This window comes from Levilactobacillus koreensis JCM 16448 (genome assembly GCF_001435525.1).
Classification (GTDB): Bacteria; Bacillota; Bacilli; order Lactobacillales; family Lactobacillaceae; genus Levilactobacillus; species Levilactobacillus koreensis.
Window position 1 is genome coordinate 1 of record NZ_AZDP01000026.1, and the last position, 48,973, is coordinate 48,973.

Annotated in this window: 45 protein-coding genes and 1 riboswitch; of the genes, 22 read left to right on the top strand and 23 right to left on the bottom strand. The window is 50.5% G+C overall.

Translation table 11 applies throughout. The features are described from left to right. On the top strand, positions 1–302 hold a 302-nt coding region (locus FC99_RS14075), incomplete at its 5' end, for a hypothetical protein (protein WP_056986452.1). A gap of 269 nt (positions 303–571) precedes the next feature. Here FC99_RS14075 and FC99_RS01660 read toward each other — a convergent pair. From FC99_RS01660 to FC99_RS01675, 4 genes are all read right to left on the bottom strand, one after another. Then, complete coding sequence (locus FC99_RS01660) at positions 572–1,342, bottom strand: ABC transporter ATP-binding protein (RefSeq protein ID WP_048735179.1); 771 nt, start codon at positions 1,340–1,342, stop codon at positions 572–574. Continuing rightward, entirely contained in the window at positions 1,272–2,240 is a 969-nt protein-coding gene (locus FC99_RS01665) for an ABC transporter permease (protein ID WP_048735177.1), read from the bottom strand. The genes FC99_RS01660 and FC99_RS01665 overlap by 71 nt, the downstream gene beginning before the upstream one ends. Before the next feature lie 18 nt (positions 2,241–2,258). Next, positions 2,259–3,227 carry an ABC transporter substrate-binding protein gene (locus tag FC99_RS01670; RefSeq protein WP_048735175.1) on the bottom strand — a complete coding sequence of 323 codons (969 nt, stop codon included), beginning with the start codon at positions 3,225–3,227 and terminating at the stop codon, positions 2,259–2,261. A 481-nt stretch (positions 3,228–3,708) separates the two neighbouring features. Continuing rightward, entirely contained in the window at positions 3,709–4,602 is an 894-nt protein-coding gene (locus tag FC99_RS01675; protein ID WP_048735172.1) for a DegV family protein, read from the bottom strand. Positions 4,603–5,798: 1,196 nt separating this feature from the next. On the opposite strand from FC99_RS01675, the gene trpX reads away from it, so the two are divergent. From trpX to FC99_RS01695, 4 genes are read left to right on the top strand one after another with little or no spacing between them, the layout of a single operon-like run. Continuing rightward, the gene (trpX, locus tag FC99_RS01680; protein WP_048735171.1) at positions 5,799–6,794 is read left to right on the top strand and encodes a tryptophan ABC transporter substrate-binding protein; all 996 of its coding nucleotides are present in this window, start codon (positions 5,799–5,801) and stop codon (positions 6,792–6,794) included. Next, on the top strand, positions 6,791–7,690 hold the full coding sequence (locus FC99_RS01685) for an ABC transporter permease (protein WP_048735168.1): 900 nt from the start codon (positions 6,791–6,793) through the stop codon (positions 7,688–7,690). The genes trpX and FC99_RS01685 overlap by 4 nt, the downstream gene beginning before the upstream one ends. After that, complete coding sequence (locus tag FC99_RS01690) at positions 7,683–8,453, top strand: ABC transporter ATP-binding protein (protein WP_048735165.1); 771 nt, start codon at positions 7,683–7,685, stop codon at positions 8,451–8,453. Before FC99_RS01685 ends, FC99_RS01690 begins: the two co-directional genes overlap by 8 nt. Before the next feature lie 9 nt (positions 8,454–8,462). Next, positions 8,463–8,894, top strand: coding sequence for a GNAT family N-acetyltransferase (locus FC99_RS01695; protein ID WP_048735163.1), 432 nt, complete (start codon positions 8,463–8,465; stop codon positions 8,892–8,894). A gap of 843 nt (positions 8,895–9,737) precedes the next feature. Here FC99_RS01695 and FC99_RS01705 read toward each other — a convergent pair. The 4 genes from FC99_RS01705 to FC99_RS01720 form a co-directional block, all read right to left on the bottom strand. Continuing rightward, positions 9,738–10,031, bottom strand: coding sequence for a hypothetical protein (locus tag FC99_RS01705; protein WP_048735158.1), 294 nt, complete (start codon positions 10,029–10,031; stop codon positions 9,738–9,740). Beyond that, positions 10,016–10,624: a nucleotidyltransferase family protein gene (locus FC99_RS01710; protein WP_048735156.1), complete on the bottom strand. Its 609-nt coding sequence runs from the start codon at positions 10,622–10,624 to the stop codon at positions 10,016–10,018. Before FC99_RS01710 ends, FC99_RS01705 begins: the two co-directional genes overlap by 16 nt. 194 nt (positions 10,625–10,818) lie before the next feature. Beyond that, on the bottom strand, positions 10,819–11,685 hold the full coding sequence (locus FC99_RS01715; protein ID WP_048735154.1) for an NAD(P)-dependent oxidoreductase: 867 nt from the start codon (positions 11,683–11,685) through the stop codon (positions 10,819–10,821). A gap of 134 nt (positions 11,686–11,819) precedes the next feature. Next, positions 11,820–12,611, bottom strand: coding sequence for a TerC family protein (locus FC99_RS01720; protein ID WP_048735152.1), 792 nt, complete (start codon positions 12,609–12,611; stop codon positions 11,820–11,822). A 232-nt stretch (positions 12,612–12,843) separates the two neighbouring features. Between FC99_RS01720 and FC99_RS01725 the strand changes: the two genes are divergently transcribed. Next, the gene (locus FC99_RS01725; protein WP_235805842.1) at positions 12,844–14,166 is read left to right on the top strand and encodes a serine hydrolase domain-containing protein; all 1,323 of its coding nucleotides are present in this window, start codon (positions 12,844–12,846) and stop codon (positions 14,164–14,166) included. A gap of 490 nt (positions 14,167–14,656) precedes the next feature. On the opposite strand, the gene FC99_RS01730 is transcribed toward FC99_RS01725, so the two are convergent. Further along, positions 14,657–15,277, bottom strand: a complete 621-nt coding sequence (locus FC99_RS01730; protein WP_048735149.1) for a glycoside hydrolase family 73 protein — start codon at positions 15,275–15,277, stop codon at positions 14,657–14,659. A 203-nt stretch (positions 15,278–15,480) separates the two neighbouring features. Here FC99_RS01730 and FC99_RS01735 point away from each other — a divergent pair, with 203 nt between their 5' ends. Beyond that, a complete protein-coding gene (locus FC99_RS01735) occupies positions 15,481–16,467 on the top strand; it encodes a YdcF family protein (protein WP_048735146.1) in 987 nt (328 codons plus the stop codon). On the opposite strand, the gene FC99_RS01740 is transcribed toward FC99_RS01735, so the two are convergent. Beyond that, positions 16,408–17,436 (bottom strand): linear amide C-N hydrolase, encoded by a 1,029-nt coding sequence (locus FC99_RS01740; RefSeq protein WP_048735144.1) that lies wholly within the window; start codon positions 17,434–17,436, stop codon positions 16,408–16,410. The two genes, FC99_RS01735 and FC99_RS01740, sit on opposite strands and share 60 nt — an antisense overlap. Positions 17,437–18,268: 832 nt before the next feature. Further along, complete coding sequence (locus FC99_RS01745; protein WP_048735140.1) at positions 18,269–18,508, bottom strand: hypothetical protein; 240 nt, start codon at positions 18,506–18,508, stop codon at positions 18,269–18,271. A gap of 201 nt (positions 18,509–18,709) precedes the next feature. Here FC99_RS01745 and FC99_RS01750 point away from each other — a divergent pair, with 201 nt between their 5' ends. After that, positions 18,710–21,583 (top strand): MMPL family transporter, encoded by a 2,874-nt coding sequence (locus FC99_RS01750; RefSeq protein ID WP_082153253.1) that lies wholly within the window; start codon positions 18,710–18,712, stop codon positions 21,581–21,583. Between the two features lie 127 nt (positions 21,584–21,710). Here the strand turns inward: FC99_RS01750 and FC99_RS01755 are convergent, their stop codons facing one another. Beyond that, on the bottom strand, positions 21,711–23,144 hold the full coding sequence (locus FC99_RS01755; protein ID WP_048735137.1) for an MFS transporter: 1,434 nt from the start codon (positions 23,142–23,144) through the stop codon (positions 21,711–21,713). 588 nt (positions 23,145–23,732) lie between these two features. Here FC99_RS01755 and FC99_RS01760 point away from each other — a divergent pair. Beyond that, on the top strand, positions 23,733–24,374 hold the full coding sequence (locus FC99_RS01760) for a DUF1295 domain-containing protein (protein ID WP_048735133.1): 642 nt from the start codon (positions 23,733–23,735) through the stop codon (positions 24,372–24,374). 156 nt (positions 24,375–24,530) lie between these two features. Here FC99_RS01760 and FC99_RS01765 read toward each other — a convergent pair whose 3' ends face one another. Next, positions 24,531–25,004 (bottom strand): MerR family transcriptional regulator, encoded by a 474-nt coding sequence (locus FC99_RS01765; RefSeq protein WP_048735132.1) that lies wholly within the window; start codon positions 25,002–25,004, stop codon positions 24,531–24,533. 341 nt (positions 25,005–25,345) lie between these two features. Between FC99_RS01765 and FC99_RS01770 the strand changes: the two genes are divergently transcribed. Beyond that, positions 25,346–25,837 (top strand): C40 family peptidase, encoded by a 492-nt coding sequence (locus FC99_RS01770; protein ID WP_048735129.1) that lies wholly within the window; start codon positions 25,346–25,348, stop codon positions 25,835–25,837. A gap of 343 nt (positions 25,838–26,180) precedes the next feature. Here FC99_RS01770 and FC99_RS01775 read toward each other — a convergent pair whose 3' ends face one another. Continuing rightward, positions 26,181–26,615, bottom strand: a complete 435-nt coding sequence (locus tag FC99_RS01775; RefSeq protein WP_048735125.1) for a GNAT family N-acetyltransferase — start codon at positions 26,613–26,615, stop codon at positions 26,181–26,183. A 16-nt stretch (positions 26,616–26,631) separates the two neighbouring features. Next, entirely contained in the window at positions 26,632–27,297 is a 666-nt protein-coding gene (locus tag FC99_RS01780) for a histidine phosphatase family protein (protein ID WP_048735122.1), read from the bottom strand. Positions 27,298–27,666: 369 nt separating this feature from the next. Here FC99_RS01780 and FC99_RS01785 point away from each other — a divergent pair, with 369 nt between their 5' ends. Further along, on the top strand, positions 27,667–29,817 hold the full coding sequence (locus FC99_RS01785) for an LTA synthase family protein (protein ID WP_048736375.1): 2,151 nt from the start codon (positions 27,667–27,669) through the stop codon (positions 29,815–29,817). Between the two features lie 697 nt (positions 29,818–30,514). On the opposite strand, the gene FC99_RS01790 is transcribed toward FC99_RS01785, so the two are convergent. Beyond that, entirely contained in the window at positions 30,515–31,504 is a 990-nt protein-coding gene (locus tag FC99_RS01790; protein ID WP_048735121.1) for an NAD(P)/FAD-dependent oxidoreductase, read from the bottom strand. Positions 31,505–31,544: 40 nt separating this feature from the next. Here FC99_RS01790 and FC99_RS01795 point away from each other — a divergent pair, with 40 nt between their 5' ends. Then, on the top strand, positions 31,545–32,300 hold the full coding sequence (locus FC99_RS01795; protein ID WP_048735118.1) for an alpha/beta hydrolase: 756 nt from the start codon (positions 31,545–31,547) through the stop codon (positions 32,298–32,300). On the opposite strand, the gene FC99_RS01800 is transcribed toward FC99_RS01795, so the two are convergent. Next, on the bottom strand, positions 32,285–33,328 hold the full coding sequence (locus FC99_RS01800; protein ID WP_048735115.1) for a PrsW family intramembrane metalloprotease: 1,044 nt from the start codon (positions 33,326–33,328) through the stop codon (positions 32,285–32,287). The genes FC99_RS01795 and FC99_RS01800 overlap by 16 nt on opposite strands. A gap of 594 nt (positions 33,329–33,922) precedes the next feature. Between FC99_RS01800 and FC99_RS01805 the strand changes: the two genes are divergently transcribed. Next, complete coding sequence (locus FC99_RS01805; RefSeq protein WP_048735114.1) at positions 33,923–34,882, top strand: nucleoside hydrolase; 960 nt, start codon at positions 33,923–33,925, stop codon at positions 34,880–34,882. 213 nt (positions 34,883–35,095) lie between these two features. Beyond that, on the top strand, positions 35,096–35,443 hold the full coding sequence (locus tag FC99_RS01810; RefSeq protein WP_048735112.1) for a hypothetical protein: 348 nt from the start codon (positions 35,096–35,098) through the stop codon (positions 35,441–35,443). A 393-nt stretch (positions 35,444–35,836) separates the two neighbouring features. On the opposite strand, the gene FC99_RS01815 is transcribed toward FC99_RS01810, so the two are convergent. The 5 genes from FC99_RS01815 to FC99_RS01835 all read right to left on the bottom strand — a co-directional run bounded on the left by FC99_RS01815 (position 35,837) and on the right by FC99_RS01835 (position 40,509). Continuing rightward, positions 35,837–36,496 (bottom strand): hypothetical protein, encoded by a 660-nt coding sequence (locus FC99_RS01815; RefSeq protein WP_048735110.1) that lies wholly within the window; start codon positions 36,494–36,496, stop codon positions 35,837–35,839. A gap of 96 nt (positions 36,497–36,592) precedes the next feature. Next, positions 36,593–37,408: a Cof-type HAD-IIB family hydrolase gene (locus tag FC99_RS01820; RefSeq protein ID WP_048735107.1), complete on the bottom strand. Its 816-nt coding sequence runs from the start codon at positions 37,406–37,408 to the stop codon at positions 36,593–36,595. Positions 37,409–37,529: 121 nt separating this feature from the next. Beyond that, entirely contained in the window at positions 37,530–38,342 is an 813-nt protein-coding gene (locus tag FC99_RS01825; RefSeq protein WP_048735106.1) for an alpha/beta hydrolase, read from the bottom strand. 2 nt (positions 38,343–38,344) lie between these two features. Next, positions 38,345–39,487 (bottom strand): PTS transporter subunit EIIC, encoded by a 1,143-nt coding sequence (locus tag FC99_RS01830; protein WP_235805843.1) that lies wholly within the window; start codon positions 39,485–39,487, stop codon positions 38,345–38,347. Positions 39,488–39,693: 206 nt separating this feature from the next. Then, positions 39,694–40,509, bottom strand: coding sequence for an HAD-IIB family hydrolase (locus FC99_RS01835; RefSeq protein WP_048735100.1), 816 nt, complete (start codon positions 40,507–40,509; stop codon positions 39,694–39,696). 288 nt (positions 40,510–40,797) lie between these two features. Here FC99_RS01835 and FC99_RS01840 point away from each other — a divergent pair, with 288 nt between their 5' ends. Genes FC99_RS01840 through FC99_RS01850 form a run of 3 tightly spaced genes read left to right on the top strand, consistent with a single transcriptional unit; the run spans position 40,798 to position 42,554 of the window. Further along, complete coding sequence (locus tag FC99_RS01840) at positions 40,798–41,553, top strand: DUF2087 domain-containing protein (protein ID WP_048735098.1); 756 nt, start codon at positions 40,798–40,800, stop codon at positions 41,551–41,553. Between the two features lie 2 nt (positions 41,554–41,555). Further along, positions 41,556–41,879: a GIY-YIG nuclease family protein gene (locus FC99_RS01845; RefSeq protein ID WP_048735096.1), complete on the top strand. Its 324-nt coding sequence runs from the start codon at positions 41,556–41,558 to the stop codon at positions 41,877–41,879. Positions 41,880–41,888: 9 nt separating this feature from the next. Next, on the top strand, positions 41,889–42,554 hold the full coding sequence (locus FC99_RS01850) for a chloramphenicol acetyltransferase (RefSeq protein WP_048735094.1): 666 nt from the start codon (positions 41,889–41,891) through the stop codon (positions 42,552–42,554). Between the two features lie 407 nt (positions 42,555–42,961). Here the strand turns inward: FC99_RS01850 and FC99_RS01855 are convergent, their stop codons facing one another. Beyond that, positions 42,962–44,131 (bottom strand): serine hydrolase, encoded by a 1,170-nt coding sequence (locus FC99_RS01855; RefSeq protein ID WP_048735091.1) that lies wholly within the window; start codon positions 44,129–44,131, stop codon positions 42,962–42,964. 420 nt (positions 44,132–44,551) lie between these two features. Then, a riboswitch (TPP riboswitch) is annotated at positions 44,552–44,643 on the top strand. A gap of 81 nt (positions 44,644–44,724) precedes the next feature. Between FC99_RS01855 and FC99_RS01860 the strand changes: the two genes are divergently transcribed. The 5 genes from FC99_RS01860 to FC99_RS01880 are packed head-to-tail and all read left to right on the top strand — an operon-like array spanning position 44,725 to position 48,503. Then, a complete protein-coding gene (locus tag FC99_RS01860) occupies positions 44,725–45,288 on the top strand; it encodes an ECF transporter S component (RefSeq protein ID WP_048735088.1) in 564 nt (187 codons plus the stop codon). Between the two features lie 14 nt (positions 45,289–45,302). Further along, complete coding sequence (locus FC99_RS01865) at positions 45,303–46,715, top strand: ABC transporter ATP-binding protein (RefSeq protein WP_048735086.1); 1,413 nt, start codon at positions 45,303–45,305, stop codon at positions 46,713–46,715. Then, a complete protein-coding gene (locus tag FC99_RS01870) occupies positions 46,712–47,365 on the top strand; it encodes an energy-coupling factor transporter transmembrane component T family protein (RefSeq protein WP_048735085.1) in 654 nt (217 codons plus the stop codon). Before FC99_RS01865 ends, FC99_RS01870 begins: the two co-directional genes overlap by 4 nt. A 41-nt stretch (positions 47,366–47,406) precedes the next feature. Further along, a complete protein-coding gene (gene tenA / locus FC99_RS01875) occupies positions 47,407–48,096 on the top strand; it encodes a thiaminase II (protein WP_048735083.1) in 690 nt (229 codons plus the stop codon). Positions 48,097–48,140: 44 nt separating this feature from the next. Next, the gene (locus FC99_RS01880; protein WP_048735082.1) at positions 48,141–48,503 is read left to right on the top strand and encodes a hypothetical protein; all 363 of its coding nucleotides are present in this window, start codon (positions 48,141–48,143) and stop codon (positions 48,501–48,503) included. The last annotated feature ends 470 nt before the right edge of the window (positions 48,504–48,973 follow it).

Below are 48,973 nucleotides of genomic sequence, written 5' to 3' on the forward strand. Positions count from 1 at the left end.
ATAGAACCACCTCAAAATTATTAGTCTCTCTGTCTAATAATTTTACGGCACTTCATTTTTTAGCCAGCTTACAGCACGGGCGACTTTGGAGACACGCGGTCTTCGTGGCTTCAAAGCGAGCGAGAAGACTGGTGATTTTCCAGTCTGAAGTGTCCCCACAGCAGGCGGAATCCCTGGCAGCCGCAGTGCGGAAATTTTACACTATCTTAATGGTTCGAATCCTTGCTGATACTGGGGCGAGACAGGTATTTCATCTTTCAACCTTTAGTAATCAATTTCAAAACGGCTCCAGCACCCCATAATGGGAAGCTGGAGCCGTTTTTTGCCCACACATATTTTCCTTTGAATCTTCACTAGAGTTAATGAATAGCTATAAAAGACAGCATATCGGTCACCGACTTCATACATTGATCAAGACAGAGAACCAAGTCATTCATTCTCACTTCTCAGAAAGTTCTGGCGCGATTGTCGCCCAATTCAACGTAGAATATTGACTCATCCTTTGCTGACAAAGAACAGTCAAAGCCGACGGAATCCCTGGCAGCCGCGGTGCGACCATTCCCATGCAATCCTATTCCGCAAACAGCGTCAACAAGTCTTCCTGCCGCAGGTTCTGTTTCTCTTCACCGCGAACATCCAGCTTGATCTGACCGTCTTGGACCATCACCAGGCGATTGCCATAGGTCAAGGCGTCACTCATTTTGTGGGTGATCATCATCGTCGTTAATTGGTTCTCTTCCACGATAGTCTGGGTCAAGTCCATGACCTTCTGACTGGTCTGCGGGTCTAACGCCGCCGTGTGCTCATCCAATAAGAGCAGGTCCGGATGACTCAACGTTGCCATCAGGAGCGACAACGCCTGCCGTTGCCCACCGGACAGGTATTTTACCTGGGTCGTCAGTCGATCTTCCAGTCCCATATTCAATGGCCGTAATAACTCCTGATAAGCCGCAACCTGACTGGCCTTGCGATAGCGGTGCAGACTCATACTGCCCGTATGTCGTTGGGCCAACGTAAGGTTCTGGGCCACGCTGAGTTCCCCCGCCGTACCCATTTTGGGATCCTGAAAGACCCGCGACAGCCACTTTGACCGGTACGCGATAGGTTTCTTGGTAACGTCGTGGCCCGCTAAGGCTAGCGTCCCGGCATCGGCCGCCAACGTGCCCGCAATCGTGTTCAACAGGGTCGACTTGCCGGCTCCGTTATTTCCGATCACCGCAATAAAGTCGCCCGGTTCAATGGTTAAGCTGACGTCCCTTAAGACGTGGCGCTCATTTGCTGTCCCGGGAAAGAAGACCTTCTGGAGATGCTTGACGGTTAAGACTGCGGTTGCTTGCTTCATGTTCATCGGCTCCAATCTGTTTGAGGTAACGGTTCAACTGCTGACGCGTGCGGTACTTATTCTGTAAAATAGGCAGGCAAATGACGACGACCAAGATGCCCGCGGATAAAATTTTCAAATCGTCGACCGGGAAGCCTAACCCCATCGCAACCGTCAATAAGAAACGGTAGATGATGGCTCCCAGGACCATGGCGGACAACCGCAGCCAAATTTGGCGACCACGGAGGAAGATCTCACCAACCAAGACTGAGGCCAACCCAATGACGATGGTTCCGATACCCATTCCAATATCGGCGTACCCGTTGCTTTGAGAAATCAAGGCGCCCGACAAGGCAATGCAACCGTTGGAGACCATGTAGCCAATAATCACCATCCGGTCGGTGTAGATTCCGTTGGCCGCGCTCATGGCAGGATTATTTCCCGTTGCCATCAGTGACAGGCCTAACCGCGTCTTGAACAACCAGATCAGGAATGCCACGACGACTCCCGTGACAATGGCCCCCACCATAATCGTCTGCAGGTCGATCGACCACGACTGCGGCAGGTAGTTGGTCAATACCTTTTGCGATAACAACGGCACGTTGGACTTGCCCATGATGTGCATGTTGACCGAGTACAACCCGGTCATCGTGAGGATACCGGCCAGTAACGACGGCATGTGGAGCTTTGTGTCCAACACACCGGTGACCCAGCCCGCGATACAGCCCGCCAGAAATCCCAGCAAACTTGCCGTCACGGCGGATTGACCGCTCAACATGGCACTCACTGTGACTGCGGCGCCCAGTGGAAAGCTCCCCTCGGTGGTCAGATCGGGGATATCTAAAATGCGAAACGTAATGAAGACGCCAATGGCCAACGGTGCCCATAAGAGGCCCTGACCGATACTCGTGATTAACATAGAAACAAGCTCCTTTCCTTAAGGTTCTTTAATCTGACTGGACTGTAAGCCGATAGCCTGGGCATTTGCCTTATTCACGTACAAATGTAGTTTCTTTGACGTTTGTACGGCCATGTTCTGCGGCTTCTTGTTGTTTTCCAAGACATCGTACGCCATCTTCCCCGTCTGCTTGCCCAGGTCGTAATAGTTGATGCCGTAAGTTGCGGTCCCACCATCTTCGGCCATTTCAATCGAACCAGTCACAACGGGAAGTTTGGCGGCCTTGGCCTTCGCACCGATGGTCTTCATGGCACTGGCCATCAGGTTGTCAGTCGGTAAATACAGGCCGGAAACTTTACCGGTCAATCCCGCCAAGACACTGGCAACATCATTGGTGCTGGTGGCGCTGACGACCTTTAATTTCAAATTGTGTTGCTTCGCGTAGGCTTTGGCCAGTTTGACCTGCAATACGGAGTTCTCCTCGGACGAGTTGTACATGACGCCCAACGGCAGCTTGCTGGTGGCCATGCTAGCCAACAGTTTCAGTTGTAACCCCACCGGCGTCAGGTCGCTGGTTCCGCTGACGTTGGTCTGGGGCTTGGCGTTTGACTTAACCAGCCCGGCAGACTGAAGGTCCGTGACGGCCGTGACCAGTGTTGGCGTGCTCGTTGTCTTCTTGGCTAACGCCTGAGCGGCCGGCGTGGCGATTCCAACGAGCAAATCACTCTTTTGTTGAACCAATTGTTGGCTCATGGTGTTTAAATTGGCCTGATCCCCCTGCGCGTTGAGGTAGTGGTAGGTCACCTTGGTCGATTTGCCGTGGGCCTTCAACTCAGCCTTGAGTCCGGCCTTGAACCCTTGCCGCGCCTCATCGAGTGAACCGTGTTGCACGACCTGCAAGATGCCGACCTTTAAACCGCTATTGCTAGCGTCCGACTTGCTGGAACACCCTGCTAAAACTAAACCCAATCCCAATAATGCGACGCTGGTTGCTAATAATTTTTTCATTCTCAATTTCCTCCACAGCTATGTTTTATTTTTCGTGATCCAGCGCAATGCCAGATGCTTCTATTCTGAATTGGTAAATCCTGCCAATCGTTCAACACCGGCCGGCAACCTTGCGTCCAAGGCCACCGACTCTCTCAGAATGTTCCCCTGAGAAAACAAAAAACACCAGCTAGATTCTGAGTAGAATCTACCTGGTGTATATCGGGCCCGATATTATTTCTCCAGATAGATTAACCCGTATCTATCTGGCGCTAAGTCATGCTGAAAAACTTTAGCTAATCGATAGATACAAACGCAATGATGCGGTGCGCTTGTATCCAGTGAGCTGAACACAAACGCTATCTAAAGAAAAAGCTAAAGGCAAATTGGCTATTTAAATGATTAAGGCTGGTAATTTTCATTGGAATTATCCCTTTCATTTATCAATTTACAAGTCTCAGTTAACCATTAAAAAATGAGGCTGTCAACCCCAATCTTTAATTTAGTTCTCATTTTCGGCTGGTAACAGACTACGATAATCCTGGCACCAGGCCAGTCCCATTGCCCCATCGCCGACGTGAACCCCAAAGCTTGGGCCAATCAATGCCACGTCGAATTTAACCGTGGGAAATCGTTCCTGTGCGACACTGACCCAACGCGCGGTGGCCTCCGGTTGGTCGGCATTTAGAATCGTCGCCTTGACTGGCACCACCCCCGCTAAGTCGGTCGCCAGCTCATCGAGAAAGTCACTGAGTGCGCCTTTAAGCCGCAACGAACTCCCGGCCACCCGCATTTTACCAGATGGGTCAAAAATCAAGATTGGTTTCCCGGCTAACAGTGGCGTACTGCCCGGACTGTGGCTCGGATTGACCTCTCCCGTCCGTAAGAGTGGCTTGATGGAATCGACGACAAACGCACTGTGCGCGGTCTGCCGCAGTACCGTCAGCTGTGCAAAGATATCCTCGACCGTTGCTCCCCGGACCGCTAAGGCAGCGGCCAAGCGCGCCTGTTCTCCCATGGTGGTCAAAATCCCCCGCGAGTCCCAGGGCAAAACGTGAAGACTTTCAATCGTTGACGTATAAGCGGCCAAGGTATTAATCACCCCGGAGATTCCCAGCGATGGCCCAATCACGATGACGTCGGTCACGCCCTGGCCAGCCAAGTCCTCACAAACCGCTTGCAGGGTCTTCATCGAAAGCTGGGGGGCGGTCGGTACCACCTTGCTGCCCTTGGCCAAGCGCATTAACCGGTAATAGTCCGCCGTGCTCAGATCCTGATACTCGTGATACTGCCGATTACCAAACATAATAGGTGCCGGCAACAAGGTAATCTGCCGTTCCCGGGCTTCAGGAAAATCGATTCCCGACGATGTATCAGTTAAAATGGCAATTTTCATGGCAGCGCCTCCTAGTAGTTGACCGAATGGCTGCCAATGTCCGCAGTCAGGTCATGGTTTCGTCCTTTTTTCGTTATTCCTCAGTATACCAAAAAACTCCCATGATATTCGGTTCTAACGCAAATTTGTGTTGGATGGCCGCACTCCGGCTGCCAGGGATTCCGCCTGCTGTGGGGATATTCGCAACACACTCTACCTTTCATCCATATCAAGATCAAACACCCTTCTGTTGACCACTCCAGCCATTTCGAAATCTGACTGAAAACACCGCTTTCCGTCATAAATAAAAAAATAAGGTTGACGGTTTTTGACGGTTGCCGTACACTAAATTTATTCACATACGGAAAGAAGGAAAAGTCATATGCAAATGTCTGGTATCGAACTTAATGGACGTTGGCAAAGCCGGTAATCAAGTCTCATCAGTGTTGATGCGACTTGAGCTCCCAGAGCGATTCTCGCATCTGCGCCGGCTACTTTTCTGATGCAAAAGCCCGCACGGATGTTTAATCTCCGGTTTTGCGGGCCTTCTTCTTTGGGGCACTCAGCCGGTCTGGGTGCCCTTTTTGTATCATCTTCCCTTGTCAGATTTACTTTGTGCTACCGCCTGCGGCTGCCAGGGATTCCGCCTGCTGTGGGGACGCTTCAGCCTGGAAAAACACCAGTCTTCTCGCTCGCTTTTAAGCCGCGAAAAACACACGTCTTAAAAGTCGCCCATAGCGGTAGCCTACAGCTACCACTATTTCCACGGCTGGCTCTATCCCTGGCCTCCTCCGGCTAAACGCGAATCTGACGACCACGCTTACTCAACCCCATCATTAATTACTCTGCAACAACGCTATTCAGAAATATCAATTATCCACCATACCGTTAGCCAGTGCTACAAGAATCAACTCACCACCTGTCACGCTAAACGCATCGGTAGCAGATTACCACCATGTAAGCCGTGAGGGTGGCAAAAATGGGCTCAGCCGTGGCACTGTCTTAGCGAAGTGTTCTGCTTCGGTTAGACAGAACCGAGTTTTGAGACCTGCCTTTGGGCTCAAAATCGCGTTCACAGCGTTCCAGCCCATTTTTGTCGCCCGGTAAGGCGCTGACAGAGGCAGGCTTCACGCGGTCCCCACCGGACGTAGCCTCTGCCCAGCGGAGCGCCAAATCAACACACAACATATTATTTCAACATAAGAGAGGGTTTTGTTATGAAACGGATGTATAGCTTAATTGCCATTTTACTTATCTTCCTCGGGTTCGCCTACGTTAAGGACACCCACCAACAGTCTGCGACCAAAGCCAAGGTGCCGACTGTCGGCATTCTACAGCTTCTATCGCACCCCGCACTCGATGCCATTCACAAAGGAATCATTCATGGGCTCGCCGAAGAGGGCTACCACGTCGGCAAAAACGTGAAAATCGACTTTCAGAACGCACAAAATGACCAGAGTAATCTGAAGACCATGAGTGCCCGCTTCGTCAATGAAAATGCCGACGCCATGATTGGTATCGCCACACCCGCCGCACAGGCCTTGGCCAACGCCAGCTCTAACATTCCTGTCGTTCTCGGGGCCATCACCGACCCCAAGGGTGCCGACCTGGTCAAGAGCAACACGCACCCCGGCAACAACGTCACTGGGGTTTCCGACCAAGCACCCTTGAAGTCACAGTTAAAATTGATTCAACGGATCATGCCCAATATGAAGACGCTTGGCATCATTTACACCTCCTCCGATGACTCGGCCACCGCACAGTACCATCAATTTGCGGCGCTCTGCAAGGAAGAACACGTAAAGCTCAAAGCCTACACGATTGCCAGCACCAACGACTTGAATCAGGTTGCTGAACAGATGGTCAGTCAGGTCGACGCCATCTACGTTCCAACCGACAATACGGTTGCCAGTGCCATGCAGACACTGGTTTCGACCGCTAACGCCAAGAAGGTGCCCGTTTTCCCAGCCGTCGACACTATGGTCAAGGCCGGTGGGCTCGCCACGTTGAGTATCAACCAATATAAATTAGGTGTGGAGACCGGAAAGATGACCGCCGCTATTTTAAAGGGGAAGAATCCCGCCGACACGCCAATTCACTTTGAACGTCAGGGTGAAATGACTATCAATTTATCACAAGCTAAGAAGTTGGGCATCACGTTACCCGATTCAGTCGTTAAAGAAGCCAAAACACACGGGGAGGTCTTCAAATGAGTTTAGCAGTATCCGCAATTGGGCAAGGCCTACTCTGGGCCGTCCTCGGGGTTGGGTTGTTCCTGACCTTTAGAATTCTTGATTTCGCCGACATGACGGTTGAAGGCACCTTTCCACTCGGTGCTGCGACCGCCGTTGCCGCCATCAGTAACGGGATGAACCCGCTACTCGCCACTCTGTTGGCCTTTGTCATTGGCGCACTGGCCGGCCTAATCACCGGTCTGCTCTACACCAAGGGGCACATCCCCATCCTGCTGGCCGGTATCCTGGTCATGACCGCCTGCTACTCCGTTAACCTGCGGATCATGGGGCGGGCCAACGTATCTTTGCTGGGAAAATCAACACTATTTAAAAATCACCTGCTCGCCGCACTGCCTCAATACTTTGACAGCGTCGTTCTCGGAACCATCGTCATGGTGGTCATCACGACCATCGTCATCTACTTCCTGCAAACGGAGCTTGGCCAAGGGTTCATCGCGACCGGGGACAACCAGACCATGGCTCGTTCCCTCGGTATCAACACCGACAACATGAAGATCATGGGCCTGATGGTCTCCAACGGCCTGATTGCCTTTGGTGGCGCCCTGGTTGCCCAAAACAACGGGTACGCCGACGTCAACATGGGTATCGGCATCATCGTTATCGCGTTGGCCTCAATCATCATCGGTGAAGTGGCCTTCGGTGACCTGACCTTGAACCAACGGCTCGTGGCCGTGACGCTCGGTAGTATCCTCTACCGGTTCGTCTTATTGCTGGTCCTCAAGCTCGGTTTCAGCGCCAACGACCTGAACCTGATCTCCGCCATCATCCTGGCCCTCTGCATGATGCTGCCGGTCTTCAAGAACGTTCTGAACTTCAAGCACATTTTGAAACGGGGGTTAGATACCAATGACTAAACCACTACTCGAACTAAAAGACGTCGTGTTAAAGGTCAATCGCAACACGCCCGAGGAAATCACGATCCTAAATAAACTCAACCTGACCATCAATGCCGGCGACTTTATCACGGTATTGGGCTCTAACGGGGCCGGCAAATCGACCCTCTTCAACGCGATTGGGGGCGACCTCAGCATTGATAGCGGCCAGATTCTCCTCAATGGTAAGGACATCGCCCACGACTCCGTGGAAAAGCGGACCCGTTTCCTCGCTCGTGTATTTCAAGACCCGAAGCTAGGAACGGCTCCCCGGATGACGGTGGCTGAAAACCTATTGCTCGCCGAACGTCGAGGTCAACGTCGCGGCTTGATGCCCCGGGGATTGAATCGGCATTTGGACCACTACAAGGAACTCACAGCCACCATGCATAACGGCTTGGACGACCGCCTGACCACGGCCACCGGTAACCTCTCTGGTGGGCAACGACAAGCGCTGAGCTTCCTAATGGCAACGCTGAAGCGACCCGAGATTTTACTATTGGATGAACACACGGCAGCGCTAGACCCGCGGACTGGTCAAGACTTGATGCGCCTGACCAATGAACGGGTCTCGCAGGATAAGCTGACCTGCCTAATGATCACCCACCACATGGAAGACGCGCTGACGTACGGTAACCGGCTGATTGTCCTGCACCACGGTAAGGTCACGTTCGATGTGGCCGGCGCAGACAAGGCAGCGCTGACCACCGAGAAGCTCTACAGCTTCTTCGCCGAGATTGAATAGGAGTATCCCATGGAAATCGTAATTTCAAATGCACCATTTAACCGGGCAGCCGCCCTTGCCCTCCGCCAAGCGACCTTCGTGACCGAACGAGGTATCCCGCGCGACGTAGAATTCGACGACCGCGATACGCCGGAACGACAATACGTGGTCGCGTACCAGCGACCCGAATTACCAGTGGGGACACTCCGCTTAGAACCCCAGTCCGACACAGAAATGCGGTTCGGCCGAGTCTGTACCAGCCAAGCCGTTCGCGGTCAGGGAATCGGTAGTCAGGTCCTGCAAGCCGGCGAAGATTGGGCCAAGGCGCACGGCTTCACGGTCGGCATTATCGACGGTGAACTCACGGCCAAGACTTTCTACGAACGTTGCGGCTACCACGTTGTTGGCGAGCCGTTCGATGAGGATGGCGCACCCGTTGTGACGTTGAAAAAGAAGTTGTAATTTAAAAGACAGGTTTGGGATTTTGTCCCAGGCCTGTTTTGTCTCCAGCCCATATTTCTAAGGCGTACGCTAAGAGTCAGCTGGCCCCGCTTAAACCTGATAACTACTTTTGGTTATTCAAAATCTAAGTCAAGCCACGACTTGCTAACATAGACCGTTTCTTCATAGTAACTTTCTCCTTATCCATATGAGAACTATCGTTATGAATAGTACTAGCGGTGCCCCAATCATCTCTAAAGCCAACAGATAGGCCCGAATCGTCATATCTTCATTCGGATTATCGTACATTGAGAGTTTTAAGGTACTACTAAAATGAATTGGTTTGTTTTTAGATGAATGTGTAAGTGATTTCATCCGATTATTTTTCTTAAAAGTGCCCCTAAGCTTCTCAAACAAGATATTCTCAATTGGTAACAGTAGATAGCACATCAGGAAGTACCATGAGAACAAGTCCCAGTTGAAGATAAAGCGTCCGAAAATAAAACGGCAATTTACGATAATCAACAGCACGAAGATTAGTAGCCCCTGGATATATGACACAAGGTAATTCACTGGGTTATTGAATTTTTCATCTACCTGCATTTTTATGGATAGCACCTTACGTATCTTCATTGAGCTCCCCCCATTGTGGCAATGATTATACGCAGAGGTTAATCAATTCTAATCGTGATTTGCTTCTAATGTCGTTGTTTGTTTTGCGACCGTTTTAATCAATTTTTTGTTCTACGTGATTCTCTGAACAGCCTAATATTTATGGATTTGGAAAAGATGCTGCTATAACAAAAGTGGTGGCTGCCGTTTACAATCAACGGTAGCCACCACTTTTGTGTTCAGTCAAACTCGCTAGCCAAATTGAGCAACCAGCTGGTCTGGGTATTTACAATAGTCCAAGAACTGGTCAAGGTCAGCAATCTCCCGAGCACTTTGAAAGTAAGGGTCCATGTGCTGAACGGACGCAAAACTCGCCTCGTCTGTCCCCAATCCGTGAACGGAATACGCATAACCAGGAACATCTTTACGTGCAAGCAACCGATCTATTTCATCCATAACTGGTTGGGCGGTCGAATCAGCACTCGAAAAATGATAGGCAAACGAAATGTGTTCGTAGCGTGCGTACAAAATCAAATGAGTAAACATTGCCATTCTCCCTTCTCTGCTTCATGTCTGAAATGTTCATGATAATTTCCAGGAGCATCCTGCGCATCCCAAATTTGCAATTCCCATGGAAAGTATTTATTGTTCGTCTGAAAATAACAGTGAACCGCTTGATATTTCCCATCACGCCTCATGTAATATCTTGAAATAATATCTCGGCGTTCTAGGTCAAATAATAGGTTATCCATCCCAACTATGTTCTGATTAAGCCCTGCAACAACAATTCGGGTACCCATTAAGTCATTAATGATTTTGGCAACATATCGTTTCTTGCAAAGATTGTATTTAAGTTTAATTCTAAATGAAGTCAATAACTTGATACGGTATTGAAATTTTAGATGTTGATTTCTTATTCCCATGTTGGTCATCTGTTTTGTCTGAGTTTTTCGCAAAACGTCTAGGTAGTTTTCAACAAAGCCTAATCCCAATACCGTTTCAAAATCATCAACCAGCAGTTTCTTCAAATTCACCAATTGCTGGTCACTGCGCACCTTACCATAGAAACACTCATTAAACAAATCATATAGGTTCTTAATGTCAAAAATCAGCTGTTCAATCTTTTTTAAATCAATCATTTGGAATCTACCATCCTTAGAATTTAGTTTCTAAGAATTAACTCCGTAAATTGATGCTGATTTTTTTGCAAATTAAAAATATTTTTAGCCCAATGTAAAGAAAGCATTTGTCGTTATTTTAGCCACTCCATCAAAACGACAATGGTACCCATCAAAAAAAGCGTGACGGTTCACTCCCATCACGCTACCTATCCTTACTTTTGTTCGTAAGTCTTGATCAGCCCTTGCGTCCCATCGTTGCCCAAATCGAAGTCATCAACCATGGCTTCATACAGCAGCTTGGCCTGCTTAGTCGCTGGCAAATCAAGGTCCATTTTGTCAGCCTCCTGTAAGGCGATTCGAAGATCCTTTAAGAAGTGCTTGGCAAAGAAACCGGGTGTGTAGTCGCCCTTCAAAATCCGCGGGACGTAGTTGTCCATGCTCCAGTTGTCGGCACCACCACTACTTAGCGTTGCCAGCACTTGTGGTAAGTCCAGCTTGGCCGCCTTAGCGTAGACCAGCATTTCCGTCAGGCCGGTCATGGTCCCGGCAATCATGATCTGGTTGGCCATCTTGGTGTGTTGGCCCTTGCCGGCATCCCCAAAATAAGCCACCCGTTGTCCCACCTGCTGAAAGACTGGCTGCAACTGGTCGTAAGCGGCTTTGTCCCCACCAACCATCACAGTCAACGTGGCGTTCTTGGCCCCCACATCGCCGCCTGACACCGGGGCGTCCAGCGCCTGAACGTTGTGGTCGTGCGCAAGTTGGGTTAATTTGACCGCTAACGATGGCGTGCTGGTCGTCATGTCGACCACGATACTCCCCGGCTTAATGCCAGCGAAGACGCCGTGCTCACCCGTGTATACTTCCTCCACGTCGCTTGGGTAACCAACCATGGTCATGACCACGTCCGCCCGCGTCGCAACGTCCTGTGGTGTGTCCGCCCAAGTTGCCCCGGCATCCAAAACCGTCTGTGCATGGGCCTTGGTTCGGTTGTAAACGACCACCTTTTGGCCAGCCTTCAACAGGTTACAGACAATGCCAGTTCCCATGACGCCGGTTCCAATAAATCCAATTTGCATCAGCAAAACCTCCCATTACTCATTATGATTATCATAGCACGACCACCTGGCGCACCGCACGTTAAGAGGTTGAAGTAGTGCGTTTTATCTGTGATTAACAAAAAAGGATGACCTTTTATTGGCCACCCCGTAATTTATGATTCAGTTGATTTAGAAGACTTCTTAACGCTCGTCTTACTCGTTGTCTGTCCCCGCCGCCGTTTGCGGACCGCGTGAATAATCAGCGTCAAAATAATTGCACCCACCACAACAATACCGAACAGCGTTGCTGGAATCTCAATATCAATGGCTGGAATCGAGATGAACAGTTTCACCGCGATCAGTCCAATCAGGATATACGCCATGGGTTCCAGCTCCGGAATGCGTTGCATCAATTTCATGATGACTTCGGCCACGCCCCGCATTGCGAGAATCCCAATCAGTCCCCCAATCAAGACGATGACGGGATTGCTGGAGATCGCCAGTGACGCCAACACGGAGTCGACGGAGAAGATGATGTCCATCATTTCAATCTGCAGAACCACGGACCAGAACAATGGCAAGAGCCGTTTCTTCTTGTCGCTCACTAATTTCCGCGTATGCTTGACCCGCGTCTTCGTGAAGAATTGCAGAACCAGGTAGGCCAGGTAAAGTGCCCCGATGACCTTGATCTCCCAGAAATGAATCAGATAGGTTCCTAATCCAATAATGATAAAACGGAAAATGTACGCACCCCAGATCCCATAAAACAACGACTTCTCGCGTTCTTTTTGGGAGGGCAGCGACTGTGTCTGAGCGGCCAAAACGACGGCGTTATCGACGGACAAGAGACATTCGATCAGGACCAGTGAAAAGATAATCAACCAGTCATTACCCGAAGAAATCACCGTTTCCCAGTTGTGTAAGTCAAAGAATGGCCCGTATAACTGGCCAAGAAAATGTAACAACGCTTACTTCAGCTCCTCAGTATAAGAAAATTTATTTTTGGTTAGTTTACCATACCAACGTCAAACTTACGACCCATTTATTTAGTATAGCGCACAACCATTCAAAAGGTTAGTTAGCTGAGTTCGTCGTTTTATAATACAAGTTATTAGAAATGTTACCGAATCGCTACATCTCTGTTACCTCGATGCAACCAAAGCGCGTTAAGATTGGGGGTAATTTAAGGGGAAATGGATGATTATTGTGAAAAAACTTTTGTTACTTCTAGGAACAGTTTTATTGGTCGGTAGCTTCTTCCCTGCACACCCCGCGTATGCCCGTAGCTACTCGACCATTACCAGTACCAAGAAGACCGACTACAACGCGCGCTTTGTGAATCAGGGCACCCGTAATGACGGTATTTACTACTACGCGCCGTACTACACGCAACGCTCCGCTAAGACACGTGATGCTAGCGGGAAGAACTGGCAACACCGGTTTGTCCGGGTCAGCCAGACGGCCAAGTTGTCCAACGGCTCGACCTACGTCAAGTTCTCCTGGTACGGAAAAACGATTGGCTGGGTCAACCAAAATGCCTTGCAAACCTTTAGTCGTTCACAAAACGCGGCAGTACTCTTACAAAACGCCCATTTCCAAGGACGCGCAATGATCTTCAACAGCTATGCGACCGGCGCCAGCTTAGTCAATGTCGGCTACGCCAATGCCAGCAACAAGACGGCCAACGATGCCAGCACCCTCTTTCCAATTGCCTCACTGCAAAAGATCATGACGGGCGCCATCATCGAGCAACTCGCCGCCAACAACAAGCTGTCCCTGACCGACAAGCTCAGCAAGTATTACCCAAGTGTCAAGAACAGCGGTAACATCACGATCCGTCAACTCTTGAACCACCGCTCTGGAATCGACATGGGGGAAACCACCCCCTCAACGTTGTTGGCCACGCAGGCTTCCGAGATAAATTACACGCTCAGTCAATTATCCGTTAGTGGCAACCAATCCTTTGACTACACCAACGCAAACTACACCTTGCTGGCTGGTATCGCATCGAAGGTCACCGGTCAAACGTACGACCAGTTGGTCCAGTCGCGGATCATTCAACCGCTCAAGCTGAACAACACTTACAGTTGGAACAATTTACCCGCCGGTCAGACCGTGGCCAATGGCTATAGTTTCACCAACGGCCAGGACTATACTGCCGATGGCGTTTCACAAAACCTGATGTCCTCTCTGCTCGGGGCCGGCAACTACTACTCCACCCCAGAGGATTACTACACGATTCAAAAGGGCCTGCGTAACGGTAAGATTTTAACCAAGACGCAGTATTACGAGCTCAGCAACGATTACAAGTTAAGCTACGCTGGCGGTCTCTACCACGACTCCGGCAACATGAAGCGGGTCCGTGGCGGCTTAACCGGCGCCGGCTATCAAACGGTGCTGTACGGCTCTGAGGGCAATAAGTCCGGCGTGATTCTCTTCGCCAACCAAAGTCCTACCAAGTCGCTGAACACGTTGGCCAAGACCTTGTATCAGTTGGCAATCAACTACAATGAGAACTAAAGAGCTACGTGTTTAATTGCCGCGCTCCGGCTGTCAGGGATTCCGCCTGCCATGGGGAACACCTCCAACCTGAGGTACGGGCTTCCGAGGTTGCTTTTGGGCTAAATAGCCTACCAGCTAAGAATGTCTTTCAATTTCAATGATTACTAGAGAACCCCCATCCAATCGCTATACAACTGGATGGGGGTTCTCTGTTTTTTTTTAGATTTATTCATTAGTAGCCACTCGGTCGCAACTCGAGTCAATTGACAAATTCCAATCTAAACATCAATCATGTCATAACCACACTACTTTAGCCGCAGGAGGCCAGGGATGCAGCCGGCCGTGGTAATCTAGGTAGCTGGCCGTTGGCTAGCTACCTAGATAGGCGACTTTGAAGACACACGTTCTTCGTGGCTTCAAAGCGAGCGAGAAGACTGGTGACCTTCCAGGCTGAAGCGTCCTCACAGCAGGCGGAATTCCTGGCAGCCGGAGGTGAACACTACTAAATCTAAGTATCATACTGATTCAGATTGTAGGTAGCGATGAGATTGGTCAGCTTCTTCGCGTACTTCGGATCCGTGGCGTAGCCGTTGTTCTGTAACAGCTTGGCCGCCACCGTATAATCCGTGACCGTTTGCTTGAAGTAGCTCCGTTTTAACAACGCATCGTGGTCCAGAATGGCCGCCGTTAAATTAGGGTAGTCTCTGAAGTTAGCGTTGATGGTAATCTTCTTACCATTCACGTACTCGTTGGTGGGGAAACTCTTGGACTGACCTTCGTAGCTCCCCTTTACGCCAAAGGGATTGTTGGCCTGCAAAAAGAGCGCCGAGGTCCCCCAACTAGACTCCAGGATGGCCTGGGCAATCACGATGCTGGGCAGAACCTGACCATTTTGGCGGTAGACCCGCACGGCCGGATTGGCCATCTTGGTGATAAATTTCTGCTGGGCTGCGGTCTCTCCTGAAGAGGACTCACTCGTCGTCTGATTGATCCGGGCCGATTGAATTTCTGTTTTAATTTTTCCGCGAACTAATAAGCCGCCGCCCAAGACCAGCAGGACCAAGACAAAGATCCAGGTGGCCGTGGCGGGGTGACTGTTTCGCTTGCGTGAGCGCCGACGCTTTGGCAACCCGATCCCTCCTATTTCGGTTATAATTAATTTAATGACCGCTCGTAGTTGTAACGGGCAGCTTGGCCCAATTTAGACCGAAACATGCCATCGCCAAATTTCAACTTTAGCGGTTCTCATTAATTATAATCAGAATGAACTAAGAAGTAACTTAAATTGTAAAGTCTCAAGAAAACTTAACCTTTACGAAGGGGGTGTCAACAATGTTCCTCAGCGCCAGTTTGTTCATAATTTGTTTAATTACCTTACTAACGTTTTGGCAACCTCAGGGACTCTTCAGCGCCAGTGCAACCTGCGTGGCCGTTGGTAGCTTGTGGCTACTCGCTCACTGGTCGACACAGCCGTGGGCGCACTTTTTAGCCGCTGGACTGGGAATCATCATTCTGCTCATGGCCTTTAGTGGTTTCTTCACCCTATTTCTCACTATTGGTGCGCCCAAACTAGTCGTGCGGAAACAGGAGCGCCTGGGCGGCTGGCTAGTCGCTGGTGTCTGGGTGTGGATCGCGCTATGTGGAGGCTGGTTCTTCGCCGTCAGCCATGGTCAGTTCAGCGAAACCCTCTGGCCGTGGCTGACGTTCATCCCCCTCTTCAGCGCTTACCTTGCCATTCTCTACGGTGCTAGCCTGATTGGCCTGTTGCGGACGACCCTGTTTCACGCCTGCCGCGCCGACACCCTGGTCATCCTCGGCGCTGGTCTACTAAATGGTGATCAAATTGGTCGGATCCTCGCCGCGCGCCTCGACACCGCCTTGCAAATCGCCCGCCGGCAGAAACACCCCGTCACCATCATCGTTGCCGGTGGTCAGGGTCCCGATGAAACCATGAGTGAAGCCGCTGCCATGACCGATTACTTAGTGGCCCACGATTTTCCTGCCGAGCGGATCATCCAGGAAGACCAGTCGCAAAACACGCGGGCAAACCTCATCAATAGTCAGCGACTCTGGGGGCAACTGCCACAACAGGGTGGCCGCGTCGCCATGATTACCAACAGCTACCACCTATTCCGCGCGCGCAATCTAGCCGCGGCTTTGCATATCCACGTCTCCGGCATCCCCGCCCCCACGCGTTGGTCCTACTTTCCCGTGGCGTGGGCCCGCGAGTTCCTGGCCATCATCGTCATGCACCCGAACCTACACCGGGGTGTACTGATTGGTCTGATCACCGCCAACCTGCTCGGCCTGCTGATTTAAAGACGTGACGGTCAGGTGGTTGGCGACCGGATAAAATTTCGGTTCCGTCCAAGCCAACATATCCGGCGTTAATTTCAACTGCACCACGTCTAACCGGTCATATGGCTGGAAATAATAGGTCAACGACTCACAAACGGTCGCCGCCCGATAAACGGAATACGTCGGCCGGTACTGACTACTCCGTGGCACGGTTACCGTGTTCAGGAGGTGCCAAGCGCTGATGATGCCCGCTTCTTCGTCGGCTGGCAGATCCGCACGTTCCTTGTAATAAGCAGCTCGGGTAAAGCGACCGCCTGGGGTAAATGAACCGCTTGGAACTGGCTTTCCCGAGAAGCGCCCGGTAGACACGCGGGTGGCGTTCACGGGTAGCGTTCCGGCCTTAAAGTCGTCGGTATAGTTCACGTACTGGCCCAGCCGCTTGAGTTGAAGCTCGAAGTCCTTACTGTTGGTGACCACCCCTAGCGGATTTTCGCGAACCTTCATCGGAAAATGAGTGGGTTCGATCACCACCGTGCGGCCCGTCCGGTCGACCACGGCGAAGTGAAGCTCGGAATCGCCAATATTGTTCACGGCCCATTTGCCACTCATCAGCTGAATCTCGTCGATGTGCGCTTCAATGTCGGCCACTGAAGCGTAGTGCCCCAGCAGATAAAAGGAAAATTCGTAGGGCGCCAAGTGGACCTGCCCCGGCGTTGGCTGATCGACCAGGTGTGAGCCGTTGGCAAAGGTCAGCTTCTGGACGCTGAGGCCCATTTCATTCACGCCATCCGAGACATCGATCTCGTGGTCGTGTGGTCCCCCGCCGCCAATCATGGCGTAGCGGTTCACGTGGCGGCCGTTATCATAGACGCTCTCCCACGCGTAACCACGGGGAACGAACAACGGCTGAACGTACAGCGCATGCCAATCCATGGTCCGCGCCAAGATGTGCGTGCCATCCTTGGCAATCTGTAAAATACTCGTACACATGAGATGCATCCTCCTTGTCACCTTTGATTATTAATAAGTTAATTTAGTTTACGCGAAAATGGCGCTAACGGCAACGATAACGAGTTGATTGTTGGCGGTGAGATTGGTCTGTTAAAGGTTGAAAGTTCCAAAATACCAGCCATACCTGCTCTAGCAACAATTATGAACCTAAAACTAGGCAACCTGGTAGATCCTTCGCCTTGCCGGCCGGCAGATATGGGCTGGAGCGGTGCGCGCCTGAGCCCATATCTGCCGACCTCTCGGCTTACACAGTATGCATAGGCGACGGAGGTAATGAATGTAACCTCACTATCAACTGGGCCAAAAACGCTAAGTCTCCACGTTTTCCGACTGTTGTCGTGGTAAAGCACAGTCAGAGCCGGAGGAGGACAGGCATGTAGCCGGCCGTGGAGGTGGTGTTAGCTGGCGCTTCATCATCAGCCAGCTTACAGCACGGGCGACTTTGGAGACACGCGGTCTTCGTGGCTTCAAAGCGAGCGAGAAGACTGGTGATTTTCCAGTCTGAAGTGTCCCCACAGCAGGCGGAATTCCTGTCAGCCGGAGTGCGGCAATTTCACACTATCTTAATGGCGCAAATCCTTGCCAATACTGGGGCGAGATAGGTATTTCATTTTTCAACCTTTAGTTGGCCTGTTTATTCCGCTATGATGGGGCTGAAGACTCATTGGTAGCCGGTAAGGTCACCCGTGATTGGGATATAATTTTTTTAATTTTGAGGGTTATGCTGTATCCCACTTTTTCCAACAAAAATCAAAAAGAGACACGCCAAGCTCAGATGCTCGGTGTGCCGCTTAAATTTCTCCACAAAATTCTACCGCCGGTTCTCCGCCGCCGCATCCGTCAGAAACGCTTGGAAGCGCCGATCGATTTCCTTTTGCTTCGGCACTGCCGCCAGTGTTTCTGGGACGTTCGCCGTGATCTGTAAGTAAGCAAACATAACTTGGCTGGGATCCAGTCCGGCCGCCATTGCCAGCTTGGTCGCAAACGGATAGCGTTGGTCCGTCAGCATGGCTGCGAATGGGCTTTGGTAGGTTTGATGGTGCTTAGCCATAAAATCACTCCTCTCAGTTGTCTAATACAAGTATTTCTACTTTACCAGTTTCGTTTGCTAAGGCAACTAAAGAGATTCTTAATCTTTCTTAAATCGGTCAGAAATCCGCACCAAGCCTAGCTGTTATGGTAAAATTAATCATGGATTACACCCTGCTTGCACGGCGGGAAATTGATTACAGAGAGAGGACTCAGATTACATATGCAAGAACGGATAAGAAAGCTCCACCACAACCGCATCTTTGCACTCGTATTCTGGCTTGTCGTGGTCTTCGCGGCCATCGTCACCTTGCCAAACGTCAGCACCATCATTCAATATGATGGTCAACCACAATTGGCGAATACGAGTCAACCCGTTAAGGCGACCCAGATTCGAAATAATTGGGGCCGTAATTTAAACGGGACTTACACCGTTAACGCGGTCTTTAACAATCCGGATGGTGCCTTAACCAATAAACAACTCGCAGCCGTCAACAAATCGGTCTCCGAATTGCAAAAACGGTCGAACTATTATGGCATCCAAAAGATTACAACGATGACCAACACACCAACCAGTAAGCCACAATTATTCTCGAAGGATAAGTCGACTGAAGTGGTTCAACTGGCCGTGAGTCATAACCAGGGGACCGTTCGGCAAATTACCGAACAGTTGAAGAATCAAATTTCAACCGTTGGCCTCAACACCTACGTGACTAGCCCCGAGATTATTAGCGACGCCGCTAACGAACACATCTCGTCGTTTACGCTGATCGTCATTCTAATGACGTTACTGATTGCCTTAGTTGCCATGGGGATTTTATTCGCATCACTCATTGCCCCAATCATTACGTTCCTTGCTATTTTAATTAGCTATATTTCAACGCTTAGTCTGGCAACTAACCTGGCCTACCACTGGAACTTCGCGTACTCCGAGTACACGCCGATCTTCCTGTTGCTAGGAATCAGTCTATTTACATTGCTGACGAGTTTCTGGTTCTTTAGGGAGCTTCGGGACTTGGTCGACGATGGCATGGAGAGTCAAGAAGCCACGTCCAAGGTGATTCACGACTTAGGCTACCGGATTCTCATCAGTACCCTGAGTTTGACGATTGCCTTTGGCAGCCTCATGTTCTTTGACTTCTCCACTATTCGGGCCTTTGGTCTGCTCGGCGTGGGCTTTGCCATCACCGGGATTGCCAGTGTCAGTCTGGTCCCTGTCTTCTCCGGGATGCTCGGTGCCAGTCTCTTCTGGCCCAAGAAGACGCGGCCCCAGCTTAAGGATCACAAGTTCTGGCACAACTTAGCCCGTTTCGGGTTCTGGCAGCCTTTGCTTGCCATCGTGGTCGTCCTCTTCGTTGTCGGTCCATTTGCTCTCACTTACCGTAATCAACTGAACTACAACAACACCCAAGATATTCCCAATAACCAAGCCGTGCAGGGTGCTCGGGTTCTCAGTGCGCACTTTGGCCAAGGTAAATCAACGCCAGTGACGCTTTACGTTCAAGCAGATCAACGCTTAGACAATCAAGATCAACTGTTCCAATTAGATAATTTGACCAAGAAATTAAGAGCCCAACCTGGGGTCAGTGCGGTAACCTCCGTAACCCAGCCAGGCGGCCAACCCATCACGCAGTACTACGTTTCTAACCAATTGAACTCCCTCAATGAAAACTTGACGGGCGTCGTTGGCCAACTGGGAACAGTGCGTAACGACTTGAAGTCGGATAGCATCAACCTCCGGCAAAAGGCGTTGAAAAACGAGATCAAACGGTTAAAGAAGCTGACGTCACAAACTAATAACTTGGTCAGTGACAGTAGCACACTGGAGAGTTCCCTGCAAACGGCACTGAGTCGTTCCAGCGCAACGGGGAGTTCCAGCACCTCTAAGAAAGTCACCAGCTACATCAATCAGTTAAATAAGGTCAACACCGAATTGAACTCCGCGCTGACGACCCTGACGTCGTTATCTAGCGATGCCAGCACCGTCAACACCGGAACCAGTGCCGTTCACTCCAACTTGAGTAACTACGCGGAAACCTTAAAGGCCGTCAATGACAGCCTGAACAGTTCCCGTAAACAAGTGATCAGTATGCAAAAGTCCTTAAACAACATCTACCTGTACCTGGGTGGCCTGCAAACGTCCGAAGCAGCCAAGGCTTTGTACCTCTCACCAACGCAAATTGCTAGCGGTGACTTCCAACAATCCTTGGTCAACTTCACCGACGAAAAGGTCAAGGCGACCTACCTGACGATTACGTTGAAGCAGGAGCCTAACGCCCAGAATACAGCGAAGACGTTACGGCATTTAAAGACAGTTGCGACCTCACAACTCCGTGGCACCTCGCTTAAAGATGCCAAGTTGACCTTTGCGGGCCAACCGGTTGTTGCCGCAACCATCCAATCACAATATCAACACGACTTGCCACGCGTCCTACTGTTAGTGCTCGGGATCATCTTAGTGCTCCTGATCATCTTCAGTCGTTCGCTGTTGCAGTCCACGTACTGGTTCTTGACGTTCATTCTGTCTGCCTTAGCTGGCTACCAGCTAACCCACCTCTTGATGGCGTGGTTGACTGGCAATGGCGTCTTCAACTGGCAGGTTCCCCTGTTGTCATTCGTACCACTGACCGTCCTGGCCGTGGTCGAATTGACCCAACTAGCACTGAGCTACCGGTTAAACGATGCCCCACTGTTGGAATGGTTATTACCAGGCATCAAAGAAATCGGGCAAACTACCCGGCACTCGCTTTTCATCATCATTACGGGTGTTCTGGGTCTGCTCGCGGCTGAATCACAAGTCTTAACGGCGGTCGCTTTGATCACCATCTTAACGGCCATCATCTTCAACTTGGCACTGCCGATCATGGCGGCTTCATTTGGGAAACTTTCCGTGACCCTCCCTGCCAAGAAGCCTTACGAATTCTTCAGCGGCAAACCGAAGAGACGTAATCCGCACAGAAGAAAGCGTCGCAAGACCCGTTCTCGCCGGACCCGCTCACGGAAACGTCGGAGCAAGAAACCAGCAACCGATGTGACTACGCCAAGCACGTCGGAAACACCAAGTAGCAGTGATACACCAACTGAAACTAAAGATTAAACCTAAATCAGCGTCACGAGTTCATTCTCGTGGCGCTGATTTTTTATATTGATGTAGACTTACCGCACTACGGCTGCCAGGGATTCCGCCTGCTGTGGGGAACCCTGGCAGCCGTAGTCGACAAAATTTAAGCTGTCCGTCGTTTCAACAGCCGCCAACCGGTGATGACAGTGGCAACAAGGCAGATGGACAGTGCGACCATAAACGCCACTCGCATCCCGTCAATGAAGATTTCCGGGTGAGCCGGCAGATAGGCCGTCACATGATGACCTGCATAATGGCCCATTGCGGAGAACAAGACGGTCGTGGCAATCGAGATACCGATCACCATCCCCAGCTCGCGCGCCAGGGCATTGACACCACCAGCAACGCCTAAGTCCTGGACCGGCACAGAACTCATGACGATCGAGTTGTTAGGTGCCATGAAGATTCCATTTCCTAATCCTACCAAGCCGATGAAGAACATGAAGACCCAGAGCGGTGTTGCCAAATTAGCCAGCATGTAGCCAACCTGACTGATGGAAATCAGGACTAACCCAATAAAGGTCAACAGCTCCGGCCCCACTCTGTCGGAAACTGCCCCAGCAATTGGCGCGACGACCACTTGCACAATCGGAAAGGTCATCAGCGCGTAACCTGCGTAGTTGGCGGCCATTCCTCGGGCGTTTTCCAAGTAGAATGGCGCAATCACATTGAAGAAGAAATTGGCCACGAAGATCAAGAAGGCACAGAGAATACTGATAGTGAATCGTTTATTTTGAAATAATTTCAATGCTAAGATGGGATTGTCAACACGCAATTCCAGCCGCACGAAGATGAACATAGCCGCGACTGCCACCGCAAACAGGCCGAGAATCACCGGCCGCGTGAAGCCAATCTCCTGCCCCACGAAGACACCCGCAAACAGGCTGATCATGATGAGCGCAAAGAGACTGGCACCCGGTTTATCGATACGTTCGTCACTCACCGTAATATCCTGCGGCAGAATGCGCTGACCAATCAAGATGGCAATGATGCCAACCGGCACGTTGATCCAGAAGATGTACCCCCAACCGAGGTGCGCTAAAATCAGGCCGCCAATACCAGGCCCGGCAATACTGCCCAACGCAACAAAGGAGCCAATCATTCCCAGTGCGCGGCCCCGTTCCTTAAACGGAAAGACTTCCGTAATGATACCGTTATTGGTCGCCATGGTCATGGCCGCACCCACGGACTGAATGACCCGCGCGCCCAGCAGAAAGGACAAGCCCACGCTAAACCCGCTCAGAAAAGATCCGCTGACGAACAGCAACGACCCAATTTTGAAAATACGAATTTTACCGCGGGTGTCCCCGAGCTTACCGAACAATAGCAAGAGCGCACAGATGGCGATCAGGTAGATTGAGACCACCCACTCCGCCTGGTTCATTGGAATTTTCAAATCGTGACTCATGACCGGCAACGCAATATTAACGATACTGGCGTCCAGCGTCGACATAAACGTAAAGAGACACACCGCCACTAGAATCCACCAACGATGCTTTTGAATCTGCGGGTCGGCTGCAAATGTCTTTGCTTTCATATTTCCTATTCTCCCTTAATGCAAGTTTGTTAGGCGCGCAGTGATCCAGTTGGCCTGAGCTTGTGCCCACAGTTGTTGTAGGTGATTGGGCTGTAAGGCATCGACCATATCGGATGAACCATTCGCGGATTAGTCATTAAATCGTCGCGCATCGTTTGTAAATTTTCCAGTCGAAAGTGGCTGAACCGTTGAAAGTCCTGAAGCACGCGCCGCTGTTCAGGGGCTCTCAGCAAGTGAAGAAAACTACATTTGATTTGAAACACGAGTTACGCTTATTTGTTGATTGCGACCGGCTCTAACACTAGCTTGTGAAAGTGTAGGCGGCCCCGTGGTGTGATTTCCGCCCACTTTTTGGTTCGCAGTGCCTTGCGCAACTGGTACTCCGTCATGGTTTGGTCCATTAACTGCCCTAAAACGGATAAGTCGTACATTCGTCCAGCCCCTTTCCGTCGACTTAGTATAGTGTATCGGGAAGAGACGTTCAAGGAAAAATCAACCGAACTAATTTGCCTTACCACCGCACGATTTCCCTTTGCCATCACAGGGTGATTGGGGTACGCTAAACTTATCAAAATTGGAGTGATCAACATGTACGGTCGACAAAAATCCGCGCCGGGAGCGAAAGTTCTAATCCTGCTCGCCCAGTGCGTTTACCTGTTCATTAGTGGCTACTGGCTCATTCAGTGGGAACCAGACCATTTGCTGGCAGTCCTCGTGGTAAGCTGTCTGGACATTACCTTTTTGCGTCTCAAAGCCATGATGTTTATCTGGCTACCGCGCGGGATCGGTTGGGCCGAGGCACTGGGAAATAGTCTAGCCTTTGGATTGTACTACCTTGGGTTCCCCCTCTTCTTAATTTTCGGTGGTGGCCGGCACCTCATCGCCATAGTACTAGGTCTTCTCTTGTTTCTCATCGGTAGCGGCCTCAACACGACCGCGGAGCTGCTACGCAAGCCGTTTAAGGACGACCCAGTCAACCGGGGGAAATTGTACCGCGGTGGCCTCTTCCATTATGCCATTCATATCAATTATTTCGGCGACGTGCTTTGGGTACTAGGACTGGCACTACTGACGGGAAACCCGTATGCGCTGTTGGTGCCGGCCCTGCTGCTGACATTGTTCGTCTTCTCCTACATTCCCACGGCGGACCGCTACCTTGCGGCCAAGTACGGCGCTGACTTCGCAGCCTACCAGCGGGAAACGAAAGAACTCATTCCGTTTGTTTGGTGACTTTTCCACCTTTGACAACGAACCGTTACTATCCGCTTAACTGAATGCTATTGTGACAATCAGAACCGTTCTAGTAGCTGTACGATGATAGTCTTTGTTAACCAGCAAAAGGCACCCACCACCGAATGTCATCGGTACGCGGGTGCCTCATTTTGTCTAGTTAGGTGCTGCCTGAGTCATGCGGTGGGCCTCGTCGTTAGGGACTAACCGATACGTGACCGGACCATCATCCTCTGGCATCAGTGCCATCAGCGTTTGTTGCTCGTCGAAGGCCCCCAGGTTAATCGCCATTTTTCCATCAATTTTCGCGAATCCTTTTAAACCGGTCTTGATGAAGCGATGAATGTAAGCAATGCGGTCCTTACGACTCTGCGCTTGCTTAGCTGCGGCTGCCAGTGTGTAGCCCTCATCCATAAAATATTTGATCATGGAAACGCCAATAAACGTCTTAAACGTGTAGACCCGCGCTTGCTGACCGTCTTCGCGCTCCTGCGATGTAATCAGATTTTTCTTTTCCCAGTACCGCAGTTGCCGTGCCGAGACCCCGGTCATCGACGAGAGCTCCCCAATACGAAAAACCAATCGTTGTACGTCGAAAAATTGTCGCATTTCATTTGTAAATTGTGCCAAATTATACGCCTCCACTTCACTTAAAATGGTCATGCGATATCACAGATTCCGTATTAAACGTCAAATATTCTAAATTCGATACTCTGGATTCCGAAATTACTTTACGCTGACTCACCTAAATATTAGGACTTTCAGTCAGCAACGCCGAACCACTAATCTATGTTAAATAAGTTACCATTCATGTTAGATAATAGCAAGTTTCTAACCAACTGAGCAGTATTGTTGCGAAAAGTAACGATTTGTTTAAGACATTTAACGCCACTGCAACTGGCTTGTTACATTCCTGTCACATTAAATTGGTATTCTAGTACTTGTAAAATTCATGAGGGGTGCTAGATAAAATGAAAAAAGTGATCAAGACAATTGCAACATTCGCATTAGTTTTAACCGGATTCTTCGCCGTTAGCGAAACTACGACGACTACTGCTTCAGCTGCTACTTCAGATGACTTCAGTAACATTTACCAAGTTGCCAAAGCTCATATGGGCGCACGTTACGTTTACGGCGCTACTGGTCCTACTGCTTTTGATTGCTCTGGCTTTACCGGCTACGTTTACAAGAAGGGTGCTGGCGTAACTTTACCACGGACCGCCCAAGCACAATTCAACTCTTTGAAGCACGTGAGCTACAAGCACATCAAGAAGGGTGATTTGGTCTTCTTCGGTGGTAGCAAGTACTCTATCTCCCACGTTGGGTTATACGTTGGTAATGGCAAGATGATCGATGCTCAAAACCGTGGCGTTGTGCGTGAAGCCGTTCATGCCCCATGGTGGCACGCTGTTGGTTACGCTCGCGTCTCAACCAGTGCTTCAACAGCAACTAACGCTGACTAATCAATTTATCAGCCTCTGATGAATTTAAATTGAACGATTGAATTTTACCACGTTGCGCGCAAGTAATTGACTTGCCGCAACGTTTTTTTTACACAGAATTTGAGGTCTTTCTGTAACAATTGATATGGCTACTACTGAAACAGGCAGCCGACACTCCCCCTACTTTGCTCGCCTAGACCATGGTGACTTTGATGACGTACGGTCTTGTCAGGACTTCAAAGTGCGCGAAAAGCATCCCCTCCACATCAGGCAAGATTCCTAACAACCACAATGTGACAGTTTTTGCCCAATATAAAAATCGGCCAAGATACTCTCTCGACCGACCACGGGCAACCATATCAATTTAATTTTCCTGATACTCAACCGTCCGGTGTTGAATTCCGGCTTCCTCGAAGGGCTCTCCCACCGGCTTGAAGCCAAGTTCTTCATAGAATGCTAATGCCGTTAACTGGGCGTCCAATTCGATGTGGGCGACATCAGAGCTCTTGGCATCCTTGATGATCTGTTTGATCAATTCTCCAGCATACCCGTGCTTACGGGCACTGGCCACCGTAGCGACCCGCTGAATCTTGACCCTGTTGCCACCAAGCATATCGATGCGTGCGGTCGTGACGGGTTTATCGTCCACGTAACCGACGTAGTGCATCTTATCCTCATCGGTGCCGTCCAACTCAATCTTCGGGTCGATACCCTGCTCACCAATGAAAACCTCCTTGCGAATTGCCAAGGCATCGTCGTAACAAGGATTTAATTTCCCCCATGCCATTCTACATTCCATCAAACCAACCTCATTTCTAATCTTTTTGATTGTAACTCAGCACCTGAATGTCGTCCGGCGTCAACAATAGCTTGGTCACACTACCATTCGCTGGCCGCACACTCAGGTCAAATTTGCCCTGACCGTAACGTTCCATCAGACTCAGCAACGTGTTGCCGTGACTGATCATCAGAACATTATCGCCGTCATGGACCGTGTCGTTGTGCCGAATCAGATCGAATCCCTGGTCAACTCGCGCCCAGTACTCCGCGTTATTTTCGGCCTGATGAAACGGATCGGCTTCCTTTAAAAAGTCCTTGGCTTTACCGATCGAATACTTCTCTTCGATGGCCTTAAAGGTGGGGACCCCGTGCGGCGCGCCCGCCACGTACCAGGCCTGCGCCATGTCCGTCCCCTCATAATAACCGTAGAATTCTTCTCTAAAGAACGGTGCCGGGGTCAATTTCGGTGCTGGTTGGGACTGATTGGCCGCTAAAATGGTGCGTGCGGTCTGTTCTGCCCTAGTTGTGTCACTGCAGTAGGCCGCCGCGAACTGGACGTCTCTGAGCCGCTCACCGGCACCCTTGGCATCCGCAATGCCCGCCTCGGTTAGCGGTGAATTACTCCACCCCTGCAACTTATTATAGATGTTAAAGTACGTTTGACCATGCCGGACTACGTATAAGGTCACTTGCTTATCCATTTAACGCCACACCTTTCCTAAATCGTCATCAGGTCCGTTCAACCTTTAGCTCTAGTGTACCAAAGAATGCCAAGGTAGCGGTTACAATTTGACAATCTGACTTAAAGTTTTCCTAAACTTCGACCAAAAGTTGCCAGCACAGGCGGTTCTTTGCTAGGATAGACAAAATGTCTCTTTTTTACTATAGGTACTTATCGGCCAACAGATATGGGCTGGACCGGTGTGCGCACAACTTGAAGTCGCGAAAGAATCGGGCCTTCAGGATTAGTTTTCTGCTAAGCCGGAATCCTTGGCAGCCGCAGTGCGACCTACTTATCCAAATAGGATAGTTAACCTATCTATGGTAGAATGAGACGATTACAGGTGTTAATGAAGGAGCGAAATATCGTGGAACGTTTCAAAAGAATCTGGGCTAGGACAGGGACCCGGATGGGCTTTGTGACCTTAATGGTCGTCCTGTTTTGGCTAAAAACTCTAGTCGCCTATTTCGTCGACTTCAAGCTTAACTTAAGCGATCCGTTTCAGTTTCTAATCTTGCTACTGAACCCCATCGCAACGACCATCCTACTCTTCGGGTTGGCTCTCTACTTCAAGCGGGCACGCTTCTTTTACCCCTTTTTATTTTTAATTGATATTCTCAATACCCTGCTGCTGTACATAAACGTCATTTATTTCCGGGAGTTCACCGATTTCATGACCGTCAGCACCATGCTGGGCTACTCAAAGGTCGACCAAGGGCTGTCCGGCAGTTCGCTTGCGCTGACCTCGCCGCATGACATCTTATTTTGGCTCGACCTGGTCGTCGTGCTCGTGCTCATTGCCACGCGCCGCATCTACATCGACCCACGCCCCGTCAACAAGCGGGTGGGCTTAGCCGTCACCTCCGCCGCGTTGTTGGCCTTCTCCGTCAACCTGACACTGGGGGAAATGGATCGGCCACAACTCCTGACACGGACGTTCGACCGCACCTACGTGGTGAAATACCTGGGGCTCGACGCCTTCACCGTTTACGACGGTATCAAATCCGGTCACACCAGCGAATTGCGGTCACACGCCAAGAAGTCCGAGCTGACCGGCATTCTGAAATACGTCCACAAAAATTACGCCGCGCCAGACAAGAAACTCTACGGCGTTGCCAAGAAGAAAAACGTCATCATCATTCACTTGGAAAGTTTCCAGCAATTCTTGATCAACAAGAAGATCAACGGCCAAGAGGTCACGCCATTTTTGAACAAGCTCTATAAGAGTAAGTCCACTTATAGCTTCGACAACTTCTTCCACGAAGTCGGCCAAGGCAAGACTTCCGACGCTGAAACGATGCTGGAAACCGGGACGTTCGGTCTGCCACAAGGGTCGCTCTTCACGCAGCTGGGAAACGACAATACCTTCCAGGCCGCCCCGGCTATCTTTGATCAGGCTGGCTATTCAACCGCAGTCTTCCACGGAAACGTGGCCAGTTTCTGGAACCGCAGCAACACCTACAAGAACCTCGGTTACCAGTACTTCTTCGATGCCAGTTATTACGATACTTCTGGTGACAAATCACTGGGCTATGGCTTAAAGGATAAGCTATTGTTCAACGATTCCGTGAAGTACCTGCAACATTTACAACAACCATTTTACGTGAAATACCTAACCGTCACGAATCACTTCCCGTTCACCCTGGACAAGGAAGACTCGACCTTTAAGACGCCGAATACCGGTGACAAGACCGTCGACAACTACTTCAAGACGGCCCACTACCTCGACCAATCCATCAAGGAATTCTACGCTTACCTGAAGAAATCCGGGTTGGCTAAGAACTCCCTGGTGATGATCTACGGGGACCACTACGGAATTTCCAACTCGTCAAATAAGAGCTTGGCCAAATTACTCGGCGTCAATCCGGACGACTGGGACGATTACGATAACGCCCAGCTCCAACGGGTACCGTTGATGTTCAACATGCCCGGCTACAAGAAGGGGAAGGTTGAGCACACGTATGGTGGCGAGATCGACGTGTTGCCAACGCTAATGCACTTGATGGGAATGAATTTCAAGAAGTACATTCAATTTGGGACCGACCTCTTCTCGAAGGAACACAACCAGGTCGTCGCCTTCCGTAACCGTGACTGGGTCAGCCCAGACTATACCTCGGTCGATGGCGCCATTTACAGCAACAAGACCCAACAGGAAATTCACCCGACCGGCGCGTTGAAGGAAAAGATTGAAAGGATGCAAAAGCACGTCAATCAAGGTCTGAACTTCTCCGACTCGCTGAATCAAAAGAATCTCCTGCGCTTCTTCCATCCTAAGGGCTTCACGGCCGTCGACCCATCGGATTACAACTATTCCGACGGGCTCGAAAAGGAAGAGAAGTTGGAGAAGAAACTGGGCTTGAAGTCCACGAGTCTCTTCTCCAGAAACGGTGATAAGTCCACGCAACCGTTCTACCAGACGGACGCGCCAGAACTCGGCCACAAGACGACCGATTCCAACCGGATCAAGATCACCAACCAAGACGATACCAGTGGTAAATAACGATTTAAAAAGCCGCCTAGCATTTGTTTGCTGGGTGGCTTTTTTGTCGCTGATGAAATTGATGTAAAATGGCCGCCTGCGGCTGAAATTGAGTTGTCCACAGAAATTGGTTATGCACAGGACTTACGCCGATAGTCAATTGCGTTCTCAACAAGTAAATGTGCATAAGCGACTACTTATCCACTGTTTAGGTAGTTATAATCACAGTTTGTATGACCTTATGCACTTATTCTTCAAATTCCAAGTGAAACCGTGTGGAAAATACTATTCCACCCTGTTCATAACTTATTACCAAACTCTGTATGTGGATTAGTCTGAGAGTTACCAAAACTCAGTGCAGTCAGTTTTCCCCAACTGTTAAGAAGTCTGACCCCCTGTTGAAAACTTCCAGCATCCGTTTCTCTTATTGAAGTGCACAATCTAAGCCGGAGGAGGACAGGGATGTAGCCAGCCGTGGTAATGGTCTTGGCTGGCGTCCTTTGCTAGCCTAGACCATGGGCGACTTTGAAAACATGTGAACTTCATGGTTTCAAAGCGAGCGAGAAGACTGGTGTTCTTCCAGTCTGAAGCGTCCCCACAGCAGGCGGAATCCCTGGCAGCCGCAGTGCGACCAGGTTATCCACCACACGATAAAGAAGCTGGCCGTTCGATCTTTAAATCGACCAGTCAGCTTCTTTGGTGTTTGAGTGAAACTGTTTTATTGTTTAGTCATAGAGGTGCTGTGCACCGGACCGCGGCGGTCGGGGAAGAATTTGCTCATGATGGCCTGCACCGCGATTGGTGCCTCACCGTATCCCGTCGCAATCAGCGGTTGTTTGCCAGGGTACATGACCCCGTCGCCAATGGCATAGATGCCGTCAACACTGGTGGCCATGGTACTGTCCACGGCAATCAAGCGGTGGTCTTCCGCCATGTCTACATCCCACGCATCCAACGCGTGATGATCAGCGGTAAAACCGTAACTCACGACCAGTTTGTCGACAACCTGATGGACCATCTCCGCATCGGACCCGACTGGTTTCAAAGTCACATCGAGTTGGTCGCCAGCGGCCTGTAGGTCCCGAATCAAGTACGGTGTCTTCACATTGACCGTCGACGTATTTAAGAGATCGACCATGTGGGCCAGTCCACGGAATTGGGCCCGCCGGTGGAGCAGCGTTACGGATTTCGCAACGGGTTCCAGCATCAACGCCTGGTCAATGGCCGCGTCACCGCCACCGGCCACCATCACGTCTTGATCACGGAATGACTCCAAATCACGGGCGGTGTAAAAGAGCTGCTTGCCGGCAAAGGCATCCGCCCCGTCCACGTTTAATTTCCGCGGAGTAAAGGCGCCGTTTCCCACCGCCACGATGACGGCGCGCGTCTGGGTCGTCTCCTTAGCCGTGGTGACTGTAAAGCCCGCGTCATTCGGCGTAATATTGGTGACAGCCTGCCCCGTCTTAATCGTCAGTGGAAATTGCTTAAGCTGTTCCTGCTGGGCGGCAACCAAATCGCGACCTTTGATTGCTGGCAAACCGGCAACGTCTAAAATCGTTTTCTCCGGGTACAGCGCGTTAACTTGGCCGCCAAGTTCCGCCAGACTTTCTACGACCTGCGTTTTGGCGTTGTGCATGCCAGCGTAAAAGGCCGCAAACATACCGGCAGGACCGCCACCAACAATGGTAATATCATAAGTTTCCGTCATGAGTAAAGACTCCATTCTAAATTTTTAGGAGGTGGTCACCGTGAAACATCGTCGCGGCCTCACCGTTTTGATGACAATTTTAATCGTGCTAAGTGGCCTCGGATGGTGGTGGCATAGTCGTTGGCAGGTTCTCAACCACGTTCGCGTGCCCCAGACCCACACCGCGACCCTCTTTCTACCGGGAAATAGTGGGGCCTGGCTCTCCATGCGCAGTATGGTCCTGAGTCTGGACCGCCCCCACCTCGCATCATTTCCCCTTACCGCGCGCGTCAGTCAAGCCGGTCAGGTCACCTGGCAACAGCATCATGCCGTCACCACGAACCCGCTGATTCCGGTTATCTTTAAGGATAACACGCACGCACTGCGGCAGTCGCGGCAGCTGATCACCGTGCTCGATCAGCTCCACGGCCGCTACGGCATCACCCACGTTAACTTTGTCGGCCATTCTTCGGGCGGTACGATTGCCTATGACTACCTGAACCACCGGCCCCAAGCACCCGTGACGGTCAGCCGACTGGTCTGCATTGGCGCCGACTTTCCGGAACGGCAACCGCTGAAATACCACTATCCGCAACTGCACATTTTGAACTTAGCCGGCGAAATTGAGGCTGTGGGCAACGACAGCGAGGTCCCGGCCAATACGGTCACGCCGCTCCGGCATTTAGTCGCCGGTCGGGTTGGCAGTTACCGCTACGAAGAGGTCCGCGGACCCATTTGGCAAACCCAGCACTCGCTGTTACACGAGAATCCTCAGCTTGATGTCAAAGTGATCCGATTTCTCTATCCGCCCAGTTGAGTCCGTTTCAGAATTCGCTGACCCTGTAGCGTGCGGGCTTCACGTAAGCCGGCATTGATCAGCACGAAGATGGCGACCCACCCGGTGGCAATCAACAGCCACTGCTGCAGGTAGAGAATGTCGAGCAGGGCAAACGGTGCGTTCCAGTCCCAGATGGCGTGCAGGGCAATCGCGAGTAAGTAGAAGCGGAGAAATTTTGGTTTGACCATGCTACTCCCGGTCACGGGCTGGTGCCCCTCTTTGGCTAAAATAATGGCGGCCCCCATGATGGCTGACCAAATGGTATGGGTCCCGATAGCTTGCCAGCTCCGCATCAGCAGCGTCACCAAACCATATTGTCCGGTATAGCCGGCCGTCTCAAAGACCGCGAACCCGGCTCCAATGGCAGCACCAACGAGTAATCCATTGAAGATGTAATTGAGATGAAACCGGTTGATGAAGGCCGCAATCACCAGCATCTTGGCGGTCTCTTCGATAAAGCCCACGATCAATGCTGACTCCCACGACGTCCCGTTACCCGACGGAATCAGCGAATACAAAATCATCGTCGCGACCAGAGAAAGAATTCCGCCGACCAAGAAGACCGTCATCAACTGGTAAACTGAAATATTGCGAAACACATTGATTTCAAAAAACATGATCAATAAGGAAAACGGCACCGTCAGTGAGCCGATAAAAATCATGCCGGGAACCGCATTGTCACTCCGAAAAACCAGGAACAGCATGGCTAGTAAAACAAAGCTGGCTCCCAGTAACGCAAAGACACGTGAAAATAACCAGGGCTTCACTGGCGCCGCCGATACGGCTTCTAGCGAGGGCGTGGTTTCTTTGGTACCAACAATGAATAAAGCTTCGGCATCATCGAGGTCGTGTGGCTTAAAAACTTCCGTGAACATGGAGAACAAGTGAATCTCAACAACCTTGTTCTCACCGGTCCACTCGTTCATTTCCTTTGTTGCGTCATCTAATAAATGATTATGGTATTGAAACCGTCGTTTGAACGGCTTCGTGGTCTCCTTATCGGCCATTACCTTAATCCCCCTTCATCTCTTCTTTTTTAATTGATTAAAAACTTTGTTGCACTGCAACTGCCAGGGATTCCACCTGCTTGGCATGCGCTCTACCACTACTGATAAGGTGAACTGTGCTATAAGGTTTTAGCTAGCTCACCAAATGTCCTTTAGGCCTCTGCAACATATTTCAACTTCAAATGTACTATTCCATCATGCTTGACGTCAATTCAAGACCGCTTAGCCGCTTTACCGACTAAACTTTTATCATCCCTAATTTGACTACCCAATATTAGTCGCAAGTACGGTGGTGAGCAAATCAACTGGCTGGTACTATCGATTAAAGATGGCTCTATTTCTGCCCCATCATTCCTAACGAAGCCTGGCCTTCCGCTTGGTCTTGCCTATCGCCAATGTCGCCAATTATTTTTTTAATATTCGGGTCTAGCCCGCGATGCCCTTTAAAACAGGGAAAACCTGTCCCCTATCTTACCTTGAAGTCGGGTCAGCTTCAACTTGGTGTGCGAGTGAGCTTGCTAAATGTAACCAGTTACATTATAGTTAGAGTAGGCTTTATAGCTTAAATAAGAATCAAAGGGGAGACAATATATCATGGCAAAACGCAAAATGATTTTGGACTTGGATACTGGTATTGACGATTCTCTTGCAATCGCTTACGCATTAGGTGCTCCTGATGTTGACTTGATTGGGATCGTCGGCTCTTACGGCAACGTTGTCGTTGAAGCTGGTGGCCAAAACGCATTGAAGATTTTGGAATTATTGGGCCATACCGACATTCCAGTATACTTAGGTGAAAGTCATTCATCAACTTCAGATCACTTCGACCGCATGGAAGTTAGTGCAAACATTCACGGTCAAAATGGTATTGGTGAAGTTGACTTGCCAGAACCAACCCGTGCTATCGAAAAAGAATCCGGTGTTGATTTCATCATCGACGCTGCACATAAGTACGGCAAGGATCTGACTTTGGTTCCAACTGGTCCAATGACCAACTTGGCTGCCGCTTTAAAGAAAGCACCAGAAATTGCCAACGAGATTGGCAACATGACCTTCATGGGTGGTGCTTTGACTATGCCTGGTAACGTAACGGCTTACGCTGAAGCTAACATCAACCAAGATGCTGAAGCTGCTAACGCCGTCTTGACTAGCCCACTTCACTCAACAATGGTTGGGTTGGACGTCACGTTGCGGACCCTCTTAACTAAGAAGGAAACCAAGCAATGGCGTGAATTAGGCACGGTTGCCGGTGAAAAGTTTGCCGACATCGTTGACTACTACATCGAAGCCTACAAGCAATTCAACGACAACTTGGGTGGCTGTGCTTTGCATGACCCACTAGCTGTTGGGGTTGCTTTGGACCCTAGCTTCGTTACCACGATTGACTTGAACATGGTGGTTAACTACAACAAGGAAACCTACGGCCGGACTATCGGTGACGATAACCGTCTGAACGAACCTACGAACGTTAAGGTTGCCGTTATGGTTGACAAGGACCGTTACCTCAAGGTCTTCATGAACTACTTAACTGCTCTGTTCAAAGCTAACAAGTAGACTTAAACCAACATGATATCCCCTGATTAACTGCTAGCCCCACCCTGATGATGGGACAGCGGTTAATCCGTGGTGGTAAAACGGTTTATGCCTCAAAAAAGGCGCTCGCCTAGCGAACGTCTTTTTTTGTATTTTCCCGTCGAATGGCTTTACTCTGATTACAAAATCCCCTAAACTGTAAAGACAATCTCAAACGAAACGGAGGCGGCCACCTTGCAACCCATCATTCAACCCGAACACCGCGTCATCAATGGTCTTAGTTATCTCAGCGTCATCTTCATGCCAGTCGGTTTCCCGCTACTGGTTCTCATCATTAGCGCCTTTACGCCACTGGCCCCAGACGTTCGCCGGTCAGCCCGTCACGCCCTGGTTCTCCAGCTACTGCCCTTTATCAGCTTCATCGTCTTAATGCTAGGTCTAGGTGGCATGTCCATCTTCACCGGCGTCAGCAGTCGCCTACTGGTTGGTGGTGGTTTTCTGGTCACTGCCTTACTTGTCCTGATTAGTGCGGGTCTCTACCTGTATAACATTTACCGCGCCATTCGCATCTTTGCAAGCTAGTTAAGAGTAAATTCACTAAAATTGAACGGACTGTAACTCTATTATGTATTACCATGACAACTATTGAACCCTTTGTACACTCCATATTTTACTGGCTAATCAATAACCGTTTGACTATCTTCTCAGTCAACAAGAAAACACTGCGTAAGCCGAGAGGTCGCCAGATATGGGCTCAGGCGCGTCGTTCTGCTTAGTTAGCGGGTGACTTTCCCACTGGCTTAGCAGAAGACCAACCTTGTAGACTCGTCCTTTTCGAGGCTTCAAGTTGTGTCCGCACCGTTCCAGCCCATATCTGGCGGACGGTAAGGCGAAGGAATACTAAACCGTCCAATTTATAATGAGCATTAAAAAACGTCGCCACGACAACCGTGACGGCGTTTTTATTTACACGAATTATGATCTGTAATTGAAGTTGTTGACCATGGTGGTTACCCCTTGATCGGCGTATTTCGTGGCATATTCTTCTTGTTGTTCTTCAGTTAAAGCACCTGAATCTGCGAAGGCCTTCAAGTATTGCTTGTACAGTGTTGGCTTTACGTATTTCTTAGCGTAAGCTGGTGCCGGACTCTTCTTGACCTTGGTGTAGGTATAGGTCGTCCCAGTCGTGGCTAACCGCCGACTAGCCTTGCTCCCCTTAAGTTTAGTCGTAAAGGTCGTGCTGGTCTTCTTAGTCAATTTGAACGTGTAAACGGTCTTGGTCAATGACGTTGTCGTCTGGCCATCGGTCGTCGTGAACTTGATCAACTTGTACTTGGTGGTCAACGTCCGCTTGTTCTTACTGAGCTTGATGGAGGTTGGTACCCCGTATTTTACGTTAGGGGTTGCACCAAAATCACCGAAGATCAACATCTGACCGGTCTTTTTACCGCTCTTGTAGGTCTTAAAATAAAAGGCTGTCTTTGATTTATCACTCTTGTAATAACGCTTCATATCGGTATTCGTAAAAGTAGGCTTTGCCTTCGTCTTGGCACTGGCAACGCTTGGAGATACCACGCCACCTAATGTTCCTACAGCCATAACAACTAATCCTAACTTAATCCAAAAACGCTTCATCCCAAAAATCCTCCTTCAAATCTTCCCTTTAATTCATCCACTCATCTGTTTACATACTGCCATAGCCGTCACCCAAACACAAGTGACATGCATGGGTTAGTTTTTAAGTTCAGTAAAGACCTGTTCCAGATAAGCGGCGATGCCTGCTTCGTTGTTACTCTTAGGGGTAATGTGGTTGGCGGCCTGCTTAACTGCAGGTTGGCCATTTAACATAGCGACCCCATCGCCAGCGGCCTTGATCATCCCCAGATCATTTTCCGCATCACCAAATGCCATCAGATTGCTGAAATCCCAGCCGAAATGCGTTAACAATTGACCCAAGCCAACCGCCTTATCCATATCAGCCGCCAGAAATTCCAAGATTTTAGGCTGCGAACGAACCACGTGATATTGTTCATGCATAGCCGGCGTTAAGTTGGCCACCACGTCGTCTAAGACTGCGGGCGCCGTTGCCATCACAGCCTTACTGAACAAGTGATCCGGTAAGTCGTTAAAGGCCGTTGGCGTAAACGTCATTGGGGCCTTCAGCATCTGTTCATATTCCGACTTAGTGAGATCGGCGACCGGATATACTTGATCGAAATCGAGCACGTCTAATGGATACCCGTGAGCCGTCGCAAATTCATGGAGTGGTTTAAAGTCGTTACGACTCAACCCACTCTGCGCTAAGGCTTCCTTCGTCGTATTTTGAATCACCAGCGCCCCGTTAAACGTAATCGTGTAATCTTCTGCGGTCGTTAGCCCCAGTTGCTCCAGATACCCCCAGATGGCGTTGATTGGCCGTCCAGTACACAGCACCACTTTAACCCCCGCTGTGTGTAACTGTCGTAATGCAGCTGCGTTGGCCTCACTGATAGTCTTATCCGTGTTGAGCAGAGTTTCATCTAGGTCGAGCGCAATCATCTTAATCATTCGTCTTTGACCTCCGTTTCACTGTCTAGTTTACACGTAACCGCTACCGAAATAAACAGTGTTTCCGGGATAGTTACGCCAAATTTAAGGCGGTAAAATGGTCGGCCACAACTCACTTGTTTCAAAGTAAATACTGTTGAATGAGGCTGACGATCTGCTGATTTTCCGGTAGGTTGGCATGATTAGCATTCGCCCCGGTAACCGTCATCTGGGTAAAGTTCTTCACCTGATTTTGGAAAATGTACTTGCCCCGGTTTACACTGTCAAATGGCACGATGCCATCCCCCGTGTAGGTCTTACTGCCGGCAATCGAGTAGACGACCAACTGCTTGGGTAACCGATTCCGATTGGCACATAACCGGTCAAAGAGCGGCGTATCCACCTTAGGGTTCTGTTCCTCCAAATTAAATGGTGCGGCGATCGTCATCAACTGATCGGCATGAACGTGAGTTGCGGCCAACTCATCTTCCATGAACAGCGTCAGGACCAACCCGCCATTGGAGTGACCCATCGCCGAAAAATGATTAAAGGCATACGTTTTCTGCAATGCACGAAAGGCAATGCCAAACCACTTAGCCTGATTTTCAATGTTGGCCGCCCCATCGTGCCGATTCTGAAACCCCACCACGATATACGGCCGCATATCATCTTGGCGGATGGTCCCCGAATACTTCAATGTCCCATCCGTCATCACCTCAACGCGCAGCAAGCTGTGCTTCGTTCCCGATTCCTTATTAAGCTCCTTGACCAGCGCGTTGAACCGATTCTGTGTCGCACTGGACCCGGGCACCAGAAACACCGGTGCAATCATACTGCGATAGTTCGCACGAACATGTGCCTCTTGATGCGGCCGCCAAATAAAACCGGGCAGGCAGAGTAGAAAGATGGCCCCTAGAATCAGCCAAAAACTGTGAAACGTTCGTTCTCTTCTCATGTTCACTCACCCCTTTGCGCTAATTGGAACCATTTCACAAACGGATAGTAAATGGCGGTACTGATCACAAGATTGATGATCGCCAATATCAGCGCTGCCCAGCTGCCACCGGTTCCTAAGTAAGCAATCAAGGGCCCGGGCGTTCCGTTTGCCAAAGGGTAGGCGACTGCTGGAACTAATTGTAGCCGAACACAGGCCCAACTGATGAGGGTGCAAGCCAGCGGTGCAAGTAAAAACGGCACTGCTAAAGTTGGACTAAACATCACCGGGAGGCCCACCAGCAAAGGGGTATTCAAGTTGCCCAGCGTCGGTAGTGCACTCAGCCACCCAACACGACGTTGCAAGGGGTCTGGCTTACTCAAGAAAATGGCGAGGAGCAATGCCAACACCATTCCCGTTCCGCCCATAGTCGTATAGACGCTCACAATTGTGTGCAACGTCACTGGGTGTGGCAGTTGCCATCCACTGTGATTCAAAACGGCCGCCAGGTTCTGGGCCGTCTCAATCGTTTGCCCGCTTCCAGTCGTTAGGGGTCCTAGTGCCCCCAGCCACTGAAGCAGACTGCTGAGCGTGCTGAATCCCAGCAGCCCAAGAATAAAGTGTGGTAACTTAAATGGCCAACGTACGATGCTGGCAAAAGCCACGTTGAGTCCCACCGTCTGGGTGCTGATCCACAGCAAGCCCAATGCCGCCATGACTAGCAACCACCCACTGGTAATCGAGAGCGTCCGGGGCAAGTTTTCTTCCACTGTCGACTGGCGTTGAAGCCACCACCGATACCCATTACCCACTAGGAGTCCCATGAGAATCCCGATGCAGACACCCTGAATACCTAAGTTGGTTGAGAGCCACTGGACCGGCTTTAGTGTCAGGACCGAAGCCCGATTCACGTTAAAGAATTTTAAACTGATCACGGCTGTCATGCCGGCAATCAGGCGGTCGGTCGTGTGCGGCGTGACGGCCGCAACTAGATAAAAGCTCACAGCAAATGCAAGCAGAATCGCCGCAAAACCAAGCGTTCCGGCACTGACCAGTCGAAAGTAGGCGCGCAACACCTTAAGGGGCCAGTCCCAATGACCCACGCCCAAGGTTTGGTAATAATAGCCCGTCTTTTGTAACCACGCACTGTCAAAAAAATCTGCCAAGCTCCCAAGGAGAATGACTGGGAAAACTAATTTTAGCGATCGATAAATCGCGTTCATTTGTCGACTGTGGTGCCATCTAATCTCTAAGCCGATTAGATACTTTCCCAATGGACTAGTTTGTGTCATAACCCCTCACCCCCATTACCAGTGATTTTACGTGATAACGACGGTGTTGGGGGTCAAAAGATAATTGGTTCGGAAGTCCCTCAAACTAGCCACGTCTCTATCTGTTCCATGACTACCCCTTGATCATTTGTCAGCGGCAATACTGCCACATTGGCCAAGAGTTCTGGTGCGGCATTGGCCACAGCCAGCCCCTGGCCAACCAGTTGTAACATCGCCAAATCATTGCCCGAATCACCAAATGCCGCCATTTCACGCGGGTCGATCTGCCACAAGCTACCCAGCTGACTGAGTGCCGCCGCCTTACTAACGGTTGGCAAGCTCACATTGAGTCCGCCCAGACCACTACTCGTTGCCGTGATTTTCCCAGCAAACTCACGATTGAAGGCGGCCTCCTGCTGGGCAACATCGTCTCGCAACCAAGTCACGTCTAGCTTGAGGATCTCATCTTGTACGGCACTGAGGTCGGCAACGCTAGTCAGGCTGGGATAAAATGCCCGCGACGCCTGAAACCGACTGCTATCACTGGCCAGTTCGGTGTACGCGGTCGCGGCCCCACAGGCAATCAGAAAGTTATCGGCCATAATAGGCGCCGTCTGAAGCCACCGCACCGCCGCGCGCCAGTCCGGCATTGGCATGGGGTGCGCCGTCAAAATCGTTCCATTTGCTAACGCAATCAACGCGCCGTCCTCCACCACGTAAGTTAGGTCGCTAGCGTTTGCCAATCCCGAAAACAACTCGATAACGTGATCTAGCGGGTCCCCGGTCGCAACGACAAAACGCATCCCCCGCCGCCTCATTTCCGCTAAAATTCGATCAAAGCGGTGCTGGTCATAGCGCCCCGCGTCATTTAAAAACGTCCCGTCTAGATCCGTTGCAATTACCCGTGGTGTCGTCATGGTCGTACCCCCTTCAAAGTATGTCCATCGTACCCGACGCCCCATCGAGAAGCAACGAAATCCGCTTACAAATATTGTTATACCGCGCTTAACCACGATTGGTTGCGTTTTCTCCGCAGTCACAATTTGAATGTAGTGCCGCCCAATTATGTTCAGAGTGGCTGTTGGCGATATAAATAAACTCAAAAATTAATCGTTGACATATTTGGTAAACATTTGTACACTTGGGTCTATTGATACCCGCAATCCAAATATGACTGCTGGCTAACTAAAAGGAGTAACTCTAGCATGACCCAATCTGACCTCACACTAACCGAATTGAAACAGGGTTGGCACCAAACACCGACCGCCTTTATCTGTAACACCTGTCAGGCAACCTTTGCGACGGACGAGGTATTTGCCGCCAACGATAAATTTTATCCCGCTGACCAGATGATTCGCCGCCACGTGCGCACCGAACATCCCAATCGCGTATCCGACCTGATCAACGACGACAGTAAGTACAACACCCTAACTGCTAAGCAACGTGACCTCCTTGAAGCCTTCCACAGTGGTCTCAAGGACGCCGACATTGCCAAACAAAATCAGGTGGCCGCCGCCACGGTCCGTCATCAAAAATTTACGTTCCGGGAAAAGGCCAAACAGGCCCGTCTCTACCTGGCAATTTACGACAACGTTTTCGACCATCCCAATGCCCCAGAAGACCAACTCCTCGCCGTTCCCGAACAACCGGGTAGCCTGGACGACCGCTTCATCATCACCCAGGCCGAGTACCAGCAAAACTTGAAACGCTACCTGACGACCTCCAGCGTTGGTATTCAGCTCAAGCGGTGGCCGAAGAAGCAAAAGGCCGTCGTTGCCGTTTTGTCGCGAATCGTTCAGGAGATTCCACGCGACCAACACTTTACAGAAGCCGAAATCACGGCCATTCTCAAACCAATTTTTGCCGACCACGCCATTCTTCGCCGGTCATTGATCGAATACGGCTATCTCGACCGGACCACCGATGGCACCGACTATTGGCGCGCCAGCACAAGGAGTTAACTATGAATCACAAAGAACTTATTCAACAATACAAATCAACCCCCACATTTTACGGGGTCATTCAAATCAAGAATGAACAATCCGGCAAGACCTTCATCGACGTCACCCCGAACATCCACAACAGATGGGGCTACTACCAGACCAATCTGAACGGTAACTTTTACCACGACACTGACCTGCAGGAAGACTGGAATCGGCTGGGTGCCGACGCCTTCAGCTACAGTGTGCTCTGGAAGAAGGACACGACCGGGGTCGACCATCTGCGCCAGAAGTTAAAGGAACTCAAGCAAGAGTGGCTGGACAAGTGCCAGCCCGAATACAATTAAGGAGCTATCATGCCACTAAATACCACCGCAACGCCGATCGACCTCGCCACCTGGTCACGGCGCGACTACTTTTACTACTTTACAAAAATGATGCCGACCGGCTTTACGGTCAACGTCGACCTCGATATCACGGCGACTAAGACCTGGTTACGGGAACACGATTACAAGTTCAATCCGGCCTACCTCTTCCTGGTCTCGAAAGTGTTGACCAAGTTCCCCGAATTTCGGATTGGCCGGGAGAACGAGCAGCTTGTCCGCTATGACGTTCTCCACCCGTCCTACTCCATTTTCCATGCAGACGACCATACTATTTCCAACCTGTGGACCGCCTATGACCCGAGTTTTACAACGTTCTATCAGAACTATCTCGACGATGTTAAAATTTACGGCAGACAACACACGCCCGCGCCAAAGCAGCCGCAGAGCGCCAACCTGTACATGATTGGCAGCATTCCGTGGACCAATTTCACCAGCTACGTGCCGCTGCCATTCACACCGCTGCAAACTTTCTTTCCGGTGATTCAGGCCGGCAAGTTCACCGAACATAATGGCAAATGGACCATGCCCCTCTCGGTAACCATCCACCACGCGGTCGCGGACGGTTACCATGTCAGCCAGCTACTGGCGATGATTCAAACGGTGTTTAACGAACCTGAAGCGTGGCTAGGAGAATAGATTAGCGTAATTTAGTCGCACAATTGTTCAGCTCATAGACGTAAAAAAGTAGCTACCATCTGATAATTTCAGACGATAACTACTTTTTTGTAGCTGCTAAATCTATTTGCCGCCAGCAACGTCGATTGACGACTGCTGATACATCTATTGCCGCCTCAGAATAAATCCTACGCATAATCAGCATCATGGTAGAAATCAACCGAAGCCGGAGGATGCCAGGGATGTAGCCGTCCGTGATAATATTGTTAACTGGCCGTTGGCTAGCTAACAATATGGGCGAATTTTAAGACGCGCTCTTCGCGGCTTAAAATCGAGCGAGAAGACTGGTGGTTTTCCAGTCTGAAGCGTCCCCACAGCAGGCGAAATCCCTGGCAGCCGCAGTGCGACCAGTTCACACTAGCCTAGAATTACTCAGCCATACTGCTGCTCTTGTAAACATGGTTCATCAGCGAACGCGTTTCGGTGAACTCGTTCTCATCGTGCAGAACGACCGTGATGATCCGTTGCTTGCCTGCCATTTTACCGGTCCCGACGAAGCAGTACCCAGCTAATGGCGTGTAGCCGGTCTTCAAGCCATCAACGTTCAATGATGCTTGCGCATATTTCCGACCAGACAGTAAGTTGTTGTAGTTGTAGCACAATTGGCCATCAACGGTCTTCGACCCAACGGCACCATCGGTCAGGACACGTGGATAGTCCTTGATCAGATGGCGGGCAATCAACGCCACATCCTTGGCCGAAACCATGTTGGCGTTAGCGCTCCCGTAAGCATAACCGTAAGGACGCAGGTCACTGTTCTCCAACCCGGAAGCAGAAACGAAGTGGGCATTGCCCAAGTTCCAGCTCTTAGCTTGTGCATTCATCTGCTGAATAAACTTGGCATTGCTACCCGCAACCCATTTGCCCAGCGCGATGGCGGCATTGTTCGACGAGTCCAGTAGCGCGGCATCATACAGTTCCTTGACCGTGTACTTGTGGCCGGTATGGAAGACAAAGCCCCCAACCGACGAATTTTGACTCATTGAAATGAGACCCCGACTACTGGTATCAACGACTTGATTCCATTTAGCAGTACTGCCATCGACCTTCTTCAGGACCAGGTAGAGCGTCATGATCTTAGAAACGGACGCGATTGGCCGAGCCGTATTGGCATTCTTAGACCAAACGGCCTTGCCCGTCGTGTAATTCATGGCAATCGCATTCTTGGCGTATTTCAGACCAAACGGTGACTTCCCCTTCTTCAGGTAGCCATGCCAAACCCAGCCCTTCACGCTGCCGGCCGTGTTTTTCACGTAATAGTAAATACCCTTGGAGTTACCATGCCGTAACGTGGCGCGTTTGGTCACGTACCAAGTCGTGTAAGGATACGTCTTCAGGTTAGCAACTTTTCTACTGTGTGCCTGATTGTAAATGGCCCCACTTGTGCTCTTCTTGTGGTACGCCGTCTTGGTCACCGACTTGCTGGAAACCGTGGTGTACGTTGCGGCCTGTGCCGTTACCTGTGTGCCAACAGCTGTGCCGAGCGTTGTGGTCAGTAACAGCGCGACCAATGCGCCTTTAACTCTTGATAATCCCATAATGAATAGGTGTCCTCTCTTCTTAAACCCTAGTTTTGAATGTCCGTAAACTACACTACCACGCCGGTTAGGTGACAAACAAGGCCAATTCACACTTTGTAACCTGCTTGTTGGGCTCGTAACCTAGCCGTAATCCATCACTAGGCGAGCGCGCAAACTAGTTGTCTTTCCGCCTTACCGGCCGCTGCTCGTTGTGACGGAGCTTACTAAAAACCAGAGACGAATCGCACAACTCACTTTTTACATTAAGCTTATAATCGGTTAACTGTCTTTTCCCATACCCTCACTCTGAAACGACTAATCTGCACTGACAATGTTTTGGGAAGCCATCTTTTTGCGGCTAAATCTATTGGGGACTCGATTCGATTATCACCGTCAGCGGTTGCATTTCACCTGTAAATTGGTTACGCTAGGGGTAATCAAATACGACTGGGGTGCCATCGCGGCTGAGATCAAACCCATTGAACCTGCTCTGGCTAATACCAGCGAAGGGAACGCGTACTTTTAAGCTATCAATGAACCCCACTATCGATTTAGTGGGGATTTTTTTCGTTTTGGTGACCCCAGTCGCCAAAAATTAGGAGGCATCATTCATGAAACGTTGGCATATTCGCGATATTATTCTGGTAACGATTTTAGCAATCTTTATGGGGGTTATTTTCTGGGTCATCGGGCCCCTCTACACGGTTCTATCCGCAGCACTAGCCCCATTTGGCCTGTCACCATTGGCAAATGAACTCTTACTGGGTATCTGGGTCATGGCTGGACCACTGGCTGGCTTTATCATTCGGATTCCCGGCGCCGCAACGTTGGGCGAACTGCTGGGTGCCGTCGTTGAAATGTTTCTTGGCGGCATCTGGGGCGCCAGCACGCTGATTTCCGGGGTCGTTCAAGGATTTGGTTCAGAATTGGGCTTCATCTTCACCGGTTACAAGCGCTACAACTGGCCAACCCTGGTGCTTACTGCTTTGACCACGACGATTGTGACCTTCACTTGGGACCTGTTCCGAAGTGGCTATGCCGCCTACCACGTTCCCTTTTTACTCCTGCTGTTCGCCGTTCGGTTCGCTTCCGTCTTCGTCTTCGGTGGTGTCTTGACCAAGTTGATTAACAACCTACTGGTCCGCGCCCACGTTTTACCTAACGCAACTCATTAATTGGAGGAACCTATTTGGCCACCGTAACTATAAATTCACTCACATTCACTTACCCCCAGCGGAAACGGCCCGTCCTTGACAACTTATCCGTGACCTTCCCCGGGGGTAAGTTTTCCTTGTTGACCGGCGTTTCTGGTGGTGGCAAGTCAACTTTACTGCGCCTGATTGCCGGTCTAACGCCCCTACCAGCACCCAACACGGTCACCTTTGACGGCGAGCCACTCACCAAAATTGCGCCCGGCAAACGGGCAGCGACCGTCGCCATGCTCTTTCAGGAACCCAGCACGCAATTCACCATGGACACCGTGGTGAATGAACTGCGATTTGCATTGGAAAATCAACAGGTCGACCCAGCCGCCATGCCTGCCAAAATTGACGCGGCGCTAGATTTTATCGGCATCACTAACCTCAAGGACCGATCACTCATGGCCCTATCCGGTGGCGAACAACAGAAGGTCGCCCTGGCGATTATCGTTGCCATGGATAGCGACGTCATTCTACTCGATGAACCCTTCGCCAGTATAGATCCGCCAACCCGCTTAACGCTCCTACAAAAGCTAGTTGCATTGTGCACCCAACGAGGAAAAACAATCATTTTAGCCGATCACGATTTGAGCGGCTATGACCAATGGGTCGACCATTTGGCCGTGCTGGACACTGGTAAGGTGACCCTCCTGTCGGCCGAACAAACAAAGAAGCGATTCGCCGCCTTCACACCGGAACAGTTACGTCTGACCCACGTCACACAGCCGAGCTCTGAGTTGACCGTCTGCTTACAGGGCGACCAATTGGGCATTGCCCAAGGTAAGCGCCAACTGATTCAGCCTCAGGACCTCAGCTTCTTTGCCCATCAGGCAACACTGATCACTGGTCCCAATGGCAGCGGTAAATCCACGTTATTTCGTGCACTGGTTCGCTTGGGCAAGTATCAAGGGACCCTCGCCTACGCTGGCACCAATATTCAAAAACTCTCCCGTAAGCGGTATGCCCGTGAGGTTGGCCTGATGTTTCAGTCGGCGACAGCTCAATTCCTAAACGTTACCGTGACCGAAGAACTAAATCTCTCGCGGCACTTCGGCAACGCCGACTACTTTACCGCCGAGCGCGTACAGGACTTACTCACACAACTGAACCTAGCCGACCACGCTGAACAAGTCATTTACTCGCTGAGCAGTGGTCAGCAAAAGAAGCTCCAACTACTCTGCATGCTGATCATGGCCCCAGACGTTCTGCTGTTGGACGAACCCTTGAAGGGCCTCGACTTTGCGTCCATTCAAGTCGTCATGCGTATCCTGACCACCGTTCAACGCGACCTCAACTTGACGTTAATCATGGTTAGCCATCAACTGAGCGGCCTGGATGACCTGATTACGCTCCACCTGCATTTGGACCAACAACACTTAACGTATGAGGGGGTGGCAGAATGAATCCCAGTTTAAAATTAGGACTGATTGTGGCCATCGCACTTGAAGTCTCCTTCGCGCAGGTATGGACGGTCAACGTGGCACTGATTGCAGTCAGCTTGATTCTCATGCTCCTCAATCACGTCTCGTTCAAACGCTTGCTCTACCTGACACTAGTCCCCCTCTTCTTCTCTAGTACCTTGGTCTGGTCGCTGTCCTTACGGGGAAGCGCCTCGCCCCATTTCTTACTAGTCATCTTCACGCGGCTATTCGTCTACGTCTACATGGGCGGCCTCTTCACTCAGACCACGGAACCCCTGACATTGACCCGGTCGCTGGAACAAAACGCCAAATTGCCGTCTAAATTTGCTTACGGTTTTCTAGCAGCCTTTAATCTGATGCCTAAAATCAGAGCGGAGGTCGCGACTATCAAGGCCGCTGCCATGATGCGCGGTCAGGTTCTCCATTTCTGGTCACCCCAGTTGTACTTTAAGGTCATCCTGGCGGCCATGAATTGGTCCGACCAACTTGCCGCCGCCATGACCTCACACGGCTTTATCGAAGGGGCGCCCCGAACACATGCCATGACAATTCCGCTAGTAGCGCGCGATTGGTGGCTATTCGGTGGTTGTTTACTACTTGTTCAGGTTGGCCTCTTCTGTGGCTTACCCTAGACTTAATTAACATAATGTACTTTTTCAAAGGAGATCTTTCGATGTTTACTGACCAAGCCCACGCCACGACCAAAGCCTGCTGGGACGCTTCCAAACGCCATCCCTTCATTCAACAACTGCAGGCCGGCACGCTGCCCTTAGCCACATTTCGCTATTACCTGATTCAAGACCACTACTACCTCAAAGAGTTCGGCGCCATTCACGATCTCGCCGCCGATCAAAGCGACGATCCCTTAGTCGCAAAACAACTTCACGCCGGCGCAGAGCATTTACGCCAAGGTGAAGTTGCCATTCGCCAGGAGTTCTTTGACCGTCTGAAAATCACGCCAGCAGAGGTCGCCGCAACACCAGTGGCCCCAACCGGCTATGCTTACACAAGTCACCTCTACCGGGAACTTTTAACTCACGGTCCAGCGGGCGCAGTAGCGGGACTGCTGCCCTGTTACTGGCTGTACGCCGAGATTGGGCAATCGCTGGCTCATCAGGGTTCACCCGTTCCCATTTACCAGGCTTGGATCGACACCTATAACGCTGACGACTACACCGGCAGTATGACCGATCAACTGGCGCTAGCGAACCACGTCGCAACGCAAGAAAATACGCCACAACTGCTAGCAGCCTTTGAAAAAAGCAGCTGGTATGAACTTAATTTCTGGCAAATGGCCTTGGATCACGAGGATTGGTCATTACCCGAAACAGCCGTAGCGTCCGATTTCTCAACATCGCGGTAATGCGCTATAATTGAGACACCGCAAGAGAGAAGGTGGTGTCGTTGATGAAAGCTTTACGACGGTTGACGTTCGTTCAATTTTTCGGCTACTTGGCCTTAGTTTTAGGTGTGCTGATTGAGCTATACGCGTTGTTTAACGGGTTAGGAACCCGTGGGAGCGGCGATGACATGTTTGGCGGTGCGGTCGTCTTAGGACTGGCCGTAGCGTTCATTCACAGTGAACACCTGCCCTTCACGCTCGGCATGATTGGTCTGAGCACGTTGGGGTTCGCCTACTTCACATTCATTCACACCCACGCTTGGCTGTGGACGCTTGTGATTGCCATTGCCGTGGCGGCGTTTCTCATTTACTTCTTTGGTATTCGCAGCGACATTCGTAAGAACCAGAGCGAGTGGTTTCACTTTTAAATCAGTTTGTGCGAGGCGTTAAGCGACTGTTTGGTCGGTTGGCGTCTTTTTTCGTGTAAATCAAACCCACTGTCGGTATGCAAGCTTGAATGGGCTTGGGTACTGGCAGTGGATTTTTATCATTCATTAACTATTGAAGCAGGTCTTCGTTCGCCACATTCCGATCTTGGCAGCTTCTGAAACGTGTTCCGCAAGGCAGGCTCCTGCGCTTAACACCACACCATTCAGTTTATTCTAGCTTAGACCGTCAAGCTCATTTCTTATCCATTACATCCCGATCCTGGCGGCTTCTGAAACGTGTTCCACGGGGCAACTCCCTCCGCTTAACCCCAATAAGCACCGGACCGAGTCCCTCGGTCGGGCACTTATTGACGTTAATGCTCGGGAGTTAACCGCCCCGTTCCACACTCTTACAAAATAAAAACCACCCGTTGAACGGGTGGTTTTCTCGAGGGCTATAAGCCCTGGGT

Bases quoted from the DNA above. Each gene is read 5' to 3' on its own strand.
- FC99_RS01770 (WP_048735129.1), top strand. From the start codon at position 25,346: ATGAAAAAAGTGATCAAGACAATTGCAACATTCGCATTAGTTTTAACC.
- FC99_RS01670 (WP_048735175.1), bottom strand. From the start codon at position 3,227: ATGAAAAAATTATTAGCAACCAGCGTCGCATTATTGGGATTGGGTTTA.
- FC99_RS01775 (WP_048735125.1), bottom strand. From the start codon at position 26,615: ATGGAATGTAGAATGGCATGGGGGAAATTAAATCCTTGTTACGACGAT.
- FC99_RS01785 (WP_048736375.1), top strand. From the start codon at position 27,667: ATGAAGGAGCGAAATATCGTGGAACGTTTCAAAAGAATCTGGGCTAGG.
- FC99_RS01845 (WP_048735096.1), top strand. From the start codon at position 41,556: ATGAATCACAAAGAACTTATTCAACAATACAAATCAACCCCCACATTT.
- FC99_RS01855 (WP_048735091.1), bottom strand. From the start codon at position 44,131: ATGGGATTATCAAGAGTTAAAGGCGCATTGGTCGCGCTGTTACTGACC.
- FC99_RS01780 (WP_048735122.1), bottom strand. From the start codon at position 27,297: ATGGATAAGCAAGTGACCTTATACGTAGTCCGGCATGGTCAAACGTAC.
- FC99_RS01745 (WP_048735140.1), bottom strand. From the start codon at position 18,508: ATGGCTAAGCACCATCAAACCTACCAAAGCCCATTCGCAGCCATGCTG.
- FC99_RS01755 (WP_048735137.1), bottom strand. From the start codon at position 23,144: ATGAAAGCAAAGACATTTGCAGCCGACCCGCAGATTCAAAAGCATCGT.
- FC99_RS01725 (WP_235805842.1), top strand. From the start codon at position 12,844: ATGATTATTGTGAAAAAACTTTTGTTACTTCTAGGAACAGTTTTATTG.
- FC99_RS01660 (WP_048735179.1), bottom strand. From the start codon at position 1,342: ATGAAGCAAGCAACCGCAGTCTTAACCGTCAAGCATCTCCAGAAGGTC.
- FC99_RS01790 (WP_048735121.1), bottom strand. From the start codon at position 31,504: ATGACGGAAACTTATGATATTACCATTGTTGGTGGCGGTCCTGCCGGT.
- FC99_RS01705 (WP_048735158.1), bottom strand. From the start codon at position 10,031: ATGTTTACTCATTTGATTTTGTACGCACGCTACGAACACATTTCGTTT.
- FC99_RS01860 (WP_048735088.1), top strand. From the start codon at position 44,725: ATGAAACGTTGGCATATTCGCGATATTATTCTGGTAACGATTTTAGCA.
- FC99_RS01850 (WP_048735094.1), top strand. From the start codon at position 41,889: ATGCCACTAAATACCACCGCAACGCCGATCGACCTCGCCACCTGGTCA.
- FC99_RS01675 (WP_048735172.1), bottom strand. From the start codon at position 4,602: ATGAAAATTGCCATTTTAACTGATACATCGTCGGGAATCGATTTTCCT.
- FC99_RS01685 (WP_048735168.1), top strand. From the start codon at position 6,791: ATGAGTTTAGCAGTATCCGCAATTGGGCAAGGCCTACTCTGGGCCGTC.
- FC99_RS01710 (WP_048735156.1), bottom strand. From the start codon at position 10,624: ATGATTGATTTAAAAAAGATTGAACAGCTGATTTTTGACATTAAGAAC.
- FC99_RS01815 (WP_048735110.1), bottom strand. From the start codon at position 36,496: ATGAAGCGTTTTTGGATTAAGTTAGGATTAGTTGTTATGGCTGTAGGA.
- trpX (WP_048735171.1), top strand. From the start codon at position 5,799: ATGAAACGGATGTATAGCTTAATTGCCATTTTACTTATCTTCCTCGGG.
- FC99_RS01665 (WP_048735177.1), bottom strand. From the start codon at position 2,240: ATGTTAATCACGAGTATCGGTCAGGGCCTCTTATGGGCACCGTTGGCC.
- FC99_RS01750 (WP_082153253.1), top strand. From the start codon at position 18,710: ATGCAAGAACGGATAAGAAAGCTCCACCACAACCGCATCTTTGCACTC.
- FC99_RS01760 (WP_048735133.1), top strand. From the start codon at position 23,733: ATGTACGGTCGACAAAAATCCGCGCCGGGAGCGAAAGTTCTAATCCTG.
- FC99_RS01740 (WP_048735144.1), bottom strand. From the start codon at position 17,436: ATGTGTACGAGTATTTTACAGATTGCCAAGGATGGCACGCACATCTTG.
- tenA (WP_048735083.1), top strand. From the start codon at position 47,407: ATGTTTACTGACCAAGCCCACGCCACGACCAAAGCCTGCTGGGACGCT.
- FC99_RS01735 (WP_048735146.1), top strand. From the start codon at position 15,481: ATGTTCCTCAGCGCCAGTTTGTTCATAATTTGTTTAATTACCTTACTA.
- FC99_RS01820 (WP_048735107.1), bottom strand. From the start codon at position 37,408: ATGATTAAGATGATTGCGCTCGACCTAGATGAAACTCTGCTCAACACG.
- FC99_RS01715 (WP_048735154.1), bottom strand. From the start codon at position 11,685: ATGCAAATTGGATTTATTGGAACCGGCGTCATGGGAACTGGCATTGTC.
- FC99_RS01880 (WP_048735082.1), top strand. From the start codon at position 48,141: ATGAAAGCTTTACGACGGTTGACGTTCGTTCAATTTTTCGGCTACTTG.
- FC99_RS01870 (WP_048735085.1), top strand. From the start codon at position 46,712: ATGAATCCCAGTTTAAAATTAGGACTGATTGTGGCCATCGCACTTGAA.
- FC99_RS01695 (WP_048735163.1), top strand. From the start codon at position 8,463: ATGGAAATCGTAATTTCAAATGCACCATTTAACCGGGCAGCCGCCCTT.
- FC99_RS01825 (WP_048735106.1), bottom strand. From the start codon at position 38,342: ATGAGAAGAGAACGAACGTTTCACAGTTTTTGGCTGATTCTAGGGGCC.
- FC99_RS01800 (WP_048735115.1), bottom strand. From the start codon at position 33,328: ATGGCCGATAAGGAGACCACGAAGCCGTTCAAACGACGGTTTCAATAC.
- FC99_RS01805 (WP_048735114.1), top strand. From the start codon at position 33,923: ATGGCAAAACGCAAAATGATTTTGGACTTGGATACTGGTATTGACGAT.
- FC99_RS01840 (WP_048735098.1), top strand. From the start codon at position 40,798: ATGACCCAATCTGACCTCACACTAACCGAATTGAAACAGGGTTGGCAC.
- FC99_RS01835 (WP_048735100.1), bottom strand. From the start codon at position 40,509: ATGACGACACCACGGGTAATTGCAACGGATCTAGACGGGACGTTTTTA.
- FC99_RS01690 (WP_048735165.1), top strand. From the start codon at position 7,683: ATGACTAAACCACTACTCGAACTAAAAGACGTCGTGTTAAAGGTCAAT.